Here is a 56595-nt window from a genome sequence, read left to right as displayed (position 1 = left end):
ACCGCACCCAGGCCGCGCTGTGGGCCGTACGCCATGGTCTGACGCGTTGAGAAGCGCGAGGGGCGCTGCGGCGGCAATACGGAGCGTCCCGTTCCGGACTGAGATTCATACCGTCGTGGGAATGTCCCCCGAATGGCGCATCCTTCGTGGATCTCCGGCGTTCTCCAGTGCGTGCTGCGGCGACTGCCGCGGTACTCGCTAGGAGGGGTTTCGAAGTGAAGAACCTGAAGAAGGCAGCGGCCGTGACGATGGTGGCCGGCGGCCTGGTGGCCGCGGGGGCCGGCCTGGCCTCCGCCGCCGACGGCGCCACGGCCCTCGGCGAGGCCAAGGGCTCGCCGGGCGTCGTCTCGGGCAACGTCATCCAGGCCCCGGTGCACGTCCCGGTGAACGTCGTCGGCAACAGCGTGAACGTCATCGGCGTGCTGAACCCGGCCTTCGGCAACCTGGGCCTCAACCACTGAGGCGACTGCGGCCACCGGGGTCCCACCCGGACCCGCGCTGACCTCCGGCCTCCCCCGGCCCCCACCGGGGGAGGCCGGTCTTCTTGTCGCCCCAATGATCCGAACGGGCACTTCGGCGGACGGCCGCGTACCGTTCCCGCCCACTCCCGCGTTGATCAGCGCACGGCCCGCGGCCGGGTCGGACACGCCAACGCAGGAGGATCGCTTCTCATGAACATCGCCAAGAAGGCCGCCGTGGCCCTCACCGTCGCCGGCATCGCCGCGGGCGCATCGGCCGGCGCCGCTTTCGCCGACTCCGGCGCCGAAGGCGCGGCCGTGAAGTCGCCGGGCGTCGGCTCGGGCAACGCCGTCCAGGTCCCGGTGCACGTCCCCGTCAACGTGGTCGGCAACACCGCGAACCTCATCGGCCTGCTGAACCCCGCCTTCGGCAACACCGGCGTGAACGACTGAGCCCCCGACCCGCAGCAGGGCCCCCGCGCCAAGGACGACGCGGGGGCCTTTTGCATGCCGGCGCCGACACTTCCGGCTGGGTCCGGCAATTTCAGCCCGTCCGGCGTTTGAGGACGAGGCCCCTTCAGGGCCGAACGGGGGCCTGGGGGCAGAGCCCCCAGAGAACGCCGACACCAACGCCGGTCACCAAGGAGAAGACGCTCACCGCACCCCCCGCTCCCGCTCCTCCACAACGGAGTTGTACGCAGCGACCTGCGCCCGCCGAGCCGTCCGCTCGACAGGCCGCAACGCCTCAGCACGAGCCGCCATCTCAGCGGAGCTCACCGCACCCCCGTGCCCGCTCTCATACGCCACCGACACCAGCAACCCGACCCGCTGCGCCAGCTCCAGCACCCGCACCGCCCGCGGCGGGTACCCGGGAGCAAGCACCTCCCGCCCCCGCTCCGCGCGAGAGCGATATGCGTCGATCGCCGCCTCCGCCACCGGCCCCGCCCCGGCGACGTCCAGCCGCGAGAGCACCGCCGTGGCGTCCCGCAACGCCTCCGCCAGCTCCCGCTCGGCCTCGCCCAGCGACGGCACATCCGCCGGCGGGGCCTCCCGCACCGCCAGGCAGTGCCACACGACCTCGACATGCACATCACCGGCGGGCCCGGCCTCGTGCACCTCCGGCACCAGCCCGTATCCGGCGCCGTGGCCGATCACCGCCTCCTCCGCCTCCAGCGCCCGGGCGTTGAACTCCGGCGGTCCGCTCAGCCCCAGCGGATGCCCGGGCGCGGGCAGCGCCACCCGCAGCCCGCTCACCCCGAGCGTCCGCAGGCGCCCCAGCGCGAGCGTGAGCCCGACGGGCGCCGACTCGCCGGGCAGCCCCTCCACCCGGTGCACGGCGTCCTCGCCGACGATGGCCAGGACGGCGTCGTCCGGCGAGACAAATCCGGCCAACAAGGCATTTCCCCAAGCGGCGAGGCGACCAGAGCGCGGTTCCGAAAGCATGCCTCCACCCTAAGGACCGGACCGATGGAACGGGCCGCCCAACGGGTGGCGTAGATTTTCCTGGAGGTTTCCGAGACCGGCCACACTGCAAGGGGAGACAACGCGCTCATGAGCGATGTTCTGGAGCTTCAGGACGTATCGGTGGTCCGTGAGGGCCGGGCTCTGGTGGACCAGGTCTCCTGGTCGGTCAAGGAAGGCGAGCGCTGGGTCATCCTCGGTCCCAACGGGGCCGGCAAGACCACGCTCCTGAACCTCGCGTCGAGCTACCTCTACCCCAGCAAGGGCACCGCCACCATCCTCGGCGAGACCCTCGGCAGCCCCGGCACCGACGTCTTCGAACTGCGCCCCCGCATCGGCATGGCCGGCATCGCCATGGCCGACAAGCTCCCCAAGCGCCAGACCGTCCTGGAGACCGTGCTCACGGCGGCCTACGGCATGACGGCCGGCTGGCAGGAGGAGTACGAGGACGTCGACGAGCAGCGCGCCCGCGCCTTCCTCGACCGCCTCGGCATGAGCGACTACCTGGAGCGCAGGTTCGGCACCCTCTCCGAGGGCGAGCGCAAGCGCACCCTCATCGCCCGCGCCCTGATGACCGACCCCGAGCTGCTGCTCCTCGACGAGCCCGCCGCCGGCCTCGACCTGGGCGGCCGCGAGGACCTCGTACGCCGGCTCGGCCGCCTCGCCCGCGACCCGATCGCCCCCTCGATGATCATGGTCACGCACCATGTCGAGGAGATCGCCCCCGGCTTCACCCACGTCCTCATGATCCGCCAGGGCAAGGTCCTCGCCGCGGGCCCGGTCGAGCTCGAGCTCACCTCCCGCAACCTCTCCCGCTGCTTCGGCCTCCCGCTCGTCGTGGAACAGGTCGGCGACCGCTGGACCGCACAGGGCCTGCCGCTGTCCTGACCGCCCCTTTCGCGCCCTGTCCCCAGCAGGACCCACGGCCCTACCATGGCCGTGTGGACGACATCGACGCATGGGTGTGGTGGCTCGTCGGCGCAGCGGCGCTCGGAATCCCGCTCGTGGTGACCGCGATGCCGGAGTTCGGCATGTTCGCGGTCGGCGCGGTGGCCGCCGCCGTCACGGCGGGCCTGGGCCTCGGAGCGGTGCCACAGGTCCTCGTCTTCGTCATCGTCTCGGTCGCCCTCGTCGCCGTCGTACGCCCCATCGCGAACCGGCACAGCAGGCAACGCCCCCGACTCGCCACGGGCATCGACGCGTTGAAAGGCCGACAGGCCGTCGTCCTGGAGCGCGTCGACCGCGCCGGGGGCCGGATCAAGCTCGCCGGAGAGGTCTGGTCGGCGCGCGCACTCGACACCGACCACGCCTACGAAGTGGGTCAGGAAGTCGACGTCGTGGACATCGAGGGGGCCACGGCGATCGTCATGTGACCCCGCGCGACGTTGTGCGATCACGCGACGATCTCGCCCAAAGCGCGCACAACTCCCGCACGGCGCAAGTGAACCGAACACCTCACGATCCACACGACGTTCTGTCACACTCGACCAGCAAGATCTTCAACAGGCATAAGATCTTCCGAAAGCGCCGAGGCGGAGAAGGGTACGGGGAGCACGATGGATGCGGTCATCATCGTCCTGATCATCCTGGTGGTGTTGGTCTTCATCGCCCTGATCAAGACGATCCAGGTCATCCCACAGGCGAGCGCCGCGATCGTGGAGCGCTTCGGCCGCTACACACGCACGCTCAACGCGGGTCTCAACATCGTCGTCCCGTTCATAGACACCATCCGCAACCGCATCGACCTGCGCGAACAGGTCGTCCCGTTCCCGCCGCAACCGGTGATCACCCAGGACAACCTGGTCGTCAACATCGACACGGTCATCTACTACCAGGTGACCGACGCCCGGGCCGCGACCTACGAGGTCGCCAGCTACATCCAGGCGATCGAGCAGCTCACCGTCACCACGCTGCGGAACATCATCGGCGGCATGGACCTGGAGCGCACCCTGACCTCCCGCGAGGAGATCAACGCGGCCCTGCGCGGCGTCCTCGACGAGGCCACCGGCAAGTGGGGCATCCGCGTCAACCGCGTCGAGCTCAAGGCCATCGAGCCGCCCACCTCCATCCAGGACTCGATGGAGAAGCAGATGCGCGCCGACCGTGACAAGCGCGCCGCGATCCTCACCGCGGAGGGCACGCGCCAGGCCGCCATCCTCACCGCGGAGGGCGAGAAGCAGTCCCAGATCCTGCGCGCCGAGGGCGAGTCCAAGGCGGCCGCCCTGCGCGCCGAGGGCGAGGCCCAGGCCGTCCGCACGGTCTTCGAGGCCATCCACGCCGGCGACCCGGACCAGAAGCTCCTCTCCTACCAGTACCTCCAGATGCTCCCGAAGATCGCCGAAGGCGACGCCAACAAGCTCTGGATCGTCCCCAGCGAGATCGGCGACGCCCTCAAGGGCCTCTCCGGCGCGATGGGCAACTTCGGCAACCCGGGCGGCAATTCGGGCAGCGGCAACTCCGGCGGCAACTCCGGCGGCTCAAGTGGCAACAACGAGCGCCGCGAAAAGCCCTCCATCGACTGACCCGACTGCGGCTCTACGACAGTGGGGCCCACCTCCCGACGGAGGTGGGCCCCACTGCTGTAACCGCCGTACAGGCCAGAGGGGTCAAGACGGTCAGGCGGTCTGGCGGGCTAGGCCGCGGGCTGGGCCAGCCAGTCCGGGAGCGCGTCGAAGTCCTCGTGTCCCAGGGACAGCAGCATCGCGTCCGCCGGCGAAGGCTCGAACGGCTGCCGCAGCAGCGGCATACCCGCCTGGTCCGGAGTCCGGTCCGCCTTGCGGTGGTTGTCCTCCGCGCAGGACGCGACCGTGTTCAGCCACGAGTCCCGGCCGCCCTGCGCCCTCGGCACCACGTGGTCCACGGTCGTCGCCCGGCGGCCGCAGTACGCGCACCGGTGCCGGTCCCGCACCAGCACACCCCGCCTCGACCACGGGGCTTGTCTTCGGAAGGGCACCCGTACATACCTGCACAGCCTGATCACCCGGGGCGCCGGTATGTCGACCGCGGCCCCGCGCATACGCAGTTCGGGGTGGGCCTGCTCGACGACGGCCTTGTCCTGGAGCACCAGAACGACGGCTCGATTCAACGTCACCGTCGACAGCGGCTCGAAACTGGCGTTCAGCACCAGCGTGTCTCGCATTCCAGCCCACCTCCCATGCGCACAGGCCCACTCCCTGGCGGGCTTGGATCAACTCTGGCCGGGCACGCCGAGATGGACAACGCAATAAAAAATGCCCGCCCCTGATCACTTCCAAGACCAGAGGCGGGCAAACGTTCAATGAACGATGAGCTGACTCATCCCTCCGCGGGATGCTCGTACGCACCGATCAGCTGAGCACGGGCGATCGTGTGGAACCGCAGATTGAAGCCGACGACGGCGGGTGAGGCGTCGGCATCCGGACCGAGCTTCTCCTGGTCCACCGCGTACACCGTGAAGACGTACCGGTGCGACCCGTCCCCGGGCGGCGGCGCGGCCCCACCGAAGTCCTTCGATCCATAGTCGTTACGCGCGTGCACGGCCCCTTCGGGCAGCCCGTCGAACTTCCCGCTGCCCACGCCCGCCGGCAGCTCGGTCACGGAGGCCGGAATGTCGAACAGCACCCAGTGCCAGAACCCGCTGCCGGTGGGGGCGTCGGGGTCGTAGCAGGTCACCGCGAAGCTCTTGGTCCCGGGCGGGAAGCCCTCCCACCGCAGCTGCGGCGAGGTGTTCCCCTCCGCGTAGACCTGGTCGTCCTTGAGCGTCGCGCCTTCCGCGAAGTCCGCGCTCGTCACCGTGAACGACGGCACGGACGGATGGAAGTCATGGGGGAGCGGCCGCCGCTTGAGCTCGGTCACCTCGGTACCTCCTGAACGGTTCTGTGGGGGCAAGTGGTTCCGAGCCTAGAACCAGTTGCGCTTGCTGCCGACCTCGGACAGCCACTGGTTGAGGTACGCCGCCCAGTCGGTCGCCTGGTAGTCGTGCAGACCCACCTGGAACGAGCGGAAGGTGTCGCTGCCCTCGCTGAACAGCCCCGGCTTCTTGTCCATCTCGAGGATGACGTCCATCGCGTTCTCGTCGGCGACGAAGCTCAGCTCGACCTGGTTCAGACCCCGGTACTGCGACGGCGGGAAGAACTCGATCTCCTGGTAGAACGGCAGCTTCTGCCGGGTGCCCCGGATGTGACCGCGCTCCATGTCCGCGTTCTTGAAGCGGAAGCCCAGCTGGATGAACGCGTCCAGGATCGCCTTCTGCGCCGGCAGCGGGTGGACGTTGACCGGGTCGAGGTCGCCGGAGTCCACGGCCCGCGCGATCGCCAGTTCCGTCGTCACTCCGATGTGCATTCCGCGCAGCGGCTGACCGTCGATCGTGGTGACCGGCGTCTCCCACGGGATCTCGAGCCCGAACGGCACCGTGTGCACGGCGCCCGCCTGCAACTCGAAGGCCCCGCCGAGCTGCACCTTCGTGAACTCGATGTCCTGCTTGTACTCCTGGTCGCCGCTCTCGACCTCGACCTTGGCCTGCAGTCCGACGGACAGCCCCTCGATCTGCTGGTTGACGGACCCGCCCTGGATCCGCACCTCGCCCTGGACGACACCGCCCGGAACGACGTTGACCTCGGTCAGCACCGTCTCGACCGAAGCCCCGCCGGCCCCCAGACTCGCGAGCAGCTTCTTGAACGCCATGACTCTCCCTCTAAGACCTTCTACGACCTCTACTACGGGCACTGCGGGTACTACGCGTATCCAAGGGATCCCTCGACCCCTTGATCCCTACAAACGCGATCCGGCCGCGGCCGGTTCCGCGTCCCACACCCTGGCAAGCAGAGCGCCCGCTGACCACCCCGACGCACCCATCGGTCTGCACTACGCTCCGAGGGCATGATCGCGACCCCCGACCGTACGCCCCTGCCCAGGGCCTTCTTCGACCGCCCTGTGCTGGAAGTGGCCCCGGACCTCCTGGGCCGCTTCCTCGTCCGTACGACCCCCGACGGTCCGATCACCCTCCGCCTGACAGAGGTCGAGGCCTACGACGGCGCGAACGACCCCGGCTCCCACGCCTACCGCGGTCACACGGCCCGCAACGAGGTGATGTTCGGTCCGCCCGGTCATGTGTACGTCTACTTCACCTATGGCATGTGGCACTGCATGAACCTCGTCTGCGGTCCGGAGGGCCGGGCGAGCGCGGTTCTGCTGCGCGCCGGCGAGGTGGTCGAGGGCACGGAGCTGGCGCGTAAACGTCGACTCTCGGCCCGATATGACAAGGAACTGGCCAAAGGACCTGCCCGCCTGGCCACCGCCCTGGACGTGGACCGAACCCTCGACGGCACGGACGCGTGCACCAAGGGGGACACCCCCTTGAGGATCCTGACCGGCACCCCGGTCCCCTCCGACCAGGTACGCAGCGGTCCGCGCACCGGAGTCTCCGGCGACGGAGCCGTCCACCCCTGGCGGTACTGGGTCGCTGACGACCCGACAGTGAGCCCCTACCGGGCCCATGCCCCCCGACGCCGCTCAAGTTGACTCGCTCATGAACGGCGCGTAACGTGGCCCGAGCCGCTTGAACCGGGTACGGCAATCGCCTGCAGCCGGAAGTGGCCAACCCACTACCTACGACGCCCCTCAGCGGGAGCGGATTTCGGCGTGCCCGCATGCCCGAATTCGAACTCGCAGGAACTCGATTATGAGTTGCCGAGGGAATCGGCTAACGTAGTGAATGTCGAAAGGCCGACGGGCGAAAGCCCAAAGCCCAAGGCATAACCCGCCGACAGGGAATCGGATCGGAAAAGGATCTGATAGAGTCGGAAACGCAAGACCGAAGGGAAGCGCCCGGAGGAAAGCCTGAGAGAGTCTCTCGGGTGAGTACAAAGGAAGCGTCCGTTCCTTGAGAACTCAACAGCGTGCCAAAAATCAACGCCAGATATGTTGATACCCCGTCCCCGGCAGTGATAGCCGAGGATGAGGTTCCTTTGAAAAAAACACAGCGAGGACGCTGTGAACGGCCGGGCTTATTCCGCCTGACCGTTCCGCTCTCGTGTGTGTAGTCCCGATTACGGGAAAACATTCACGGAGAGTTTGATCCTGGCTCAGGACGAACGCTGGCGGCGTGCTTAACACATGCAAGTCGAACGATGAAGCCCTTCGGGGTGGATTAGTGGCGAACGGGTGAGTAACACGTGGGCAATCTGCCCTTCACTCTGGGACAAGCCCTGGAAACGGGGTCTAATACCGGATAACACTTCCATTCTCATGGGTGGGGGTTAAAAGCTCCGGCGGTGAAGGATGAGCCCGCGGCCTATCAGCTTGTTGGTGAGGTAACGGCTCACCAAGGCGACGACGGGTAGCCGGCCTGAGAGGGCGACCGGCCACACTGGGACTGAGACACGGCCCAGACTCCTACGGGAGGCAGCAGTGGGGAATATTGCACAATGGGCGAAAGCCTGATGCAGCGACGCCGCGTGAGGGATGACGGCCTTCGGGTTGTAAACCTCTTTCAGCAGGGAAGAAGCGAGAGTGACGGTACCTGCAGAAGAAGCGCCGGCTAACTACGTGCCAGCAGCCGCGGTAATACGTAGGGCGCAAGCGTTGTCCGGAATTATTGGGCGTAAAGAGCTCGTAGGCGGTCTGTCACGTCGGATGTGAAAGCCCGGGGCTTAACCCCGGGTCTGCATTCGATACGGGCAGACTAGAGTGTGGTAGGGGAGATCGGAATTCCTGGTGTAGCGGTGAAATGCGCAGATATCAGGAGGAACACCGGTGGCGAAGGCGGATCTCTGGGCCATTACTGACGCTGAGGAGCGAAAGCGTGGGGAGCGAACAGGATTAGATACCCTGGTAGTCCACGCCGTAAACGGTGGGAACTAGGTGTTGGCGACATTCCACGTCGTCGGTGCCGCAGCTAACGCATTAAGTTCCCCGCCTGGGGAGTACGGCCGCAAGGCTAAAACTCAAAGGAATTGACGGGGGCCCGCACAAGCAGCGGAGCATGTGGCTTAATTCGACGCAACGCGAAGAACCTTACCAAGGCTTGACATACACCGGAAACGTCTGGAGACAGGCGCCCCCTTGTGGTCGGTGTACAGGTGGTGCATGGCTGTCGTCAGCTCGTGTCGTGAGATGTTGGGTTAAGTCCCGCAACGAGCGCAACCCTTGTTCTGTGTTGCCAGCATGCCCTTCGGGGTGATGGGGACTCACAGGAGACTGCCGGGGTCAACTCGGAGGAAGGTGGGGACGACGTCAAGTCATCATGCCCCTTATGTCTTGGGCTGCACACGTGCTACAATGGCCGGTACAAAGAGCTGCGAAACCGTGAGGTGGAGCGAATCTCAAAAAGCCGGTCTCAGTTCGGATTGGGGTCTGCAACTCGACCCCATGAAGTCGGAGTTGCTAGTAATCGCAGATCAGCATTGCTGCGGTGAATACGTTCCCGGGCCTTGTACACACCGCCCGTCACGTCACGAAAGTCGGTAACACCCGAAGCCGGTGGCCCAACCCCTTGTGGGAGGGAGCTGTCGAAGGTGGGACTGGCGATTGGGACGAAGTCGTAACAAGGTAGCCGTACCGGAAGGTGCGGCTGGATCACCTCCTTTCTAAGGAGCACTTCTAAGCCGGTCCTTCGGGGCTGGTTCAGAGGCCAGTTCATCGGCGAACGTCCGGTGCTGGTTGCTCAAGGGTGGAACGTTGATTATTCGGTGCACTCGGTCGTCTTGTCCTTCCTAGTACTGCTCTTCGGAGCGTGGAACGGATGAGGGAAGCGGCGGGGAGCATCGGGCACGCTGTTGGGTGTCTGAGGGCACGGCCGTGAGGTCGGGAAGCCTTCTGATGCCGGCCCCAGTGAACTCGAACCGGTTGGTTCGGGGTGATGGGTGGCTGGTCGTTGTTTGAGAACTGCACAGTGGACGCGAGCATCTGTGGCCAAGTTTTTAAGGGCGCACGGTGGATGCCTTGGCACCAGGAACCGATGAAGGACGTGGGAGGCCACGATAGTCCCCGGGGAGTCGTCAACCAGGCTTTGATCCGGGGGTTTCCGAATGGGGAAACCCGGCAGTCGTCATGGGCTGTCACCCATACCTGAACACATAGGGTATGTGGAGGGAACGCGGGGAAGTGAAACATCTCAGTACCCGCAGGAAGAGAAAACAACCGTGATTCCGGGAGTAGTGGCGAGCGAAACCGGATGAGGCCAAACCGTATGCGTGTGAGACCCGGCAGGGGTTGCGCATACGGGGTTGTGGGATCTCTCTTTTACGGTCTGCCGGCCGTGAGACGAGTCAGAAACCGTTGATGTAGGCGAAGGACATGCGAAAGGTCCGGCGTAGAGGGTAAGACCCCCGTAGCCGAAACATCAGCGGCTCGTTTGAGAGACACCCAAGTAGCACGGGGCCCGAGAAATCCCGTGTGAATCTGGCGGGACCACCCGCTAAGCCTAAATATTCCCTGGTGACCGATAGCGGATAGTACCGTGAGGGAATGGTGAAAAGTACCGCGGGAGCGGAGTGAAATAGTACCTGAAACCGTGTGCCTACAAGCCGTGGGAGCGTCGGAGTGCATGCTTGCATGCACTCTCGTGACTGCGTGCCTTTTGAAGAATGAGCCTGCGAGTTTGCGGTGTGTTGCGAGGTTAACCCGGGTGGGGTAGCCGTAGCGAAAGCGAGTCCGAATAGGGCGTTTCAGTAGCACGCTCAAGACCCGAAGCGGAGTGATCTAGCCATGGGCAGGTTGAAGCGGAGGTAAGACTTCGTGGAGGACCGAACCCACCAGGGTTGAAAACCTGGGGGATGACCTGTGGTTAGGGGTGAAAGGCCAATCAAACTCCGTGATAGCTGGTTCTCCCCGAAATGCATTTAGGTGCAGCGTCGTGTGTTTCTTGCCGGAGGTAGAGCACTGGATAGGCGATGGGCCCTACCGGGTTACTGACCTTAGCCAAACTCCGAATGCCGGTAAGTGAGAGCGCGGCAGTGAGACTGTGGGGGATAAGCTCCATGGTCGAGAGGGAAACAGCCCAGAGCATCGACTAAGGCCCCTAAGCGTACGCTAAGTGGGAAAGGATGTGGAGTCGCACAGACAACCAGGAGGTTGGCTTAGAAGCAGCCACCCTTGAAAGAGTGCGTAATAGCTCACTGGTCTAGTGATTCCGCGCCGACAATGTAGCGGGGCTCAAGCGTACCGCCGAAGTCGTGTCATTCCAGCATATAGCCCCAACGGGTGCTGGGATGGGTAGGGGAGCGTCGTGTGCCGGGTGAAGCCGCGCCGGAAGGCAGTGGTGGACGGTTCACGAGTGAGAATGCAGGCATGAGTAGCGATACAAACGTGAGAAACGTTTGCGCCGATTGACTAAGGGTTCCTGGGTCAAGCTGATCTGCCCAGGGTAAGTCGGGACCTAAGGCGAGGCCGACAGGCGTAGTCGATGGATAACCGGTTGATATTCCGGTACCCGCTGTGAAGCGTCAAACATCGAACCAGGCGATGCTAAGTCCGTGAAGCCGTTCCGGACCCTTCGGGGAATGGAAAGTGGTGGAGCCGACGGACCAGACTTGTAGTAGGTGAGTGATGGGGTGACGCAGGAAGGTAGTCCATCCCGGGCGGTGGTTGTCCCGGGGTAAGGGTGTAGGCCGTGCGATAGGCAAATCCGTCGCACATGTAGGCTGAGACCTGATGCCGAGCCGATTGTGGTGAAGTGGATGATCCTATGCTGTCGAGAAAAGCCTCTAGCGAGTTTCATGGCGGCCCGTACCCTAAACCGACTCAGGTGGTCAGGTAGAGAATACCGAGGCGTTCGGGTGAACTATGGTTAAGGAACTCGGCAAAATGCCCCCGTAACTTCGGGAGAAGGGGGGCCACGTCTGGTGAGGGGACTTGCTTCCCGAGCTGGGTGTGGCCGCAGAGACCAGCGAGAAGCGACTGTTTACTAAAAACACAGGTCCGTGCGAAGCCGTAAGGCGATGTATACGGACTGACGCCTGCCCGGTGCTGGAACGTTAAGGGGACCGGTTAGTCACTCTTCGGGGTGGCGAAGCTGAGAACTTAAGCGCCAGTAAACGGCGGTGGTAACTATAACCATCCTAAGGTAGCGAAATTCCTTGTCGGGTAAGTTCCGACCTGCACGAATGGCGTAACGACTTCTCGACTGTCTCAACCATAGGCCCGGTGAAATTGCACTACGAGTAAAGATGCTCGTTTCGCGCAGCAGGACGGAAAGACCCCGGGACCTTTACTACAGTTTGATATTGGTGTTCGGTTCGGCTTGTGTAGGATAGGTGGGAGACTTTGAAACGTGGACGCCAGTTCACGGTGAGTCGTCGTTGAAATACCACTCTGGTCGTGCTGGATGTCTAACCTGGGTCCGTGATCCGGATCAGGGACAGTGTCTGATGGGTAGTTTAACTGGGGCGGTTGCCTCCTAAAGAGTAACGGAGGCGCCCAAAGGTTCCCTCAGCCTGGTTGGCAATCAGGTGTTGAGTGTAAGTGCACAAGGGAGCTTGACTGTGAGACCGACGGGTCGAGCAGGGACGAAAGTCGGGACTAGTGATCCGGCGGTGGCTTGTGGAAGCGCCGTCGCTCAACGGATAAAAGGTACCCCGGGGATAACAGGCTGATCTTCCCCAAGAGTCCATATCGACGGGATGGTTTGGCACCTCGATGTCGGCTCGTCGCATCCTGGGGCTGGAGTCGGTCCCAAGGGTTGGGCTGTTCGCCCATTAAAGCGGTACGCGAGCTGGGTTTAGAACGTCGTGAGACAGTTCGGTCCCTATCCGCTGCGCGCGCAGGAACATTGAGAAGGGCTGTCCCTAGTACGAGAGGACCGGGACGGACGAACCTCTGGTGTGCCAGTTGTTCTGCCAAGGGCATGGCTGGTTGGCTACGTTCGGGAGGGATAACCGCTGAAAGCATCTAAGCGGGAAGCCTGCTTCGAGATGAGTGTTCCCACCCACTAGATGGGGTAAGGCTCCCAGTAGACGACTGGGTTGATAGGCCGGATGTGGAAGCCCAGTAATGGGTGGAGCTGACCGGTACTAATAGGCCGAGGGCTTGTCCTCAGTTGCTCGCGTCCACTGTGTTAGTTCTGAGGCAACGACCGTTGCCGGTTAGAGCTGAACAACAAGTGAAGAGTGTGCTTGTTCGCTCGAAACCATTAGGGTTTCGGTGGCCATAGCGTGAGGGAAACGCCCGGTTACATTTCGAACCCGGAAGCTAAGCCTCACAGCGCCGATGGTACTGCAGGGGGGACCCTGTGGGAGAGTAGGACGCCGCCGAACAATCTTTGGAAGGACCCCTGGTCCCAGCGTTCAGCTGGGACCAGGGGTCCTTTCGTTTTTCTGAAACAAGCTTTGAAACAAGCACAGCTTTGAAACAAGCACAGCCCGGAGCGCGCCGACTACTCGGCTGCGCGAGAATGTTTGCGGTACCGAAGACAGGAGTCACCGATGTCCACCAACTCTCCCGACGATCGACCGGAGCGCGACGAGCGGCGACGGGACAGTGGGGACCGCGGCGACCGCGGCGGTAACCGCGGCGACCGTCCCGCCTTCCGCCGGGACAACGACCGTGGCGGCTTCGGCCGGCGTGATGACAACCGTGGCGGCAGTGGTGGCGGCAACGCCGACCGTGGCGGCTTCCGTCGGGATGATCGGCGTGACGACCGTCGTGACGATCGTGGCCGTGGTGAGCGTCCTCCCTTCCGTCGCGACGACCGCGGCGACCGTGGTGACCGCCCCGCCTTCCGTCGCGACGACCGGCGCGACGACAATCGTGGCGACAACCGTGGCGGTGGCTCCGGCGATCGTGGTGGTTTCCGTCGTGACGATCGTCGTGAGGGCGATCGGGGTTCGCGTCCGGCCTTCCAGCGCGACGACCGCGATCGCGGACCGCGTCGGGACGACCGTGGTGAGCGTCCCCCCTTCCGCCGCGACGACCGCGGCGAGCGTCCTCCTTTCCGTCGCGACGACCGCGGCGACCGTCCCGCCTTCCGCCGCGACGACGACCGTGGCGGCTTCGGCCGGCGTGATGACAACCGTGGCGGCAGCGGTGGCGGCAACGCCGACCGTGGCGGCTTCCGTCGGGATGATCGGCGTGACGACCGTCGTGACGATCGTGGCCGTGGTGAGCGTCCTCCCTTCCGTCGCGACGACCGCGGCGACCGTGGTGACCGCCCCGCCTTCCGTCGCGACGACCGGCGCGACGACAATCGTGGCGACAACCGTGGCGGTGGCTCCGGCGATCGTGGTGGTTTCCGTCGTGACGATCGTCGTGAGGGCGATCGGGGTTCGCGTCCGGCCTTCCAGCGCGACGACCGCGATCGCGGACCGCGTCGGGACGACCGTGGTGAGCGTCCCCCCTTCCGCCGCGACGACCGCGGCGAGCGTCCTCCTTTCCGTCGCGACGACCGCGGCGACCGTCCCGCCTTCCGCCGCGATGACGACCGTGGCGGCTTCCGTCGGGACGATCGTCGAGACGACCGCAGGGACGACCGCCGCGGCGACGACCGTGGTGGCTTCCGTCGGGACGACAACCGTGGCGAGCGTGGTGGGTTCCAGGGCCGTGACGACCGTGGAAGCCGTGGGCCGCGTCGGGACGACCGTGGCGGTCGCCCCAGTGGCCCCGGTGGCTTTCGTGGGCGTGACGGGCGCGACGACCGCCGTGACGACCGGCGCGGCGACGACCGCCGTGGTGGCGGTGGCGGCGGACGTTTCCGTGATGAGCGGGACCGGGACCGGGAGCCGATCAAGCGGCTGCCGATCCCCGAGGAGGTCACCGGCGAGGAGATCGACAAGGACGTACGGCAGGAGCTGCAGAGCCTGCCGAAGACGCTCGCCGACGATGTCGCCAAGAACCTGGTGATGGTCGCGCGGCTGATCGACGAGGACCCCGAAGGGGCCTACGGATACTCCAAGGTGGCGCTGCGGCTGGCGTCGCGGGTCGCCGCGGTGCGTGAGGCGGCCGGGTTCGCCGCGTACGCCAACCAGAAGTACTCCGAAGCCCTCGCGGAGTTCCGGGCCGCTCGGCGGATGACCGGCTCCGTGGAGCTGTGGCCCGTCATGGCGGACTGCGAGCGCGGGCTCGGGCGGCCGGAGAAGGCGCTGGACATGGCCGGCGCCCCCGAGGTCAACAAGCTCGACAAGGCCGGGCAGGTGGAGATGCGCCTCGTCGCCGCCGGCGCCCGGCGTGACCTGGAGCAGCTGGACGCGGCCATCGTGACGCTGCAGAGCCCCGAGCTCGCCTCCCACTCCGTGCAGCCGTGGACCGCGCGGCTGCGGTACGCGTATGCCGACGCGCTGCTCGCCGTCGGGCGTGAGGGTGAGGCGCGGGAGTGGTTCGCGAAGGCTGTCGAGGCCGACCGGGACGGCAGCACGGACGCCTCCGACCGGCTCGCCGAACTGGACGGGGTGGACTTCGTCGACGCCCTCGACGAGGGCGAGGCCGCCGAGGCCGCTGAGACTGTCGAGGCTGCCGCGAAGACCGAGGCTGAGGACGAGGTCAAGGTCAAGGACGACGACGAGGTCGACGTCGAGGACGAGGATGCGGTAAACGGCGACGAGGACTGACGTTCGTCCTCGTCGGTGAGACGTGAGGGGGGCGGGACCCGGTGGTGAACACCGGGTCCCGCCCCCTTTTTTCTTCTTTCAGAGGTCCAGTGCGCGCAGGACCAGGCCGGAGGCCGGCTTCGGGCCGAACGACGTCGACTTGCGGGGCATCGTGACGCCCTGGCGGGCCAGGTCGCGGACGACCTCTTCGCGGACCGGGTGCAGCAGGACGGCCGTACCGCCGTCGCGTTCCGCCTTGTCGACCGTGGCGGCCGTGTCGTGGATGTAGGCGATGTGGGCGGGGGAGTCCTCGGGGATGTGCCAGACGTGGTCGAGGAGCGTGGCGTGCAGGACCGTCGCGTCCAGGGTGCGCCAGGCCGCGGGGTGGTCGGCGGGGACGGTGCGGGCGAGAAGCGCCGGGTCCGGGCGGTCGAGGAGGTGGAAGGCGCCGTCGCCCGCCAGCAGGAACGCGTTGCCCGCGCAGGCCGCGTCCGCCAGGGTCTGCAGCGCCTCCGGCAGAGGGGTCTCCAGGCGCTGCACCCGGAACAGCCCCTCGACCGCCGCCAGGGCCTCGGCGACCGGCAGGCCGTGCAGGAGGCGGTGGATGGCGCGGACGCGCAGGGGGTAGCGGGCCGTGTCGACCAGGAGGACCAGGCCGTGGTCCCAGGGGCTGGGGGAGGGATGCTCCGCGCGGAGTCGGCGGTACGTCGCCCAGCGGTGGTGGCCGTCGGCGATCAGGGCCTGGTGGTGGGCCAGGTCCGCCTGGACGTCGGCGGTCTCGGCGGGGTCGGTGATCGCCCAGAGGCGGTGGCTGTAGCCGTCCTCCGTGGTGGTGGACAGGAGCGGCGGCTGTGCGGCCGTACGGTCCACGATGTCGGCCGTCGTGCCGTCGCCCCGGTAGGTGAGGAGGAGGGGCTCGAGGTTGGCGTGGGTGGCGCGCATCAGGGCCGCTCGGTCCGCGACGACGTGCGGTATGACGTCCTCGTGGGGGAGGACCGTGCCGTCCGCGGGCTCCGAGACGCGCAGGAGGCCGATGAGGCCGCGCTGGAGCATGCCGTCGGCGTGCCGCTGTTCGTAGACGTACAGGGCGGGCTCGGGATCGACCGTCAGGACGCCCTCGGCGAGCCAGCGGCGCAGCGTGTCGGCGGCCTGGTCGGTGCGGGCGCTGGGCGTGGTGGCCTGCGGCAGGATCAGCCGGACGATGTTGTACGGATCCGCGTCCTGGAGTTGGTGCAGACCGTCGGGGCGGACGACGACGTCGTACGGCGGGGAGGTGACGGCGGCAAGGCTCCCGACCCGGTCGGGGTCGTAGCGCAGGCCTCGGAACGGGGTGAGTTCCAGGCCTCGGGGCGCCGTTGCTTCCGAGTGACCTGCTGTGTTCATCCCGGCATCGTACGTGTCCTACGTCTGTCAGTGGCATGCGCGATGATCGGGGGAAAGCGGATCGATCGAGGAGCGATGCGGAATGAGCCGGAGCGTCAGGACGAAGCCCGAGGGCAGTGGGCAGGCCCTGAGCGAGGCGTACGACACTGCGCTGCTCGACCTGGACGGGGTGGTGTACGCGGGGGGCAACGCGATCGCGTACGCCGTGGAGTCGTTGGCCGTCGCCCGCGCGGGAGGGATGCGGCTCGCGTATGTCACCAACAACGCGCTGCGGACCCCGGACACCGTGGCCGGGCATCTGACGGAGCTGGGGATACCGACGGGGCCGGATGACGTCATCACGTCGGCGCAGGCGGTCGCGCGGCTGATCAGCGAGCAGGTGCCGGCGGGGGCGCGGGTGCTGGTGATCGGCGGTGAGGGGCTGCGGGTCGCGCTGCGGGAGCGGGGGCTCGAGCCCGTGGAGTCGGCGGACGACGATCCGGCGGCGGTGGTGCAGGGGTTCGGCGGGCCCGATCTGGCGTGGGGGCGGTTCGCCGAGGCGTCGTACGCCGTCGCGCGCGGGGTGCCGTGGTTCGCGTCCAACACCGACCTGACGATTCCCAGCGGGCGGGGCATCGCGCCGGGCAACGGGGCGGCGGTGGAGGTCGTGCGGATAGCGACCGGCGCCGAGCCGCAGGTCGCGGGGAAGCCGTTGCCGCCCATGCACCGGGAGACGATCCTGCGGACGGGCGCCGAGCGGCCGTTGGTCGTCGGGGACCGGCTGGACACGGACATCGAGGGCGCGTTCAACGGGGAGGTCGACTCCTTGCTCGTCCTCACCGGCGTGACCGACGGCGCGCAGCTTCTCGCCGCGCCCCCGCAGCACCGGCCGACGTACGTGGACGCCGATCTGCGTGGGCTGCTCACCGGGCAGCCGGAGGTCACCGTGGCAGGCGACGGCTTCCGGTGCGGCGGTTGGACGGCGACGGCGGGCGCGGAGCAGCTGGAGCTGGTCGGGGAAGGCGAGGCCCTGGACGGGTTGCGGGCGCTGTGCGCGGCGGCATGGACGGCGGCGGGCGAGGGAAACTGCGGGCTGGACGGGGGGAAGGCGCTGGCGCGGCTGGGTCTGTGAACGCCTTGCCCAGGTCATGACCAGCTGTGACCAGGCTTCGAGGTCGATGGGGAGGGTAGGCTAACCTAACTGGGTGTTGGTCGACAGCGTTCCCGAACAGCGCGCGGAGACTGCCCCCGCGCCCCCAACCCGCCGCGCGATTCGTTCCGTTGGACTGCTCGTGTCCGTGGCGGTGCTGCTGGCGGTCGCGGTGGCGAGCGTCGCCATCGGGGCCAAGGAGCTGTCCGTCGCGCAGGTCTGGCACGGACTCTTCGAGGACTCGGGGACCTATGGCGACGTCGTCGTCGGTGAGCGGCTGTCAAGGACCGTGCTCGGGCTGCTCGTCGGCGCCGCGCTGGGCCTGTCCGGGGCCGTGCTGCAGGCGTTGACGCGCAATCCGCTGGCCGATCCCGGGCTGCTCGGCATCAACGCGGGCGCCTCGGCGGCGGTCGTCACCGGCATCACGTACTTCGGCGTGACGAGTCTGACCGGCTATGTCTGGTTCGCCTTCTTCGGTGCGGCGGCGGTCGGCGCGCTGGTCTGGTTCCTCGGCGGCAGCCGGGGGGCCACGCCGGTGCGGCTCGCGCTCGCCGGCACCGCTATCAGCGCCGCGCTCTACGGCTATCTCCAGGCCGTGATGATCATGGATGACGCGGCGCTCGCCCGGATGCGGTTCTGGACGGTCGGCTCGCTGTCCTCGGCGACCGACGAGACCATCTGGCAGGTGCTGCCCTTCCTGGCCGTCGGCACGCTCCTGGCGTTCGTCCTCGCCCGGCCGCTGAACGCCATGGCCATGGGCGACGACACCGCCAAGGCCCTCGGCGCCGATCTCAACCGCACCCGGGCGCTGTCCATGCTGGCCGCCACCGTGCTGTGCGGCGCCGCGACCGCCGCCTGCGGGCCGATCGTGTTCGTCGGGCTGATGGTCCCGCACGCGGTCCGCTCCTTCACCGGCCCCGACCTGCGCTGGATCATGCCGTACGCGGCGCTCCTGTCGCCGGTGCTGCTGCTCGGCTCGGACGTGCTCGGCCGGGTCGTCGCCCGGCCGTCGGAGGTCCAGGTCGGCATCATCACCGCGATCATCGGCGGCCCGGTGTTCATCTTTCTCGTACGACGGCGGAGGACGGCCCAGCTGTGAGGACCGCAGGGACAGAGACGGCAGGGACGGCCGAGACGGCAGGGACGGCAAGGCGGAAGGGGGGCGTCCGTGCGCTGCGCACCCCGGGCGGGCTCTCCGTGCGGCTGGACTTGCGCGCGCTGGTCGTCGTCGTACTGCTGGTGGCGGCCGCGCTCGGCGCGAGCGTCGTGCTGATCGGCACCGGCGACTTCCCGATCCCGGCCGGGGACGTGCTCAGGACGCTGTTCGGCGAGGGCACCGCGGCCCAGGAGTTCATCGTCAACGACCTGCGGCTGCCGCGCGTCCTGGTCGGACTGCTGGTGGGGGCCTCCCTGGGACTCGGCGGCGCGCTGTTCCAGGCCGTCTCCCGCAACCCGCTCGGCAGTCCGGACGTGCTCGGGCTCGGGCAGGGGGCGACGGCCGGCGCGCTCGTGATGATCGTGCTGTTCTCCGGCAGCGCCGCACAGGTCACCGTGGGCGCGCTGGTGGGCGGGCTGGTGACCGGGTCCCTCATCTACCTGCTGGCGTGGAAGCAGGGGGTGCACGGCTACCGGCTGGTCCTGGTCGGCATCGGCGTCTCGGCGATCGCGACGGCGGTCAACGGCTACCTGATCACCAAGGCCGACTTCGTCGACGCGGCCCGTGCGGTCGTGTGGATGACCGGAACCCTCGACGGCCGTGACTGGAAGCAGGTCTGGCCGCTGCTCGCCCTGGCGGGCGTGCTCGTGCCGCTCGTCCTCGCCAACGCGCGCGGGCTGCGGATGACGGAGATGGGCGACGACGTCTCCCATGCCCTCGGGGTGCGGGTGGAGCGCGTACGGCTGCTGCTGATGGTCTCCGCCGTCCTGCTGACCGCTGCCGCCACCGCCGCCGCGGGCCCCGTCGGCTTCGTGGCGCTCACCGCGCCGCAGCTCGCCCGGCGGCTGACCCGTTCGCCCGGGCCGAACCTGGTGCCGTCGCTGTGCATGGGCGCCGCCCTGCTGGTCACCGCCGACTGGGCCTCGCAACGGCTGTTCGGCGACGGACAACTGCCCGTGGGCGTGGTCACCGGCGTGCTCGGCGGCGTCTATCTGCTGTGGCTGCTGGTCACCGAGCGCAAGGCGGGCCGGATATGAGCGGCTCGGCGAACAAGAACATCCCAAGGAGCCCGAGGAGCACCGTGAACCGCCTGTCCGCCGAGAACGTCACCCTCGCCTACGACCAGCGGGTCATCGCCGAACAGCTGTCGGTCGAGATACCCGACAACTCCTTCACCGTGATCGTCGGCCCGAACGCGTGCGGCAAGTCGACCCTGCTGCGGGCGCTGTCGCGGATGCTGAAGCCTGCCCAGGGCCGGGTGCTGCTCGACGGGCAGGTCATCCAGTCGATGCCCGCGAAGAAGGTGGCGCGCACCCTGGGTCTGCTGCCGCAGTCGTCCATCGCGCCCGACGGGATCACCGTCGCCGACCTGGTGGGCCGCGGCCGCTACCCGCACCAGGGGATCCTGCGCCAGTGGTCGGTCGAGGACGAGCGGGTCGTACAGGAGTCCATGGCGCAGACCGGGGTCGCCGAGCTCGCCGACCGGTACGTCGACGAGCTGTCCGGCGGTCAGCGCCAGCGCGTGTGGATCGCGATGGCCCTCGCCCAGCAGACCCCGCTGCTGCTGCTCGACGAGCCGACGACCTACCTCGACATCCAGCACCAGATCGACGTGCTGGACCTGTGCGCGGAGCTCCACGAGGAGCAGGGCCGCACGCTCGTCGCCGTGCTGCACGACCTCAACCACGCGGCCCGGTACGCCACCCATCTGATCGCGCTGAAGGGCGGCGAGGTCATCGCGCAGGGCGCGCCGAACGACGTGGTCACCGCCGAGCTGGTCGAGAACGTGTTCGGGCTGCGCTGTCAGGTCATCGACGATCCGGAGACGGGGACGCCGCTGGTGGTGCCGGCGGCCCGCAAGGCACGCGCGCGCGTGACGGTCACCGGAGCTTCGTGACGGTCACAGCAGCTTTCTGAGCTGGAACAGGTCCTTCAGGCCCGCCTCCAGCTTCACCCGTCCCGTCCCCCACGCCTTCGCGAAGTTCAGCTCGCCGACGACGAGCGCGACCAGGTCGTCGCCGGTCATGGTCAGTCTGATCTGGGCCTTCTCCCCAGGAGGGCCCTGCAGGGTGTCCTGGACCACGATCCGGCCGTCCGTCATACGGCCGACGAAGGTGACGTCCAGGTCGGTGATCCGGCAGCTCACCGAGCGGTCCAGGGAGGCGGCCGTACGGGCGTCCCCTTCGGCGCGCTGCATGTTGTCCGAGAGCTTCTCGAGTGCCGCACGGCACTCCTCGATCGTGGCCATCGTGATCGACGGTACCGCAGCGGTTCGAGGTAGCGTCTGGGCATGAGCGACACAGTGCCGGCGCCGGAGACCGCGCCGGAGGAGCCGGAGCCGGCCTCGGAGCCGGAGTACGACCCCGCCGCGCCCGCTCCGCTGGCCGTCCCCCGCGTCCCCACCGGCTACGCCGAGGTCGACGCCCAGGTGGCGCGGCTGGCCGACGCCGACCACCTCGCCACGGACGGACACATCGAGGTGTACGAGGATGTACACCGGGGGCTGCGCGACGCGCTCACCGCGCTCGACGCCCGCCCGGGACCTCCGGCGCCCCCATCGTCGTATCAACACAGGAGCTGAACCGAACGTGGCAGGAGTCGCACGTCGCCGTCTGGACGCGGAGCTGGTGCGCCGCAAGCTCGCGCGCTCGCGTGAGCATGCCGGGCAGCTGATCGCCGCGGGGCGGGTCAGCGTCGGCAAGACCGTCGCGACCAAGCCCGCCACGCAGGTGGAGACCGCGGCCGCGATCGTCGTCGCCGTGGACGACGGCGACCCCGACTACGTCTCCCGGGGCGGGCACAAGCTCGCCGGCGCGCTGGAGGTCTTCGGGCCGCAGGGGCTCGTGGTGCGCGGGCGGCGGGCGCTGGACGCCGGTGCGTCCACCGGAGGGTTCACCGATGTACTGCTGCGGGCGGGCGCCGCGCAGGTCGTCGCCGTGGACGTCGGTTACGGACAACTCGCCTGGTCTCTTCAGAGCGATGAACGCGTCACCGTCAAGGACCGTACGAACGTACGCGAGTTGACGCTTGAAGCGATCGATGGGGAGCCTGTGGATCTTGTCGTGGGGGACTTGTCCTTCATCCCGCTCGGGTTGGTGCTGCCTGCCCTGGCGCGGTGCACCAAGCCGGACGCGGACCTGGTGATGATGGTCAAGCCGCAGTTCGAGGTGGGGAAGGAACGGCTCGGCAGCGGGGGCGTCGTACGCAGTCCCGAGCTGCGGGCCGAGGCGGTGCGCGGGGTCGCCGTGAGGGCGGGGGAGCTGGGGCTCGGGGTGCAGGGTGTCACCGCCAGTCCGCTGCCCGGGCCCTCGGGCAATGTCGAGTACTTTCTGTGGCTCCGGGCCGGGGCGCCTGCCCTGGACCCGGCCGACGTTGACCGTGCAGTTGCGGAGGGGCCGCGTTGACACCGAACCGAGCTCGTACTGTTTTCCTGCTCGCCCACACCGGGCGGCCCGCGGCCATTCGCAGCGCAGAGTTGGTGGTGAAGGGGCTGCTGCGCGAGGGCATCGGGGTGCGCGTACTGGAGTACGAGGCCGCCGACCTGCCCCTGCCGGACGAGGTGGAGCTGGTCTCCGAGGCCACCCCGCAGTGCCTCGAGGGGTGTGAGCTGCTCATCGTCCTCGGCGGGGACGGGACGCTGCTGCGGGGCGCGGAGTTCGCGCGGGCGTCCGGGGTGCCGATGCTCGGCGTCAACCTCGGCAGCGTCGGCTTCCTGGCCGAGGCCGAGCGCGACGACCTCGACAAGGTCGTCGACCGGGTGGTGAGCAAGGCGTACGAGGTCGAGGAGCGGATGACCGTCGACGTCGTCGTGCACCGCAACGGGGACATCGTGCACACGGACTGGGCGCTGAACGAGGCGGCCGTGCAGAAGGCCGGCGCGGAGAAGCTGCTGGAAGTCGTGCTGGAGATCGACGGGCGGCCCGTCACCGGGTTCGGGTGCGACGGGATTGTTCTGTCGACCCCCACCGGGTCCACCGCCTACGCGTTCTCGGCGGGCGGGCCCGTGGTGTGGCCCGAGGTCGAGGCGTTGTTGATGGTGCCGATCAGTGCGCATGCGCTGTTCGCGAAGCCGTTGGTGACCTCGCCCGACTCCGTGCTTGCCGTCGAGGTGCTGCCTCACATTCCGCCGGGCGTTCTGTGGTGCGACGGGCGGCGGACCGTCGAGCTGCCTGCGGGGGCTCGGGTGGAGGTGCGGCGGGGGGCTGTGCCGGTGCGGCTGGCCCGGCTGCATCACGCTTCGTTCACGGATCGGCTGGTGGCGAAGTTCGCGCTGCCTGTTTCCGGGTGGCGGGGGGCTCGGCAGTAGAAAATGCCCGGTGCCTCGGGGCTGCCGGGGCACCGGGCCACCCCCGCGTCGACGGGGAGCACCGCATCCGTAACTCGTCCAGGACGGAGACGACCTGACCACCCCCGCGTAGGCGGGGAACCGCTGAGGTAACGAGGAATGCCCCGTGCAGGTAACGCTCGGTCCTCGTTGTGGGGGGCGGCGTCGCACGGGGGCGGGAAAACCTCGTATGGTCGGGGGCGTGTTGGAGGAGATGCGGATACGGTCGCTCGGAGTCATCGACGACGCGGTCGTGGAGCTGTCGCCCGGGTTCACCGCTGTGACGGGTGAGACGGGTGCGGGCAAGACCATGGTGGTCACCAGCCTCGGGCTGCTGCTGGGCGGGCGCGCCGACCCCGCGCTCGTGCGGATCGGCGCCGAGAAGGCGGTCGTGGAGGGGCGCATCAGCGTGCCCGCGGGCGCCTCGGTGGCCGTACGGGCCGAGGAGGCCGGCGCCGAGCTCGACGACGGGGCGCTGCTCATCAGCCGTACCGTTTCCGCCGAGGGGCGGTCGCGGGCGCATGTCGGCGGGCGGAGCGTGCCGGTGGGCGTGCTGGCCGAGCTGGCGGACGAGCTGGTGGCCGTGCACGGGCAGACCGACCAGCAGGGGCTGCTGAAGCAGAGCCGGCAGCGGCAGGCGCTCGACCGGTACGCCGGAGGCGCGGTCGTCGGGCCGCTGGCCAAGTACACGGAGGCGTACCGGCGGCTGCGGGCCGTGGTGGGCGAGCTGGACGAGATCACCACGCGCGCGCGGGAGCGGGCGCAGGAGGCCGACCGGCTGCGCTACGGGCTCGACGAGATCGCCGGCGTCGAACCGCGCGCCGGGGAGGACGTCGAGCTGGCCGAGGAGGCCGAGCGGCTCGGGCACGCGGAGGCGCTGTCGTCGGCCGCCACGGCCGCGCACGCCGCTCTCGCGGGCAATCCCGAGGACCCTGAGGGCATCGACGCCGCGACGCTCGTAGCGGGCGCACAGCGGGCCCTGGAGGCCGTCAGGTCGCACGATCCGGCGCTGGCCGCGCTCACCGACCGGATCGGGGAGATCGGGATCCTGCTGGGCGATGTGGCGGGGGAGCTGGCGGGGTACGCCGACGACCTCGACGCCGATCCGCTGCGGCTGTCGGCGGTGGAGGAGCGGCGGGCCGCGCTGACCGCGCTGACGCGCAAGTACGGGCAGGACGTGAACGCGGTCCTCGCCTGGGCCGAGGAGAGCGTCGGGCGCCTGACCGAACTGGACGGCGACGACGAGCGGATCGACGAGCTGACCGCCGAACGGGACGCGCTGCGCGGCGAGCTGGGTGCTCTCGCGCAGGCGCTGACGGACGCGCGGACGGAGGCCGCCGAACGGTTCGCGGCCGCCGTGACCGCCGAGCTGGCCTCGCTGGCGATGCCTCACGCGCGTGTGTCGTTCGACATCCGGCAGACCGAGGACCCGCAGGGCGTGGAGGTCGGCGGGCGCACGGTCGCCTACGGCCCGGCGGGCGCCGACGAGGTGGAGCTGCTGCTCGCCCCGCATCCGGGCGCCCCGGCGCGGCCCATCGCCAAGGGCGCGTCCGGCGGTGAGCTCTCGCGCGTGATGCTCGCCGTCGAGGTCGTGTTCGCGGGCACGGACCCGGTGCCGACGTATCTCTTCGACGAGGTCGACGCGGGCGTGGGCGGCAAGGCCGCGGTGGAGATCGGGCGGCGGCTCGCGCGGCTCGCGAAGACCGCGCAGGTCGTCGTCGTCACCCACCTTCCGCAGGTCGCGGCCTTCGCCGACCGGCAGCTGCTGGTCGAGAAGACCAACGACGGGTCGGTGACCCGGTCCGGGGTGAAGGTGCTGGAGGGCGAGGAACGGATCCGGGAGCTGTCCCGGATGCTCGCCGGGCAGGAGGACTCGGAGACGGCCCGGGCGCACGCGGAGGAGCTGTTGGCGACCGCGCGGGCGGACGCCTGAGCGAGGGCGACGCCTGAGGGACGGGCGTCTGGAGTCTCCGGCAGGCGGATTGAGTCTCCCGCGGGCGCCTGGAGTTCCGGCAGGCGTCTTGAGGTTCGAGGGGCGTCTTGAGTTTCGAGGGGGCGGACACGGCTGGTGTCCGCCCCCTCGCCGCCCCTGGGCTCACTGCCCCTCGATTCGAACAGATCCCCCGCTTTTCTCACCCGTGTGGGTGACCCGTGCTGCCGTGTCGCGGGGTGCCCGCGCGCTCGGCGGCACGGAACACCCGTACGTGCTGGCATCCTTGGGCGTAGTACGTGGAGGACGTCAGCGGTCCACCCCTCCGCTCCGTCCTTCTGTACGTTTCTTCGTGACCGTCCGTCGCCGAACCAGGAGCCCGGGCCACGTGAGCAGCCACTCACCGCACGGCCAGTCGTCGCTGCGCACCGTGCAGGTGCTGGGCGGCGGCAACGCCGGCAGCAGCACGCATGTGCGCTCCCTGGCCGCCGGGCTCGTCGCACGGGGCGTGCGGGTGACGGTGTGCGCCCCTGTCGACGCCGATCACGCCTACGACTTCACGGGCGCCGGCGCCGAACACGTGCACGTGCCGCGCAGCAGCGACCCCGGGTCCGTGGCGGCGCTGCGGGCGGCCTGCACGGACGCCGACCTGGTCCATGCGCACGGGCTGCACGCCTCGTTCCGGGCGGTCCTCGCGCTCGGCGGGCGCCGTACCCCGCTGGTCGTCACCTGGCACAACCGGGCGCACGCCGAGGGAGCCCGCGCCCATCTGCTGCGGCTGTTGGAACGGCGGGTCGCGAAGGCGGCCACCGTGGTGCTCGGCACCACCTCCGACCTGGTGGACCGGGCCCGCCGCACGGGCGCGCGGGACGCGCGGCTCGCCGCCGTGGCGCTGCCCGGGCCCCGCCGGGCCGTGGGACAGGCCGAGGGGCAGGAGGACGCCGATCAGCCGTGCCCCAAGATGCGGGCCGAACTCGGCGCGATGGGCAGGCCGTTGCTGATGGCGGTCGGCTCCCTCGACCGCCATCGCGGCTACGACCTGCTGCTGGACGCCTCGCGCGCATGGGGCCGGCGGGAGTCCGTGCCGCTGGTGGTGATCGTGGGGGAGGGGCCGCAGCGGGCGGAGCTCCAGCGCCGGATCGAGGACGAGGAGCTGCCGGTGCGGCTCATCGGGCGCCGGGACGACGTCGGGGAGCTGCTCGCCGCCGCCGACCTCGCGCTGCTGCCGGGCCGCGGGGAGTCGCGGTCGGTCCTGGCCCAGGAGGCGTTCCACGCGCGCGTGCCGCTCGTCGCGGCCCTGACCGGCGGCATCCGCGAACTCGTCGGCGACGCGGCCGAACTCGTGCCCCCCGACGACGCGCAGGCTCTCTCCGAGGCCGTCGTACGGCTGCTGGACGATCCCGAACGGTGCGCGCTCCTGCGGGACCTGGGCAGCCGTCAGGCCGCCACCTGGCCCACCGAGGACGAGACCGTCGCCCAGGTCCTCAGCGTCTACGACGAGCTGACCCGGCCCCAGCCGATGATCTGACCGGGCCCCGGCCGACGAGCTGAGCCGGGCCGCGAGCCGTCACGGGCCGACACGCCTACGGCACGTGCCGCCGGGCCCGCAGGGCCAGGCTCAGCGCCAGGACCGTCTGGGGGTCGTCGAGGTCGGTGCCCAGCAACTCGCCGATGCGGGCGAGGCGGTTGTAGAGGGTCTGCCGGTTCAGGTGCAGCTCACGGGCGGTCTCCGCCTTGCGGCCCGCATGGGCCAGATAGGTCTCCAGGGTGGGCAGCAGCGGGGGCTTCGCCCGCTGGTCGTGGTCGCGGACCGGGCCGATCGCGCGGTCCACGAAGGCCGCGAGGTCGGGGTGCTCGCGCAGCCGCCACAGCAGCAGGTCGATGTCGAGGCGGCGGGCGTCGTACCAGGGGCGGTCCGACAGGCCCTGGGCGGCGGCCGCGGTCTCCGCCGCGTGCCGCAGGCCCGCGGAGGCGGCCGCCCAGCCGCCCGCGACCCCGACGACCACGACCGGCGGCTGCGCTCCCGGGCGCTGCATCCCGGCCCGTTCCACCCCGGCCCGCAGCGCCGCCGCCACCCGGTCCGCGACCGCCGACCGCTCCGACTCCGAGCGCAGGCCCAGCAGCAGGGGCACCCGCCCCTCGACCGGCCGTACGCCCAGCAGCACCGGCACGCCCACCGACGCCAGCTCCTCCGCCACCGCGCGGGCCAGCACCGCCCAGCCGCCGCCCGGGGAGCCGGTGTCGCCCAGCCGCATGACGACCGGGAGCAGCGGGCTCTGGCCGGGCTTGAAGCCGAGGACGCGGGCCTGCGCCGGAGCGTCCTCCGCCGCGATGCGGCCCTCGGCGAGGTCGGTCAGGAAGTCGCCCCGGCCGCGCGCCGCCAGCTCCTCCTCCTGGCGGGCCTGCATCAGCACCACGGCCAGGATCCCGGCCGCCCGCTCGGCGGCGATCCGGTGCACCGGTGCGAGCGGGGAGCGCACGGGCAGCAGGACGAGCCGGGCGCGCACCGAACCCGCCCCCGGCCCGCCCCCGGGCACGTCCACCAGCACCGAACCGGCGGGCGGCGGCGCGTCCTTGTGCGGGCCGCGCAGCCCCTCCCACACCTGGAGGGGATCGGCTCCCTCGGGGCCGGACCCGGCGGCGTACAGGAGCTGGCCGTCCGTCGTCTCCAGGAAGACCGGGTTGCCGCTGAAGTCCGCGAGGATGCCCAGCACCTGGGGGATCCCGCCGCCGCCCAGCAGCGCCTCCGTGCAGCGGCGGTGCACCTCCTCCGCGCGCTGGAGCAGGGCGTAGTGCCCGTTGACGATCTCGGTGTGGATCTCCTCCGTCACCGCCACGAAGGGCACCTCGCGGTGCAGCTGGACCAGCGGCAGGCCGGTCGTGCGGGCCGTCTCGACGAGGGCCGCGGGCAGCCGGGTGAAGCGCGGGCCCAGTTCGATCACCAGGGCGGCGATGCCCCGCTCGGCCAGGGTGCGCACGAACGCCCGCTGTTCGGCCGGACGGGTGCCCAGGCCGTAGCCGGTGGTCAGCAGCAGCTCGCCGCCCTTGAGCAGGGAGGCGATGTTGGGGACCTCGCCCGCGTGCACCCAGCGCACCGTGCGGCCCAGCCGGTCGGCGCCCGCAAGGATCTCGGGGAGCCCGCTGCGCAGCCCGGGCAGCTCCAGGGCGCGCTGCACGGTGATGCCGGCGGCCTGGTTGTCGAATCGGTGGTCCGTGCGGGTGTCGCGGCTGTCCATGCTGCGGACGCTACCTGCGGATACGTTCCGGGAACATCTCCTCAGGCCGGCCTGATGTTGTGGTTGAAGCGGAACACGTTGTCGGGGTCGTACGACCGTTTCACGTCCGCGAGCCGCCGCGCGTTCTCGGCGCCCAGGCCCGCCACGATCCGGTCGGCGCCCTCGTCGCCGATGAAGTTGAGGTAGACCGCGCCCGTGCTCCACGGCCGTACGTCGGCGCGCACGTCCCGGACCCACCGTATGCACCGCTCGTCGTCCCCCGGGTCCTCCCAGAGCCCGAACGGGTGCACGCCCCAGGGCGCGTCGCGGTAGGGCACCGGGTACTCGTGCGGGCCCGCGCCGATCGCGCCGCCCTGCGGGAACAGCGCGTGCATCGTGCCGGTCGGCGTCGGCAGGGACTCCCCGAGGGCGCAGTAGACGTCCACGAAGTCGTCGGGCGCGCCCGTCAGGTACTCCGCCGACCAGTAGTTCCGCATTCCCGGCGGATCGTCGAGCATGCACTGGACCTCGGCGTACGGCATCGCCCCGACGACCTCCACCTCGTGCGGCAGTGCCAGCAGCGGTTCGGCCAGCTTGCGCAGGTCCGCCTCGGCGCCGGCGTACGTCAGCAGCGCGCCGCACAGCAGGGCCCCGACCAGGTGGGGCGGGACGAACTCCGCGGGCGGGCCGGTGAGGTAGAGGGCGGCGCCGCTCGCCTCGTCCGGGCCGACGGCGATCACGTCGCGGTAGGTGCGGGTGACCTCGGGGCCGAACTCCGGGAGGTACAGCAGCAGCGCGATGGAGAACTCGGGCATCTCGTGCAGCTTCAGGGTGAGCGCGGTGGCGACGCCGAAGTTTCCGCCGCCGCCGTGCAGGGCCCAGAACAGGTCGGGGTGGTCGTCCGCGCTCGCGTGGACGCGCTCGCCGTCGGCGGTGACCAGGTCGACGCCGAGGAGGTTGTCGACGGCCAGTCCGAAGGGGCGGTCCAGCCAGCCGGTGCCGCCGCCGAGGACGAAGCCGCCGACGCCGGTGGTGGAGGCCCGGCCGCCGGTCGTGGCGAGGCCGTGGGGCGCGCAGGCGCGGTCCAGGTCGCTCATCGTGGCCCCGCCCGCGACCTGTACCGCCTCGGCCGCGGGATCGACCGTGACCGCGCGCAGATGGCGCAGGTCGACCACCACGGCCCCGTCGCCCAGCGCCATGCCCGCCACGCTGTGCCCGCCGCCGCGCACCGCGAGGGGCAGGTCCAGGTCACGGGCGAAGCGCACCGTCGTGACGACGTCGGCCTCGTCCACGCACTGGGCGATCACCGCCGGACGCCGGTCGATCATCGCGTTGAAGACCGCGCGGGCCTCGTCGTAGCCCACGTCCCCCGGGGCGAACACGTCGCCAACCAGATTTTCGCGGAGCGCGGCGAGTGCCGCGCCCGCCTTCGACGGGGAGGCCATGAGGCGCCCCCTTCCGTGCAGGGGCTCTGACCTATCCAGCCTAGGCGTGCGCGGCCCGGCGGTCCTGTTCAGCCGTGGTGCGGGATGGCTCAGCCGCCGTACGCCCCCGATGCCGTCAGGCGCAGGGCCGTGTCGATCAGGGGGACGTGGCTGAAGGCCTGGGGGAAGTTGCCGACCTGGCGTTGCAGGCGGGGGTCCCATTCCTCGGCGAGCAGGCCGAGGTCGTTGCGCAGGGACAGCAGCTTCTCGAAGAGCTTGCGAGCCTCGTCCACCCGGCCGATCATCGCGAGGTCGTCCGCCATCCAGAACGAGCAGGCCAGGAACGCGCCCTCGTCGCCGGGCAGGCCGTCGACGCCCTCGTCGCCGCCCGAGGTCGGGTAGCGCAGGATGAAGCCGTCCGTGGTGGACAGCTCGCGCTGGATCGCCTCGATGGTGCCGATGACGCGCTTGTCGTCCGGGGGCAGGAAGCCCATCTGCGGGATCAGCAGGAGCGAGGCGTCCAGCTCCTTCGAGCCGTACGACTGGGTGAAGGTGTTGCGCTCCTTGTCGTAGCCCTTCTCGCACACGTCCCGGTGGATGTCGTCGCGCAGTTCGCGCCACTTCTCCAGCGGGCCGTCCGCGTCGCCGGACTCGATCAGCTTGATCGTGCGGTCGACCGCGACCCAGGCCATGACCTTGGAGTGCACGAAGTGCCGGCGCGGGCCGCGCACCTCCCAGATGCCCTCGTCCGGCTCGTCCCAGTGGTCCTCGAGGTAGCGGATCAGCTTGAGCTGGAGCAGGGAGGCGTAGTCGTTGCGGGCCAGGCCGGTCATATGGCCGAGGTGGAGGGCTTCGGTGACCTCGCCGTACACGTCCAGCTGGAGCTGGTGCGCCGCGCCGTTGCCGACCCGGACGGGGCCGGAGTTCTCGTAGCCGGGCAGCCAGTCCAGCTCGGCCTCGCCCAGCTCGCGCTCGCCCGCGATGCCGTACATGATCTGCAGGTTCTCGGGGTCGCCGGCGACGGCCCGCAGCAGCCATTCGCGCCAGGCGCGGGCCTCCTCGCGGTAGCCGGTGCGCAGCAGCGAGGAGAGGGTGATGGCCGCGTCCCGCAGCCAGGTGTAGCGGTAGTCCCAGTTGCGGACGCCGCCGATGTCCTCGGGCAGGGAGGTGGTGGGCGCGGCGACGATGCCGCCGGTGGGGGCGTACGTCAGGGCCTTGAGGGTGATCAGCGAGCGGATCACCGCCTCACGGTAGGGGCCGTGGTACGTACAGTGCTCGACCCACTCGCGCCAGAACTCCTCGGTCGCCTCCAGCGACTGCTCGGGCTCCGGCAGCGGCGGCGGCTGCTTGTGCGAGGGCTCCCACGAGATCGTGAACGCGATCCGGTCACCGGGGGCGACCGTGAAGTCCGCGTACGTCGTCAGCGACTTCCCGTACGTCTCGGCGGTGGTGTCGAACCACACCGAGTCGGGGCCCGCGACGGCCACCGTGCGGCCCTCGTGCTTGTGCACCCAGGGGACGACCCGGCCGTAGGAGAAGCGCATCCGCAGGGTCGAGCGCATGGGGACGCGGCCCGAGACGCCCTCGACGATCCGGATCAGCTGGGGCGCGCCGTCACGCGGGGGCATGAAATCGGTCACTCGGACCGTGCCGCGCGGCGTGTCCCACTCGGACTCCAGGATGAGCGAGTCGCCGCGGTAGGTGCGCCGGGCGGCCCGCGGCGGCTGCGCGTCGGAGGCGTGCGCGGGGCCCAGCCGCCAGAAGCCGTGTTCCTCGGTGCCCAGCAGACCGGCGAAGATCGCGTGTGAGTCGAAGCGGGGCAGGCACAGCCAGTCGACTGTGCCGTCCCGGCAGACCAGGGCTGCGGTCTGCATGTCTCCGATGAGTGCGTAGTCTTCGATGCGCCCGGCCACGTGCAACTCCAGTCGAACGGCCACGTCACCCCCATGGAACATATGGAACATGGGGGCTGTCGCTAGTGCGGTCAAGGGGTCGTTGTAATGCGTCGTTGAGCGATGAAGCAAAGCAGTCGCTCGGCCGTAGAGGCAAAACGTCAATTGTTGCTCAACGAACTGACGAGCTCTCATTGTTCCGGTGGGATACGGGCGGGGGTGTGCCGTCTTTCCGACCGGGCTCGGCAGCGAGTGTCCGAGCAGGATACGACGCACGTAGATGATCTGCGTGCCGCTCCGGGCAACCCGGGTGGGCCGATCGGGTGAGCGAGCCGTGAGAAACACGTGCGGGGGCGCGGGTCCGTGTCGACACATGTGCGGAGCGTGGTCGGAAGCCATCCCGTTCAGGCGCTGATACCCTGGTAGCCCGTGGACCGGTGGGCACGAAACCCCCGAACCGCAGCGACGGCGCCCCCGGAGTTTCCGGGCCCGCAGCCGCACCGCACCCCAGACCGCGACCACGGGAGCCCCCTCTTGGCCATGCCGCCCGCTGCTTACCGAAACAGCACCGCCACGACGACCAAGCACATCTTCGTCACCGGGGGTGTCGCCTCCTCGCTCGGCAAGGGCCTCACCGCCTCCAGCCTCGGCATGCTGCTCAAGGCCCGCGGCCTGCGCGTCGTGATGCAGAAGCTCGACCCCTACCTCAACGTCGACCCCGGCACGATGAACCCCTTCCAGCACGGTGAGGTGTTCGTCACCAACGACGGCGCCGAGACCGACCTGGACATCGGCCACTACGAGCGTTTCCTCGACCGTGACCTCGACGGCTCCGCCAACGTCACCACCGGCCAGATCTACTCCACGGTGATCGCCAAGGAGCGGCGCGGCGAGTACCTGGGCGACACCGTGCAGGTCATCCCGCACATCACCAACGAGATCAAGCACCGCATCCGCCGTATGGCGACGGACGAGGTGGACGTCGTGATCACGGAGGTCGGCGGCACGGTCGGCGACATCGAGTCGCTGCCGTTCCTGGAGACCGTGCGCCAGGTCCGCCACGAGGTCGGCCGCGACAACGTCTTCGTCGTCCACATCTCCCTCCTGCCCTACATCGGCCCGTCCGGCGAGCTGAAGACCAAGCCCACCCAGCACTCGGTGGCCGCGCTGCGCAACATCGGCATCCAGCCCGACGCGATCGTCCTGCGCTGCGACCGAGAGGTCCCCACCGCGATCAAGCGGAAGATCTCCCTGATGTGCGACGTCGACGAGGCCGCCGTCGTGGCCTGCCCGGACGCCCGCTCCATCTACGACATCCCCAAGACCGTGCACGGCGAGGGCCTGGACGCCTACGTCGTCCGCAAGCTCGACCTGCCCTTCCGCGACGTGGACTGGACGACCTGGGACGACCTCCTGGACCGCGTCCACAACCCCGACCACGAGATCACCCTCGCCCTCGTCGGCAAGTACATCGACCTCCCCGACGCCTACCTCTCCGTCACCGAGGCCCTGCGCGCCGGCGGCTTCGCCAACAAGGCCCGCGTCAAGATCAAGTGGGTCACCTCCGACGACTGCCGGACCCCCGCCGGCGCCGCGGCCCAGCTCGCCGACGTCGACGGCGTCTGCATCCCCGGCGGCTTCGGCGACCGCGGCGTCCTGGGCAAGGTCGGCGCGATCCGCTACGCCCGCGAGAACAGGATCCCGCTGCTCGGGCTGTGCCTGGGCCTGCAGTGCATCGTCATCGAGGCCGCCCGCAACCTCGCCGACATCGCGGACGCCAACTCCACCGAGTTCGACTCGGCCACCGCCCACCCCGTCATCTCCACCATGGCCGAACAGCTCGACATCGTCGCCGGCGACGGCGACATGGGCGGCACCATGCGCCTGGGCATGTACCCCGCCAAGCTCGCCGAGGGCTCGATCGTGCGCGAGGTGTACGACGGCAAGGAGTACGTCGAGGAGCGGCACCGGCACCGCTACGAGGTCAACAACGCCTACCGCGCGGAACTGGAGAAGAAGGCGGGCATCCTGTTCTCCGGCACCTCGCCGGACGGCAAGCTCGTCGAGTACGTCGAGTACCCGCGCGACGTCCACCCCTACCTCGTCGCCACCCAGGCCCACCCCGAGCTGCGCTCGCGGCCCACGCGCCCGCATCCGCTCTTCGCCGGACTGGTGAAGGCGGCGGTCGAGCGGAAGGTCGCGGCACAGAAGATTTCCGAGTAACACACCGGTTGTACGGTGGCCGGGGCGCATTCCTTCAAAGGCGAGCGTCCCGGCTGCTTTTTTTACGTGTGGCTCTTGCGTCTGGTTCTGCGCGGGAGGCCTCTGTACGGGTGGAAGGACAGGGCATGACGATCAAGGACACCCCCGAGGCGTGGGAGATCCGGGCCACGGAGACCCCCTTCGTGGGCAACAAGACCTCCGTCCGCACGGACGAGGTGGTCATGCCCGACGGTTCGGTGGCCCGCCGCGACTACCAGGTCCACCCCGGTTCCGTGGCCGTCCTCGCCCTCGACGAGGAGGACCGCGTCCTGCTCATCAAGCAGTACCGCCACCCCGTACGGCAGAAGCTGTGGGAGATCCCGGCCGGTCTGCTCGACGTGCCCGGCGAGAACCCGCTGCACGCCGCTCAGCGCGAGCTGTACGAGGAGGCGCACGTCAAGGCCGAGGACTGGCGGGTGCTGACCGACGTGTACCCCACCCCCGGCGGCTGCGACGAGGCCGTGCGCATCTTCCTGGCCCGAGGTCTGTCCGAGGCCGAGGGGCTGCGCTTCGAGGTCGAGGACGAGGAGGCCGATATGGAGCACGCGCGCGTGCCGGTCGGCGAGCTGGTCCGGGCCGCCCTCGCGGGCGATGTGCACAACACCTGTCTCGTGGTCGGCGCCCTCTCCCTGGTCGCCGCGCGCGGCGGGGACGGTCTCGACGCGCTGCGCCCGGCGGAGGCGCCGTGGCCGGCGCGTCCGTTCGATGCGTGAACCCTTCAGACGCACTTCCTTCAGACGCGTCCCTCAGACGCATTCCCTTCGTGCGTGATCTCTTGGCGCGCGTTCTCTTCGCGTGATCTCTTCGCGTGATCTCTTCTCGGACGGGTGCGGTGTGACGATCGCCTGATCCGATCGGGGGACGTCCCGGCCGTCCTCCGTCGCGCTCCGCCCGGAACGTCGCAGAGCGTGAACTAGGCTCTGGAATCGCCCGATCCGGAGTCCCGGGGGGCTTTGTGCGTGCGTGGGACGGGAGTGTGGCCCGTGACGGATCAGGCAGTGGACACAGGCGGCGTGCAGCTGTCCGGACACGCTGCGACGCAGGGCCATTTCCTGGGCCGCACCCGGGAGTTGAAGGAACTGCGCGCCGATATCGAGCGCGCGGGACTGGACACCATCGCCGGCAAGAAGGCTCCCCGCGCGCGGGTGCTCCTCATTGCCGGCCGACCCGGCTCCGGGCGTACGGCGCTCGCCGAGGAGCTCGTCCGGCAGGTCGCCGACCGTTACCGCGACGGCGTCCTGCGCGCCCGCCTCGGCGAGCCGGACGGCACCCCCGTCCCCGTGGAGCGGGCCGCCCGCGAACTGCTCGCCGCGCTCGGTCTGCCGACCCCGGCCGGCGCCGACGAGGACGACCTCGCGGCGGCCCTGCGCGAGGCCCTCGCCGACCGGCGCATGCTGATCCTGCTGGACGACGCGGCCGGCGCCGAACAGGTCGACGCGCTGCTTCCGGACACTCCGGAGTGCCTCCTCGTCGCCGTCTCCGCCGGTCCGCTCACCGGCATCTCGGACGTCCGCCCCTGCACCCTGGGCGGCCTGGACACCAAGTCCGCCCTCGATCTGCTGACCCGCTTCACCGGCTCGGTCCGCATCACCGTCGACCCGCGCTCCGCCGAGGGCCTCGTCGAGGCCTGCCAGGGCCAGCCCGCCGCGCTGACCCTGGCCGGCGGCTGGCTCGCCGCCCGCCCCCAGGCCGCCGTCGCCGACCTCGCCAAGCAGCTGCACGCGGAGGGCGACGAGGGCACACCGCTCAGCCGGGTCTTCCGCCTCGTCCACGACGCGCTGCCCGCCCCCGCCGCCCGGATACTGCGACTGCTCAGCCTCGCCCCGGCCGGCCTCGTCGACCCGCACACCGCCTCCGCGCTCGCCGGCTGCTCGGTGGGCGCCGCCCGCACCACCCTGGACGACCTCACCGTCCGGGGCCTGCTGCGGGCCGTGCGGTCGCCGCTGCCCGAGTACGAGGTCCCCGGCTGTCTGCAACCCCTGCTGCGCGCCGCCGCCGAGACCCATGAGCGCCCCGCCGAGCTCCAGCTGGCCCGCGCCCGCATGCTGGAGCGGACGGTACGGCTGCTGCAGGCCTGCCGGGCCATCACCGAGACGGACAGTCCGCAGGCCCGCGAGAAGCTCCAGGGCATGCCCCGCGCCCTGCACTTCCCGACCCCGCGCGCGGCCGCCGACTGGCTGCGCATCCGCCGGCCGGCCCTGCTCGCCGCGGCCCGGACGGCGGTCGCCGACGGGGAGCTGGACACCCTGGCCCGTCGGCTGATGTCCCAGCTGGTCAGGGCGATGGTCGCGCACTTCGGCACCCAGGCGGCGGCGCCCGACCTGTACGGCGTCCACCAGCTCGTCCTCGATGTCGCCGAGCGCCGGGAGCTGCCCCGGGAGCGGGCCGCGGCCCTGCTGAACCTGGCCGACGTCGACGCCCGGACCGGGCGCACGGCGGAGGCCCTGGTGCGCTACCGGGCGGCCTTGGACGCCGGACGCGAGGCGAACGACCCGTACGCGATCGGCCGCGCGATGGAATCCGTAGGCGGCGCGCATCTGGAACTCGGGGACTACGAGCGGGCCGCCGACTGGTTCGGCCGGGCCCTCGCCCAGCGCCTGGCCCGCGACGAGCGCGAGGACGCGGCCCGGCTCTACGGGCGCATCGCCACCGCGCACACCTATGCGGGCCGCTACGGCGAGGCGCAGCGCGGCTGGCGGGCCGCGGCCGCCGGGCACCGCAAGAACGGCGATGTCGCCGCGTACGCACGGGCGTTGAGCGAACTGGCGCGGGTCCAGGAGTACGCGGGGCGGCCCGAGGAGTCGCTGCGCACCTGCCAGGAGGCGGTGGAGTGGGCGCGGCGCGCGCAGGACACGCGGCTGCAGGCCGCGGTGCAGCTGCGGCTGGCCGACACCCTGGAGCGGCTCGGCGACCCGGCGGCCGCCCGCCTGCACCGCGGCGCGGCCGAGCGCATCCTGGGGGAGGAGCTCAAGGACGGTCTTCAGGACGGTCTCCAGGACGGTGATGCCATGGCGGATGCCACGTCAGGCCGCGAGGCAGGCCCCGAGGCAGGCCCCGAGGCAGGCCCCGAGGCAGGCCCCGAGGCGGGTTCCAAGGCAGGTTCCCAGGCGGGCCCCGATTCCGGTTCCCAGGCGGGTTCCGAGGCTGATTCCAAGGCGGAACAGCCGGAACACGGCGCTAACGCCTACGAAATCCGTAGTACATCCGCTGAAGATTGATGCATTGAAAGGCTAGACAGCGGGAACACCTTCATTAGACTGGCTCTGCCGCACCTTCTCCTGCGGTGTATCCCGGTGTGCCCATTGCATCCGGTTATGTCTTGCCATGCCCCCACACCCTCTGAGCCAAGGACCGTGATCGACGTGAAGGTCGGCATCCCCCGCGAGGTCAAGAACAACGAGTTCCGGGTGGCCATCACCCCCGCCGGTGTGCACGAGCTGGTGCGCCACGGCCACCAGGTCGTCGTCGAGCGCGGCGCCGGCGTCGGCTCGTCGATCACGGACGAGGAGTACCTGTCCGCCGGGGCGCGGATCCTGGAGACCGCCGACGAGGTCTGGGCCACCGCCGACCTGCTGCTCAAGGTCAAGGAGCCCATCGCCGAGGAGTACCACCGGCTGCGCAAGGACCAGACGCTCTTCACGTACCTGCACCTGGCCGCGTCCAGGGAGTGCACCGACGCCCTCCTGGAGTCCGGCGCCACCGCGATCGCCTACGAGACGGTCGAGCTGCCCAGCCGCGCGCTGCCGCTGCTCGCCCCGATGTCCGAGGTCGCCGGCCGCCTCGCCCCGCAGGTCGGCGCGTACCACCTGATGCGCGCCAACGGCGGCCGCGGCGTCCTGCCCGGCGGCGTCCCCGGCGTCGCGGCCGGCCGGGCCGTGGTCATCGGCGGCGGGGTCTCCGGCTGGAACGCGGCGCAGATCGCCATCGGCATGGGCTTCCACGTGACCCTGCTCGACCGCGACATCAACAAGCTCAAGGAAGCCGACAAGATCTTCGGCACCAAGATCCAGACGGTCGTCTCCAACTCCTTCGAGCTGGAGAAGGCCTGCCTGGAGGCCGACCTCGTGATCGGCGCCGTCCTGATCCCGGGCGCCAAGGCCCCGAAGCTGGTCACCAACGAGCTCGTCTCCCGCATGAAGCCGGGGAGTGTCCTTGTCGACATCGCGATCGACCAGGGCGGCTGCTTCGAGGACTCCCGTCCCACCACCCACGCCGAGCCGACCTTCCCGGTCCACGGCTCGGTCTTCTACTGCGTCGCCAACATGCCCGGCGCGGTCCCCAACACCTCGACCTACGCGCTCACCAACGCCACGCTGCCCTACATCGTCGAACTCGCCGACCGGGGCTGGGTGGAGGCGTTGCGCCGCGATCCCGCGCTGGCCAAGGGTCTCAACACCCATGACGGCAAGGTCGTTTACCGCGAGGTCGCCGAGGCCCACGGCCTGGAGCACGTGGAGCTGGAGTCCCTGCTCAGCTGAGTCTGTCGACTAAGTTCCTTTGCGGTAAAAGGCGATGCTCCCCCGATCCCCCCTTCGCTCGATCGGGAGGACCCCACCGCAGGTCGTCAACACCGCACACCCGGCCGGACCTTGCCCGACAAGGTCCGGCCGGGTGTGTGTATGGTCACTTTGCGGCACTCGGCCAACTCGCCTCGAACGTAACTCTTCGACCGATTCGTGCACCGGTGAAACCTGCCGTGCGACGGCCGTACGCCCTTGACAGCGGGATGTTTCATTGCCGACACATCGGGCCGGGTCCGGCGGATTGTGTTGCTGCGAACGCCCGACACGCCATAGAGTCGCCGACTGTCGGCATGGTGCCACGCTGACCTTGTCTAGAAGTTTCCTGGTCACCAAGGAGGTAAGACGACTTGTGAATGAGTCGACATTTGCTCCCGGGGGTGGTCAACCAGGAATGCCTACGCGGGACCAGGGTTCCGCGAGGCTCGAGGCTGTCGGCTCCGTCGCTGTCCGCACCTTCGCAGCCCACCAGAGCCAGAGAAGCCCCCGTATGGCTCAGACAGCACCCCAGAGCATGGATGGCCATCACGTGAACGCCATGGCCGGCGACGGAAGTGGCGCGCCCCACAACCATTTCGCCGACTACGACGAACTGCCCGAAGGGCACTTCTACGACCCCGACGCCGAATACGAGCCGGACCCGGAGTACGCGGCCACGCTCGCGCCCGACGCGGCCCGACAGCGCCGTGAGCGCGTCGGTCCGACCGGACGCCCGCTGCCGTACTTCCCGATCCCGGGCCCGCTGACCCACCACGGCCCCGCGACGATCATCGCGATGTGCAACCAGAAGGGCGGCGTGGGCAAGACGACGTCGACCATCAATCTGGGCGCCGCTCTCGCGGAGTACGGACGTCGGGTGCTGCTCGTGGACTTCGACCCGCAGGGCGCGCTGTCGGTCGGTCTCGGCGTCAATCCGATGGAGCTCGACCTCACGGTCTACAACCTGCTCATGGAGCGGGGCATGTCGGCCGACGAGGTCCTGCTCAAGACCGCGGTTCCCAACATGGACCTGCTGCCGAGCAACATCGACCTGTCGGCGGCGGAGGTCCAACTGGTCTCCGAGGTCGCGCGCGAGTCGACGCTGCAACGGGCCCTGAAGCCGCTGATGGACGACTACGACTACATCGTCATCGACTGTCAGCCCTCACTCGGCCTGCTCACCGTCAACGCGCTGACGGCCGCGCACAAGGTGATCGTGCCGCTGGAGTGCGAGTTCTTCGCGCTGCGCGGTGTGGCCCTGCTGACCGAGACCATCGAGAAGGTCCAGGAACGGCTCAACCCGGAGCTGGAGCTCGACGGGATCCTGGCCACGATGTACGACTCGCGCACCGTGCACAGCCGTGAGGTGCTCGCACGGGTCGTCGAGGCCTTCGACGACCACGTCTACCACACGGTCATCGGGCGCACGGTCCGCTTCCCGGAGACCACGGTCGCCGGTGAGCCGATCACCACGTACGCCTCCAACTCCGTCGGCGCCGCCGCCTATCGCCAGCTCGCCAGGGAGGTGCTCGCCCGGTGTCCCGCCGAGTGAGTCTGCCGGGGGCCGACGAACTCTTCCGTACGACAGGGGGAATGGCGCTTCAGCCGTCCGCACCCCGGCGCCCCGCAGGCGGCGAGGGCCGGGTGCCCGCTCCGGCGGGCGAGAGCGACGGAGCGGCCGCCGCGGACGCTCCGCCGTCCGTGCCCGTACAGGGCGGGGACGGCGAGGGCGCGGAGCATGTGGCGGCCGACGCCGATCACGCCGACTCCGGCGAGTCCCACAGCCGGGGCGTCGCCGGGGAGCGCGGTCCGCGCCGTCAGGGGGCGCAGGAAGGTTCTGTCTCCCCCGCCGCCGCGGCCGAGGCCCAGTCGCGCAAGCGCGGCCGGGCGGCGTCGCGGCGGCCCAGCGGCCGCGAGCGGCACGACGAGAAGATCACCGTGTACGTGTCCGCCGAGGAGCTCATGGATCTGGAGCACGCCCGTCTGGTGCTCCGCGGCGAGCACGGACTGGCCGTGGACCGGGGCCGGATCGTCCGCGAGGCGGTCGCCGTGGTCCTCGCCGACCTGGAGAGCCGCGGGGACGCGAGCATCCTCGTACGACGACTGCGCGGGCGGTAGCGGTAGCCTGCGGGGGCCATGACCTCGAACGACGTTCCCGGCCCCGGTCCCGCCTCCGGCGCAGGCGGCGGCCGTCGCCGTGCGCTGGGGAGGGGGCCGGGGGCATCGCCGGTTCCCGTCCCGGACGGGGTGCCGGAAGTGCCGGACACGGCGCCGGCGGTGCCGGAACCTGTCGTTCCGGAATCCTCTGCTCCGGAATCCTCTGCTCCGAAATCCGCCGCTCCGAAATCCGCCGCTCCGGAGTCCACCGATCCGGAGCCCGTGGCCACGGCCCCCATCGCCGTCGCCGAGCCCTGTGGGCCACGTGAGCCCCGCGAGCCGAATGACGGGGTCTTCAAGGTCCGGCTCGCCAACTTCGAGGGGCCCTTCGATCTGCTCCTCCAGCTGATCTCCAAGCACAAGCTGGACGTCACCGAGGTCGCACTGTCGAAGGTCACCGACGAGTTCATGGCGCACATCAGGGCGATGGGCCCGGACTGGGACCTGGACCAGACGACCGAGTTCCTCGTCGTGGCCGCCACGCTGCTCGATCTCAAGGCGGCCCGGCTGCTGCCCGCCGCCGAGGTCGAGGACGAGGCCGACCTGGCGCTGCTCGAGGCCCGAGACCTGCTGTTCGCCCGGCTGCTCCAGTACCGCGCGTACAAACAGGTCGCCGACGTCTTCACCGCGAAGCTCGACGCGGAGGCCCGCCGCTACCCGCGTACCGTCGGCCTCGAACCGCACCACGCCGAGCTGCTGCCCGAGGTCGTCATCAGCATCGGCGCGGAGGGCTTCGCGAAGCTCGCCGTGAAGGCGATGCAGCCCAGGGCCAAGCCGCAGGTGTACGTCGACCACATCCACGCGCCGCTGGTGAGCGTGCAGGAGCAGGCCGGGATCGTCGTCGCACGGCTGCGGCGGCTCGGGCAGGCCAGCTTCCGCACGCTGGTGGCGGACACCGACGACACCCTCACCGTCGTAGCGCGCTTTCTGGCGCTGTTGGAGCTGTACCGGGAGAAGGCCGTCGCGCTGGACCAGGAGATCGCGCTGGGGGAGCTGCTGGTGCGGTGGACCGGTGGGGACGGGGACGCGCAGCCCAGGGTCACCGACGAGTTCGACCGCCCGCCCGAGGAGCCCGAGAGGCCGGAGGAGGAGAAGAAGCGTGAATGAGCAGACCGTCGCCGATCTCGATCTCAAGCCGGCCCTGGAGGCCGTGCTCATGGTCGTGGACGAGCCCGCGACCGAGGACCACCTCGCGAAGATCCTCCAGCGGCCCCGGCGGCAGATCGCGGACGCCCTGCGGGAGCTGGCCGACGAGTACACCGTGCAGCGGCGCGGTTTCGAGCTCAGGCCCGTCGCGGGCGGCTGGCGGTTCTACACCCGGCCCGAGTACGCGGCGGCCGTCGAGGGCTTCGTGCTGGACGGCCAGCAGGCCCGGCTCACCCAGGCGGCGCTGGAGACGCTGGCGGTCGTCGCCTACCGTCAGCCGGTGAGCCGTAGCAGGGTCTCCGCGGTGCGCGGAGTGAACTGCGACGGCGTGATGCGGACCCTGCTCCAGCGCGGTCTCGTCGAGGAGGCGGGCGCGGAACGCGAAACAGGTGCGATCCTGTATAGGACGACGAACTACTTTCTGGAGCGGATGGGCCTGCGAGGCCTGGACGAGCTCCCGGAGCTCGCGCCCTTTCTCCCCGAGGCGGAGGCGATCGAGGCCGAGACGCTGGAAGGGGTCCCGTCGTTCGATCCGGACGCACCGGACGCAGATGCAGACGACACGACGACGACGGAACTTTGATGCGAAGCAGTGGCAGCGGCAATGGCAGGAACAGCGGGCGCGGCAAGCCCCGGGGAACCGGTGGAGGCGGCTCCCAGCCGAAGGGCGGCGGAGGGCGCGACGACAGGCCGAAGCGCCCGGGCAAGCCCCGTCCCGAGGAGCGCCGCTACGACGTAGGGCCGAGCGGGACCCACGAGGGCCCGAAGTCCGGGCGCGGCGCGTCCGCGCGCGGCGGCGCCAAGGGCGGCCCCAAGCAGGGGCAGGGCACCGGGCGCGGCCGTTCGGTCCCGGCGACCTCCCGCGAGTACGAGGCGCGGGCCGAGGAGCGCAACCGCGAGCGGTACGCGGGCAAGAAGGACGTCAAGCCGCCCAAGACCTTCCCGGGCGCCGAGCAGGAGGGCGAGCGGCTGCAGAAGATCCTCGCGCGTGCCGGCTACGGCTCCCGGCGCGCCTGCGAGGAGCTGATCGAGCAGGCGCGGGTCGAGGTCAACGGCGAGATCGTGCTCGAGCAGGGCAAGCGGGTCGACCCGCAGAAGGACGAGGTCAGGGTCGACGGTCTGACCGTCGCCACCCAGTCGTACCAGTTCTTCTCGCTGAACAAGCCGGCCGGCGTCGTCTCGACGATGGAGGACACCGAGGGACGTCAGTGCCTCGGCGACTACGTGACCAACCGGGAGACGCGGCTCTTCCACGTGGGGCGGCTCGACACCGAGACCGAGGGCGTCATCCTGCTCACCAACCACGGCGAGCTGGCGCACCGGTTGTCCCACCCCCGGTACGGCGTGAAGAAGACCTACCTCGCGCACATCGTGGGCCCGGTCCCGCGCGACCTGGGCAAGCGGCTGAAGGACGGCATCGAGCTGGAGGACGGCTACGCGCGCGCCGACCACTTCCGCGTCGTCGAGCAGACCGGCAAGAACTACCTGGTCGAGGTGACCCTGCACGAGGGGCGCAAGCACATCGTGCGCCGGATGCTGGCGGAGGCCGGCTTCCCGGTCGACAAGCTGGTGCGCACCGGCTTCGGCCCGATCACCCTGGGCGACCAGAAGTCGGGCTGGCTGCGCCGGCTGTCCAACACCGAGGTCGGCATGCTGATGAACGAGGTCGATCTCTAAAGAGCGATCTCTAAGGGGCGATCCCTAAGGGCCGATCTCTAGGAGTCGATCTCTAGGGCGGATCTCCAGGAGTCGTTTTCCAGGGGCAGTTGGTGGTATTGACCGCCGCCGAAGGCTTGTGCTGGACCGCACCCCCTTTTTATAGTCGTGATGACTATAAAAAGGGGGTGCGGTCGTGAAGGGCTACGACAAGCACGCCCACGAGCCCTTCGCCGTCACCGTCGACCTCGCCGTCCTGACCCTGCGCGAAGGCGCCCTCCACGTCCTGCTCGTCGAGCGCGGTCAGCAGCCGTACGCCGGCTGCTGGGCGCTGCCCGGGGGCTTTGTGCGGCCCGACGAGTCCGCGGAGACGGCCGCCCGCCGCGAGCTGGCCGAGGAGACCGGCCTCACGGACGTCTCCGGCCTCCACCTGGAGCAGCTGCGCACCTACAGCGAGCCCGGCCGCGACCCCCGCATGCGGGTCGTCTCGGTCGCCTTCGCCGCGCTGCTGCCCGACGCGCCCGAGCCGCACGGCGGCGGCGACGCGGCCCAGGCCCGCTGGCTGCCGTACGACGACGCGGCGCCGCTCGCCTTCGACCACGACCGGATCCTGGCCGACGCCCACGACCGGGTCGGCGCCAAGTTCGAGTACACCTGCCTCGCCACCGCCTTCTGCCTGCCCGAGTTCACCCTCGGCGAGCTCCAGCAGGTCTACGAGACGGTGTGGGGCACCGGGCTCGACCGTCCCAACTTCCGCCGCAAGGTCCTCGCCACCCCGGGCTTCGTCGAGCCCGTTCCCGGCGCCGCCCGCCTCACCGGCGGACGCGGCAAACCGGCCGCTCTCTACCGCGCCGGCGCCGCCGCCGCGCTCCATCCGCCTCTGCTGCGACCGCCCCGGGAAGGACGATCCGCATGACCGCCACGACCACCGTCAAGAAGCGCGCCGCGACGGGGGCCCTGCTGGGCCTCGCGCTGGGGGACGCGCTCGGCTTTCCGACCGAGTTCAACGACATCCCCTCGATCCTCGCCAAGTGCGGGCCGTGGCGGCAGATGGAACTGCCCAACCGGGCCTTCGTCTCCGACGACACACAGATGACGCTGGCGCTGGGACGGGCCATGCGTACGGCCATGGACCGGGGGCTGCTGGTCCCGGAGGGGCTGGCGCGGCCGCTGCGCAAGGAGTTCGTGGACTGGTACCGGTCGCCGGACAACAACCGGGCGCCCGGACGGACCTGCCTGACCGCCTGCGAGCTGCTGGAGGACGACAGGCGCCTCTGGCAGGACGCCAGCCAGATCGGCTCCAAGGGCTGCGGCGCCAATATGCGCGTCGCGCCCCTCGGCCTCGCTCCCGGCCTCAGCGACGAGCAGCGCGCCGGCGCCGCCCAGCTCCAGTCCGGCCTCACCCACGGGCACCCCACCGCGCTCGCCGCCTCCGACCTCACCGCGCACGCCGTACGGCTGCTCGCGCAGGGCGCCGAGCCCGCCGGGCTGGTCGGGCTGCTGCGGTCGTACGCCCGTGACAGCCGCACCCGGTACTACCACCGCTGGCTCGGCGACCTGTGGACGCGCAGCCACGACGCGACCCCGGAGGAGTTCATCGCGCGCGGCTGGGACGAGTGCCTGGGCGTCCTGGACCGCCTCGAGGACGCGCTGCGGGACCCCTCGCCCGAGACCGACCCGTGTCTGGCCACGGGGGCGGGGTGGATCGCCGAGGAGGCCCTGGCGACCGGGCTGCTGTGCTTCCTGCTCTTCCCCGACGAGCCGGTGACCGTCCTGCGCCGGGCCGCCTGCTCCTCCGGCGACTCCGACTCCCTCGCCTGTCTGGCGGGCGCGTTCGCGGGCGCGTACGCCGGGGCGGACGCCTGGCCCACGGCGTGGGCGGACCGGATCGAGTACCAGGGGGAGCTGGTGACGCTGGGGGCGCTGTGGGACTAGCGGGCAGGGTGGGGGCGGCGGTCACGCCAGTTTGATGGTGCCGCCCTGCACCGTGATCTGCTCGGCCGGCAGCGGGCTGGGGGCCGGGCCGCCCGCGACGGAGCCGTCGGCGATGCGGAACTTGCTCTTGTGGCAGGGACAGTTGATCGTGCCGTCGGCGACGCTGCCGACCGTGCAGCCCTGGTGGGTGCAGACCGCGGAGAAGGCCTTGAAGTCGTCCTTCGCCGGCTGCGTGACGACCACCTTCTGGTCCTTGAAGATCTTGCCGCCGCCGACCGGGATGTCGGCCGTCTTCGCCAGTTCCTCTCCGGCGGAGGCCTTCGGGGAGTCCTCGGACGAGGACGACGAGGAGCTGTCGCCGCCGTAGTTGCTGCACCCCGCGGCGAGCGCCGCTGCCGCGCCGCCCGTCGCCAGGAGAACCGTGCGCCGTTTCGCGGGGAGGGTCATGTCGTCACTCCGAACGTGCGGAAGAACCAGAGGGCGGAAGTGAGCCAGATGATCGTGAGCACGGCGAAGACGAGTCCGCCGACGATCGGCAGCAGCCATCCCGGGAGCCGCTCCCAGCGCAGCAGCAGCATCTTGGCGCTGAAGGCGCCGAAGAAGAAGCAGCCCAGGACGGAGTGCCACACAACGCGCGTTTCATATGTCTGATAGCCAAGCGCGTACAGACAGTGCACCGCAACCGGGACCGTGATCAGAAAGGCCGCACGGCCGGACCAGCGGTGCAGCGTCCCGGACCAGCTCGGGCCCGGCAGCTTCCCGTAGAGCATCAGGGCCGAGACGACCTGGACCAGCGCGAAGAAGACCGCGGCCGTCGCCAGCCAGGACTTCACCGCGCCCGTGCTGCTGAAGCCGGCCAGATTGAAGGCGGTGCCGGCCGGGTCGTGGACCTTGCCGTACACCCCGAGGGCCACCGCCACCGCGGCCGCGACCAGGGCCGGGACGAGGTATCGGGCGGGGTGGGGCGCCGGCGCGGGGCGCGAGGGCGGGAAGCTCTGGGTGGCGGCGTTCGGGTCGACGGTCATGGTGGCTCCCTGGGAAAAGGAGGTCAGGGGGTCGAGGGGGACAGGGGGTCAGGGGGTCGCGGGGCGGGCCGTGAGCTGCTGTCCGTCGACCGTCACCGCGCCGGTCTCGGGGTCGATGCGGGGCGCGGGCGAGGGTTCGCCGTCGCGGGTGACGATGCCCACCTGGGTGCCGTCCTTGAGGATGATCCAGCCGCCGTCGATCTTCGCGGAGCGCACGGTGGCCGTCGCCCGCCACAGCCCGGACGGCTTCTTCGCCCTGTCCGCGGTGAACGCCTGGTGCGTGCCGCCGACGTCGACCGTGCCGCTGATCCGCCTGCCCTCCTCGAGCGTGCCGTCCAGCCGCGCGCCGTCCTTCCCGGTGAGCCGCAGGGCGCCGTCGTCCTCGACGTCGCCCTTCAGCCAGGACTCCTTGGTGTGCCCGTCGCAGAAGTACGCGATCGCCTTGCCGTCGCGCAGGGACACGGCGATCGCGGCCGAGTCGTCCTTGGTGCGGCCGGCGTAGTCGGCGTCGGGAACCGAGGTGCGGGAGGGCGAGGGCGTGGGGGACGGCGGGGCGCTGGTCTTCGGCGACGGGGCCGGGGACTGCGACACGGTGGACGAGGCCGCGTTCTTCGTCCCCGTCGTCGCGTTGAGCGTCAGCAGGAACAGGCCGAGCACCAGTCCCGCGAGAAGGGTGAGCAGGGGTCCTGGACGCTTCATGCCGGGCCTTCCCCGAGAGGCGGGTGTCCTGCCGTCAGATTGACATGAGAGCGCAGGCCGCACCCGGCGTAAAGGGGGCGTACGGGGGTGTTTCCGTCTCGGCGTCGCCTCAGCGTCCCCCCTCGGCGCCCCCTCGGCGTCTCCGCGGTGTCGCCTCGGCGTCCCCGTCTCAGCGGGCGGGCGGCGCGCACCGGTCCGACGCGGGCTGACTACGCTGGATGCACCAAGAGCCGTATATCAGCAAGGAGCAGCGCCGTGGCGGTACGAGCGGTCCGGGGAGCCGTCCAGCTGGAGAGGGACGAGGCCGGCCACATGGACGAGCAGGTCGGCGCGCTGCTCACCGCCGTCCTGGAGCGGAACTCCCTCAGCGCCGACGACCTGATCAGCATCTGGTTCACGGCCACGCCCGACCTGCACAGCGACTTCCCGGCGGCCGCGGCCCGCAAGCTGGGCATCGTCGACGTGCCGCTGATCTGCGCGCAGGAACTCGACATCGAGGGCGCCCTGCCGCGCGTCGTACGGATCCTCGCGCACATCGAGTCCGACCGGCCGCGGGCCGACATCAGCCATGTCTACCTCGGCGCCGCCGCCGCACTGCGCAAGGACATCGCCCAGTGAGGACCGCCCTCGTCATCGGAACCGGGCTCATCGGCACATCGGCCGCCCTGGCCCTCGTCCAGCGGGGCGTCGTCGTCCATCTGGAGGACCACGACCCCGGACAGGCCCGTACGGCGGCCGCGCTCGGCGCCGGCGCCGACGAGGCCCCCGACGGCCCCGTGGACCTCGCGATCGTCGCCGCCCCGCCCGCCCATGTGGCCGCGGTGCTCGCCGACGCCATGCGCAGGGGCGTGGCCCGCGGCTACCTCGACGTGGCCAGCGTCAAGGGCGGCCCGCGCCGTGAGCTGGAGGCGCTCGGCCTCGACCTGTCGGCGTACCTCGGCACGCACCCCATGTCCGGTCGGGAGAAGTCCGGGCCGCTGGCCGCCACCGGCGATCTGTTCGAGGGCCGACCCTGGGTCCTCACCCCCACCCGGGACACCGACACCGAGGTGCTGAACCTCGGCCTGGAGCTGGTCTCGCACTGCCGGGCCGTGCCGGTCGTGATGGACGCCGACGCCCACGACCGTGCGGTCGCCCTGGTCTCCCACATGCCCCATCTGGTCTCCAGCATGGTCGCCGCGCGCCTGGAGCACGCCGAGGAGGCCGCCGTACGGCTGTGCGGGCAGGGCATCCGGGACGTGACCCGGATCGCCGCGTCCGACCCCCGGATGTGGATCGACATCCTGTCCGCGAACCCCGGGCCGGTCGCCGACCTGCTCACCGACGTCGCCGGCGACCTGGAGGAGACCGTCCAGGCGCTGCGCGCCCTGCAGTCCTCCGACGAGGCCAAGCGCCGCGCGGGGGCCGACGGGGTCGAGGACGTCCTGCGCCGGGGCAACGCCGGACAGGTCCGGGTCCCCGGCAAGCACGGGACGGCTCCGCGGGTGTACGAGGTCGTCGCGGTGCTGATCGACGACCAGCCGGGGCAGCTGGCCCGGATCTTCGCGGACGCGGGGCGGGCCGGGGTCAACATCGAGGACGTGCGCATCGAGCATGCGACGGGGCAGCAGGCGGGGCTGGTGCAGTTGATGGTCGAGCCGAAGTCGGCGGCGGTGTTGTCGGCGGCGTTGGGTGAGCGAGGGTGGGCGATTCGGCAGTAGCCGCGTTTTCCCGGGTGCCCGGCGCCGGTGTGGGCGTCGCCGGGGGCTGCCGTTCCCAGGCCGAGTCATCCGAACCGGCGTCGAGAGGCGCCGTGCCGTCGACGCGCGGCCAGACGAGTGAGCTGTGCCCGGTAACCTTGTGCGGGGCGCGATCGCGCCCCGCACATCCACCGCCTCGCACCAGGAAGGTGTCCCCCCGTGGAAAACGGCGCCGCCCAGCCCGTGATTGTCGCCATCGACGGCCCCTCCGGCACGGGCAAGTCGAGCACGTCCAAGGCCGTGGCCGGCCAGCTCGGGCTGAGCTACCTGGACACCGGCGCCCAGTACCGGGCGATCACGTGGTGGATGGTGAGCAACGGGATCGACATCGACGACCCCACGGCGATCGCCGCCGTCGCCGGGAAGCCGGAGATCGTCTCCGGCACCGACCCGGCGAACCCGACGATCGAGGTCGACGGCGTCGACGTGGCCGGTCCGATCCGCACCCAGGACGTGACCTCCAAGGTCAGCGCGGTGAGCGCGGTGGCGGAGGTGCGGGCCCGGATCACCGAGCTGCAGCGCTCGCTGGCGGCCTCCGCGGAGCTGGGCATCGTCGTCGAGGGCCGGGACATCGGCACGACCGTCCTTCCCGACGCCGACCTGAAGATCTTCCTCACCGCCTCCCCGGAGGCCCGCGCGGCCCGCCGCAGCGGCGAGCTGAACGGCGCGGACGTGCAGGCCACCCGGGAGGCGCTGATCAAGCGGGACACGGCCGACTCCTCCCGCAAGACCTCCCCCCTGGCCAAGGCGGACGACGCCGTCGAGGTGGACACCACCGAGCTGACGCTGGCGCAGGTCATCGAGTGCGTCGTCACCCTCGTCGAGGAGAAGCGGGCCGGAAAGTGAGCGAACTGCCCTCGGAGAGGGGCGCGGAGGTGGGACGGCGCATCGGCGTCGGCCTGATGTACGGGCTGTGGAAGCCGCGTGTGCTGGGCGCCTGGCGGGTGCCCGTGAACGGGCCGGTGATCCTCGCGGTCAACCACTCGCACAACGTCGACGGCCCGATGGTCATCGGTGTGGCGCCCCGTGCGTCGCACTTCCTGGTCAAGAAGGAGGCGTTCGTCGGACCGCTCGGCCCGTTCATGAACCGCGTCGGCCAGATCAAGGTCGACCGCGACAGCACCGACCGCACGGCGATCACCCGCGCGCTGGGCGTGCTGCAGAACGGCGGGGTCCTCGGGATCTTCCCGGAGGGCTCCCGGGGCGAGGGCGATTTCGCCGCCCTGCGCGCGGGGCTCGCCTACTTCGCCGTACGCAGCGGGGCGCCGATCGTCCCCGTGGCCGTGCTGGGAAGCTCCGAGCGGCGCGGACGGTTGATAAAGGCGCTGCCCCCGCTGCGCTCCCGGGTCGACGTCGTCTTCGGCGACCCGTTCGACGCGGGCGACGGCAGCGGACGGCGGACCCGCAAGGCGCTGGACGAGGCCACCGAACGCATTCAGAAGCAGCTCTCCGCACACCTGGAGAACGCCAGGCGGCTCACCGGCCGCCGGTAAAACGCCGGGCGTCCTCACGGGCGCTGGGCGACACTTAGTAGTGGATCACCTGGAACCTGTCAGGTTGTCCACCGATCACCACGATGAACTACGAGGTACGGACTTCATGAACGACCACATCCAGCCCGACGGCTCGGCCGAGCACGAGCACGATCACGGGGCGCTCGGCGACGCCGAGTACGCGGAGTTCATGGAGCTCGCCGCCGTAGAGGGCTTCGACGTCGAGGACGTCGAGGGCGCGATCGAGGCCGCCGGGCACGGGCCGCTGCCCGTGCTCGCCGTCGTCGGCCGTCCGAACGTCGGCAAGTCGACCCTGGTGAACCGGATCATCGGCCGCCGCGAGGCCGTCGTCGAGGACAAGCCCGGCGTCACCCGTGACCGCGTCACCTACGAGGCCGAGTGGGCGGGCCGCCGCTTCAAGGTCGTCGACACCGGCGGCTGGGAGCAGGACGTGCTCGGCATCGACGCCTCCGTGGCCGCGCAGGCCGAGTACGCGATCGAGGCCGCCGACGCCGTCGTGTTCGTCGTCGACGCCAAGGTCGGCGCGACCGACACCGACGAGGCCGTCGTCCGGCTGCTGCGCAAGGCCGGCAAGCCGGTCGTGCTGGCCGCCAACAAGGTCGACGGCCCGAGCGCCGAGGCCGACGCGGCCTACCTGTGGTCCCTGGGCCTCGGCGAGCCGCACCCGGTCTCCGCCCTGCACGGCCGCGGCACCGGCGACATGCTGGACGCCGTCCTGGAGGCGCTGCCGGAGGCCCCCGAGCAGACCTTCGGCACGGTGACCGGCGGCCCGCGCCGCATCGCCCTGATCGGCCGTCCGAACGTCGGAAAGTCCTCGCTGCTGAACAAGGTGGCGAACGAGGAGCGGGTCGTCGTCAACGAGATCGCGGGCACCACCCGCGACCCGGTCGACGAGCTGATCGAACTCGGCGGCGTGATCTGGAAGTTCGTCGACACGGCAGGCATCCGCAAGCGCGTCCACCTCCAGCAGGGCGCCGACTACTACGCCTCGCTGCGCACCGCGGCCGCCGTCGAGAAGGCCGAGGTGGCGGTCATCCTGGTCGACGCCTCGGAGTCCATCTCGGTCCAGGACCAGCGCATCGTCACCATGGCGGTGGACGCGGGCCGCGCCCTCGTCATCGCCTACAACAAGTGGGACACCCTCGACGAGGAGCGCCGCTACTACCTGGAGCGGGAGATCGAGACCGAGTTCGCCCAGGTCGCCTGGGCGCCCCGGGTGAACGTCTCGGCGCGCACCGGCCGCCATATGGAGAAGCTGGTCCCGGCGATCGAGACCGCCCTGGCCGGCTGGGAGACCCGCGTCCCGACGGGCCGCCTCAACGCCTTCCTCGGCGAGCTGGTCGCCGCCCACCCGCACCCCGTCCGGGGCGGCAAGCAGCCGCGCATCCTCTTCGGCACCCAGGCCGGCACCAAGCCGCCGCGGTTCGTGCTCTTCGCCTCCGGCTTCATCGAGGCGGGCTACCGGCGCTTCATCGAGCGCCGGCTGCGCGAGGAGTTCGGCTTCGAGGGCACGCCGATCCATATCTCGGTGCGGGTGCGCGAGAAGCGCGGCAACAAGAAGAAGTAGCCGAGCAGGAAGCGACACGACAGACGACAGACGGCTGGAGGGCGGCGCCCGCGGGGGGCGCCGCCCTCCAGCCGTGTCGGCCCGGCCGGGTCAGGAACCGGCCGGGCTCAGAAGCCCCTTCGGCCCGGCGGGAGCGCCGCCGGGACCGGGACCATCGTGGTGGGCGTGTGCTGCTGGCCGATCTGCCCGACCCGCTGCCACTGCGACTGCTGTCCGGTCCCGTGCCGTGCGCTCTGCGCGCCCGCGCTGTAGGCGCTGTACGAGCTGCTGAACGACCCCGGCCGGTGGCCGTTGTACGAGCCCGTGGGGTGCGGGATGTTCCCGAAAGCGGTGAACCCCAGGTCGTCCTCGCCGCTGCGGTCGCCCGGCAGCGAGCGGAACGTCTTGACGTACTCGGCGTAGAGCGCGTCGTAGATCGGCGTGGCCGATGGGCCGCCCTGGGGATCCTGAGCCGGTCGCGCGGACGGGATCGGCTGGTAGGCCTGGCGGCGGGGAACGTCGTAGGTGTGCACGTATGTCCAAACGACCCTGCACGGGATGGGATGCGGCTGGACGGCCCGCCCGTCCTGGGACAGGTCCTGAGACCTGTCCTGGGATCTGTCCTGGGATCTGTTCCGAGGTGCGCTCAGGTTCCGGCGAGGGGCATCGCGGCCCCGACCAACTGCCCGTTGGCGGCGGCCTTGTCCAGTGCGTCGCGCAGCAGGTCCTCCCGGGGCTGACGCCCGATGGAGCCCACCGGCGCGGCGAACATCAGCACCTGCTGGTGCTTGTTGGCGGCGGCCCGCCACCCCTCCGTCACCTGGAGCGGCTGGTGCGCCTGCCACCAGGCGACCGGCTGCCCGCCGTTCGCCGACGGCTGGAGCACCGCGTGCAGCTGCCCCATCGCCAGCAGCACGGACCAGCCGTGCTGCACCGGCGGCACCTCGGACAGCTCGGACAGCGGCATGAAGCCCTGCTCGATGAGCAGTGGCAGGAAGTCGTCGCCGGCGCCGGTCGCGCCGGGCCGCACGATGGGCGCGGTCGGCTCGACGACCAGGGCCGGGTGCAACTCCCCGGCGATCAGGATGAGTCCGCTGGTCACGCCGAGCACGGCCTGCTCGGGCACGACCTTGTCGGGGTCCAGGTCGACCGTGTCGCCGCTGATCGAGCGGACCGCGCCCTGCAGCTGCTCCTCGGTGACCTGGACGATCTGCGAGGGCAGACAGGTGGCGTGGGCGAAGGCGAGGACGGCGGTCTCGTCCCCGATGAACAGGACGGTGCTGGTGCGCTCGTGCTCGGAGTCGCCCGGGGTGCGGCAGGACGTGCAGTCGTAACTGCCCGGGGCGTTCTCTCCGGCGAGCAGCCGGTCGGCTTCTTCGTCGCCGATCTCGGCACGTACCTCGTCGCTGACGTCGAGCATGCGCGGCACGGGTGACTCCCTCGGAAGGCGGTGCGTGGGCGGGGCCGGGAGGGTCCCCGGCTCATGCAGGAGACAACGGGCGAGCTGTGGCGGGAGTCACGCTGCACGGCTGACGGAATCGAACCGTCGAGCGCAGGCGGTCACTTTGGGTGCGGAATCAGACACTCCATGTCAAGTAACGGGGAGGTTACGGAGGTTGATTCCGTGAGCTGACTCACAGGGTGCTTCGAGTGATGGTCGACAAATCAGGAAATGGGTGCATGAAATAGGTGGCCAGAATTCGCCGCTACCTACGGTAACCCTCAACTGGTCTGCGGAAACAGGGAGTTGGTTGATAACGACTCGTCAGGCTCCCTAGATTGCTCCGCCGTGTGCAGCGAGCACCGCTCGGGTACGTCCGCCGGCCGCACGGAGTCAGACGCAGAGTCAGACGACGCGCAGCACCACCGCCGGCGGACGGGGTGGAGCGCGACACCCGCGTCGACGCGTGGGAAGCGCCCCGCCTTGGGGGAGGCCCGGGTCCGTAGAGAGGGATCTTCATGTCCGAATGTGCCGATAACCGCACCCGTAAGTCGCGTACGACGGCGGTCCTCGCCGGGGCGGCGCTGCTCGCGCCCCTCGGGCTGCTGGCCGCGTCCGGCAACGCAGCGGCGGCTGACAGCGGGGTGTGGGACCGCATCGCCCAGTGCGAGAGCGGCGGCAACTGGCACATCAACACCGGCAACGGCTACTACGGCGGACTGCAGTTCTCCGCCGGCACCTGGCGCGCGTTCGGGGGCGGCGCCTACGCGTCCACCGCCGACCAGGCCACCAGGGCGCAGCAGATATCCGTCGCCACCAAGGTCCAGCAGTCCCAGGGGTGGGGTGCGTGGCCGACCTGCTCGGCCCGCGCCGGAGCCTCCGGCAGCGCGCCCTCGGCCGGCTCGGGCTCCGCCGAGAACCCGGTCTCCACCAAGTCGAGCCCGTCGAAGTCGACCCCGTCCAGGTCGACCTCCTCGAAGTCGACCTCCTCGAAGTCGAGCCCGTCCAAGTCGAGCCCCGCGAAGTCGAATCCGTCGACGTCGGGTTCCTCGCACGGCAGCTCCCGGGGCGACTACACCGTCCGCGCGGGCGACACCCTCAGCACCATCGCGGCCCGGCACGGGACCACCTGGCAGCGGATCTACGCCGCCAACCAGGCCGTCATCGGCGGTGACCCCGACCTGATCATGCCCGGACAACGCCTCGCACTCTGAGCGGACCGGGCGGCCCGGGCCGCGCCTGGCGGCCTGTGACGGTGGGGCCCCGCTGTCACCGGCCGCCCCGCGGTGACGGGCGCCCCGCCCGGGCCGCCCACTCGCCCGCCTCGCCGCTGAACACGACCGCGCCGCGCCGCAGTTCGTGCACGAAGGCCCTACGGCCGCGCAGCGCGGGCGGCAGCCGCTGCTCGGCGACGACCACGCACGCGTCGAGCGAGGCCAGCAGGTCGTAGGTCCGGGCGGCGACCGCCGGGGACATGCCCTGCGCGGGCTCGTCGACGAGCACCACGCGCGCGTGTGCCCGCAGGGCGCGGGAGAGGGCGAGCATCCGCTGCTCACCGCCGGAGAGCGTGCCGGCGCGGCGGGCGAGCAGCGGCCGCAGCTGCGGGTAGGCCGCCAGGACGGAGTCGCAGTCGGGACCCGCCAGTTCGAGGTTCTCCCGCACGGTCAGCGAGCCGAACACCGCCCGCCGCTCGGGAACCAGGCACAGCCCGCGCCGCGCCCGCTCGAACGCGGGCATCCTCGTCACCTCCGTCCCGTCCCACACCACCGCGCCCCCGGACAGCGGCACCGCCCCGGCGAGCGCCCGCAGCACCGTCGTACGGCCGGAGCCGTTGCGGCCCAGCAGGACGGTGAGGCCGGGGGAGGGGGCGGCGAGGGTGACGCCGTGCAGGGCCTCCAGGGGGCCGTAGCGCACGCGTGCGTGCCGTAGGGCGATCGTCATGCGGGGGTCTCCCTGCCGTCCCTGCCGTCCCTGCCATCCAGGCCGTCGAGGCCGTCCACTGCTTCCAGGACGCGGTCGGGCGGGCCCGACGCGATGATCCGGCCCGCCGCCATGACGTGCACGACGTCGGCGAGGCCCGCGACCAGGTCGAGGTCGTGCTCGACGACGAGCAGGGCGGCGCCGTCGGCGGCCAGTGCGCCCAGGACCCGGGCCAGCGCGGTCACTTCGGCGGTGTCGAGACCGGCGGCGGGCTCGTCCAGCAGCAGCACGCGCGGGCCGCCCGCGTAGGCCCGGGCCAGCTCGACCCGGCGCAGTGTGCCGGTGGGCAGCCCGGCGGCGGGCAGCGCCCGGACCGGCCCGTCGAGGCCGAACAGCGCCAACGCCCGCTCCACGGCCTCAGGGTCGGCGATCCGGCCCTGCTCGGCGCCCACCCGGACGTTCTCGGCGACCGTCAGCGACGGGAACACGGCCAGTTGCTGGAAGGTCCGCGCGATGCCGAGCCGGGTGCGGGCGTGGGCGGGGAGCCGGGTGATGTCCCGGTCCCCGAGGAGCACATGCCCGCGCGCGGGACGCAGGGTTCCGGCGAGGCAGTCGAACAGGGTGCTCTTGCCGGCGCCGTTGGGCCCGACCACGGCGGCGACCCGACCGGGCCCGACGACGAGATCGACCCCGTCGAGAGCGGTGAAGCCGTCGTAGCGCGCGTGGAGGCGACGGGCGGTCAGGACGGGGGCGGTCGGCCTTGGGCGTGTGGTCGGTCGAGGCAACCGGGTCGGTGGGGTCGGTTGGACCGGCGGGGTCGGTGGGACCGGTGGTGCGGGCGCGGTCGGCGCGGTGGCCGCCGTAGCGTCCCCCTCCGCTCTGACTCCAGCCCCAGCCCCCGCTTCTGCTCCAGCCCCGGCCCACTCAGCCCCGACTCCAGCCCCGGCCAACCTCCCCCGCACCCTCGCCCCCAAGGGCGTGAGCACCCCCTTCTGCCGGGCCCGCGCTCCCTCGGCCGCCCGCCGTACCGCTTCGTACGGCCCTCCCGGGAACCGTCCCACCAGTACTGCCAGCACCCCCACCAGCGCCGCCGCCGCTCCGCCCCGGGCCCCCGCGTCCAGGCCCACCAGGAGGGCCGCGGCGGCCAGTGCGCCCATGGTGCTGTCGGCGCCCAGGACCGTCACCGCC

50 protein-coding genes, 3 rRNA genes and 3 pseudogenes (2 of these 56 only partly in view) are annotated in these 56595 nt (G+C 70.5%); 39 read left to right on the top strand and 17 right to left on the bottom strand.

Features of this window, described 5'->3' with window-relative positions:
• From OG562_RS08345 to OG562_RS08335, 3 genes are all read left to right on the top strand, one after another.
• On the top strand, positions 1–50 hold the end of the coding sequence (locus OG562_RS08345; protein WP_266395482.1) for a response regulator transcription factor. 592 nt of this gene lie to the left of the window's left edge; 50 of the gene's 642 nt are visible here — the last part of the coding sequence; its start codon lies off the left edge, out of view; it ends in the stop codon at positions 48–50.
• Positions 51–215: 165 nt separating this feature from the next.
• The gene (locus tag OG562_RS08340; RefSeq protein WP_266395480.1) at positions 216–461 is read left to right on the top strand and encodes a chaplin; all 246 of its coding nucleotides are present in this window, start codon (positions 216–218) and stop codon (positions 459–461) included.
• Positions 462–671: 210 nt separating this feature from the next.
• Positions 672–911: a chaplin gene (locus OG562_RS08335; RefSeq protein WP_266395478.1), complete on the top strand. Its 240-nt coding sequence runs from the start codon at positions 672–674 to the stop codon at positions 909–911.
• A 201-nt stretch (positions 912–1112) separates the two neighbouring features.
• Here the strand turns inward: OG562_RS08335 and OG562_RS08330 are convergent, their stop codons facing one another.
• Positions 1113–1901 carry a hypothetical protein gene (locus OG562_RS08330; protein WP_266395475.1) on the bottom strand — a complete coding sequence of 263 codons (789 nt, stop codon included), beginning with the start codon at positions 1899–1901 and terminating at the stop codon, positions 1113–1115.
• A 108-nt stretch (positions 1902–2009) separates the two neighbouring features.
• Here OG562_RS08330 and OG562_RS08325 point away from each other — a divergent pair, with 108 nt between their 5' ends.
• The 3 genes from OG562_RS08325 (at position 2010) to OG562_RS08315 (ending at position 4441) form a co-directional block, all read left to right on the top strand.
• Complete coding sequence (locus tag OG562_RS08325; protein WP_266395472.1) at positions 2010–2807, top strand: ABC transporter ATP-binding protein; 798 nt, start codon at positions 2010–2012, stop codon at positions 2805–2807.
• Between the two features lie 53 nt (positions 2808–2860).
• Positions 2861–3292: an NfeD family protein gene (locus OG562_RS08320; RefSeq protein WP_266395469.1), complete on the top strand. Its 432-nt coding sequence runs from the start codon at positions 2861–2863 to the stop codon at positions 3290–3292.
• A gap of 183 nt (positions 3293–3475) precedes the next feature.
• On the top strand, positions 3476–4441 hold the full coding sequence (locus OG562_RS08315; RefSeq protein WP_266395467.1) for an SPFH domain-containing protein: 966 nt from the start codon (positions 3476–3478) through the stop codon (positions 4439–4441).
• Between the two features lie 110 nt (positions 4442–4551).
• Here OG562_RS08315 and OG562_RS08310 read toward each other — a convergent pair whose 3' ends face one another.
• The 3 genes from OG562_RS08310 to OG562_RS08300 all read right to left on the bottom strand — a co-directional run bounded on the left by OG562_RS08310 (position 4552) and on the right by OG562_RS08300 (position 6581).
• Positions 4552–5058 carry an HNH endonuclease gene (locus OG562_RS08310; RefSeq protein WP_266395466.1) on the bottom strand — a complete coding sequence of 169 codons (507 nt, stop codon included), beginning with the start codon at positions 5056–5058 and terminating at the stop codon, positions 4552–4554.
• A gap of 155 nt (positions 5059–5213) precedes the next feature.
• Positions 5214–5753, bottom strand: a complete 540-nt coding sequence (locus OG562_RS08305) for a YbhB/YbcL family Raf kinase inhibitor-like protein (protein ID WP_266395463.1) — start codon at positions 5751–5753, stop codon at positions 5214–5216.
• A gap of 45 nt (positions 5754–5798) precedes the next feature.
• Entirely contained in the window at positions 5799–6581 is a 783-nt protein-coding gene (locus OG562_RS08300; protein WP_266395460.1) for a sporulation protein, read from the bottom strand.
• 195 nt (positions 6582–6776) lie between these two features.
• Between OG562_RS08300 and OG562_RS08295 the strand changes: the two genes are divergently transcribed.
• The 6 genes and pseudogenes from OG562_RS08295 to OG562_RS08270 all read left to right on the top strand — a co-directional run bounded on the left by OG562_RS08295 (position 6777) and on the right by OG562_RS08270 (position 15436).
• Complete coding sequence (locus OG562_RS08295; protein WP_266395458.1) at positions 6777–7418, top strand: DNA-3-methyladenine glycosylase; 642 nt, start codon at positions 6777–6779, stop codon at positions 7416–7418.
• Positions 7419–7958: 540 nt separating this feature from the next.
• A 16S ribosomal RNA gene (locus OG562_RS08290) occupies positions 7959–9484 on the top strand.
• Positions 9485–9807: 323 nt separating this feature from the next.
• Positions 9808–12931, top strand: a 23S ribosomal RNA gene (locus OG562_RS08285).
• 102 nt (positions 12932–13033) lie between these two features.
• Positions 13034–13150: ribosomal RNA gene (rrf, locus tag OG562_RS08280) — 5S ribosomal RNA — on the top strand.
• Together the 16S, 23S and 5S rRNA genes form the textbook arrangement of a ribosomal RNA operon.
• Positions 13151–13348: 198 nt before the next feature.
• Positions 13349–14143 (top strand): annotated as a pseudogene (locus tag OG562_RS08275) (tetratricopeptide repeat protein); the annotation flags it as partial.
• Between the two features lie 480 nt (positions 14144–14623).
• Positions 14624–15436: a hypothetical protein gene (locus OG562_RS08270; protein ID WP_266409106.1), complete on the top strand. Its 813-nt coding sequence runs from the start codon at positions 14624–14626 to the stop codon at positions 15434–15436.
• A 78-nt stretch (positions 15437–15514) separates the two neighbouring features.
• Here the strand turns inward: OG562_RS08270 and OG562_RS08265 are convergent, their stop codons facing one another.
• The gene (locus OG562_RS08265; protein ID WP_266395456.1) at positions 15515–16798 is read right to left on the bottom strand and encodes a DUF1015 domain-containing protein; all 1284 of its coding nucleotides are present in this window, start codon (positions 16796–16798) and stop codon (positions 15515–15517) included.
• Positions 16799–16880: 82 nt separating this feature from the next.
• On the opposite strand from OG562_RS08265, the gene OG562_RS08260 reads away from it, so the two are divergent.
• The 4 genes from OG562_RS08260 (at position 16881) to OG562_RS08245 (ending at position 20980) form a co-directional block, all read left to right on the top strand.
• Positions 16881–17909, top strand: a complete 1029-nt coding sequence (locus OG562_RS08260; protein ID WP_266395453.1) for an HAD hydrolase-like protein — start codon at positions 16881–16883, stop codon at positions 17907–17909.
• A gap of 73 nt (positions 17910–17982) precedes the next feature.
• On the top strand, positions 17983–19026 hold the full coding sequence (locus OG562_RS08255; protein ID WP_266395450.1) for an iron ABC transporter permease: 1044 nt from the start codon (positions 17983–17985) through the stop codon (positions 19024–19026).
• Positions 19027–19100: 74 nt separating this feature from the next.
• The gene (locus tag OG562_RS08250; RefSeq protein WP_266409105.1) at positions 19101–20120 is read left to right on the top strand and encodes an iron chelate uptake ABC transporter family permease subunit; all 1020 of its coding nucleotides are present in this window, start codon (positions 19101–19103) and stop codon (positions 20118–20120) included.
• The gene (locus tag OG562_RS08245; RefSeq protein ID WP_266395447.1) at positions 20117–20980 is read left to right on the top strand and encodes an ABC transporter ATP-binding protein; all 864 of its coding nucleotides are present in this window, start codon (positions 20117–20119) and stop codon (positions 20978–20980) included. The genes OG562_RS08250 and OG562_RS08245 overlap by 4 nt, the downstream gene beginning before the upstream one ends.
• Positions 20981–20983: 3 nt before the next feature.
• Here OG562_RS08245 and OG562_RS08240 read toward each other — a convergent pair whose 3' ends face one another.
• Entirely contained in the window at positions 20984–21331 is a 348-nt protein-coding gene (locus OG562_RS08240; RefSeq protein WP_266395443.1) for an SCP2 sterol-binding domain-containing protein, read from the bottom strand.
• A gap of 42 nt (positions 21332–21373) precedes the next feature.
• Here OG562_RS08240 and OG562_RS08235 point away from each other — a divergent pair, with 42 nt between their 5' ends.
• The 5 genes from OG562_RS08235 (at position 21374) to OG562_RS08215 (ending at position 26865) form a co-directional block, all read left to right on the top strand.
• Positions 21374–21664 carry a hypothetical protein gene (locus OG562_RS08235; protein ID WP_266395441.1) on the top strand — a complete coding sequence of 97 codons (291 nt, stop codon included), beginning with the start codon at positions 21374–21376 and terminating at the stop codon, positions 21662–21664.
• Between the two features lie 7 nt (positions 21665–21671).
• Positions 21672–22487, top strand: a complete 816-nt coding sequence (locus OG562_RS08230; RefSeq protein WP_266395437.1) for a TlyA family RNA methyltransferase — start codon at positions 21672–21674, stop codon at positions 22485–22487.
• Positions 22484–23389, top strand: a complete 906-nt coding sequence (locus tag OG562_RS08225) for an NAD kinase (protein WP_266395434.1) — start codon at positions 22484–22486, stop codon at positions 23387–23389. The genes OG562_RS08230 and OG562_RS08225 overlap by 4 nt, the downstream gene beginning before the upstream one ends.
• 208 nt (positions 23390–23597) lie before the next feature.
• The gene (recN, locus tag OG562_RS08220; RefSeq protein ID WP_266395432.1) at positions 23598–25340 is read left to right on the top strand and encodes a DNA repair protein RecN; all 1743 of its coding nucleotides are present in this window, start codon (positions 23598–23600) and stop codon (positions 25338–25340) included.
• Between the two features lie 385 nt (positions 25341–25725).
• Positions 25726–26865: a glycosyltransferase family 4 protein gene (locus OG562_RS08215; RefSeq protein ID WP_266395430.1), complete on the top strand. Its 1140-nt coding sequence runs from the start codon at positions 25726–25728 to the stop codon at positions 26863–26865.
• A gap of 55 nt (positions 26866–26920) precedes the next feature.
• Here the strand turns inward: OG562_RS08215 and OG562_RS08210 are convergent, their stop codons facing one another.
• The 3 genes from OG562_RS08210 to OG562_RS08200 all read right to left on the bottom strand — a co-directional run bounded on the left by OG562_RS08210 (position 26921) and on the right by OG562_RS08200 (position 31889).
• Entirely contained in the window at positions 26921–28573 is a 1653-nt protein-coding gene (locus tag OG562_RS08210; RefSeq protein ID WP_266395428.1) for a PucR family transcriptional regulator, read from the bottom strand.
• A gap of 41 nt (positions 28574–28614) precedes the next feature.
• Complete coding sequence (locus tag OG562_RS08205; RefSeq protein ID WP_266395425.1) at positions 28615–29997, bottom strand: FAD-binding oxidoreductase; 1383 nt, start codon at positions 29995–29997, stop codon at positions 28615–28617.
• 89 nt (positions 29998–30086) lie between these two features.
• The gene (locus OG562_RS08200) at positions 30087–31889 is read right to left on the bottom strand and encodes a glycoside hydrolase family 15 protein (RefSeq protein WP_266409102.1); all 1803 of its coding nucleotides are present in this window, start codon (positions 31887–31889) and stop codon (positions 30087–30089) included.
• A 519-nt stretch (positions 31890–32408) separates the two neighbouring features.
• On the opposite strand from OG562_RS08200, the gene OG562_RS08195 reads away from it, so the two are divergent.
• The 11 genes from OG562_RS08195 to OG562_RS08145 all read left to right on the top strand — a co-directional run bounded on the left by OG562_RS08195 (position 32409) and on the right by OG562_RS08145 (position 45523).
• Positions 32409–34091 carry a CTP synthase gene (locus OG562_RS08195; protein ID WP_266409100.1) on the top strand — a complete coding sequence of 561 codons (1683 nt, stop codon included), beginning with the start codon at positions 32409–32411 and terminating at the stop codon, positions 34089–34091.
• 125 nt (positions 34092–34216) lie between these two features.
• Complete coding sequence (locus OG562_RS08190) at positions 34217–34843, top strand: NUDIX hydrolase (protein WP_266395423.1); 627 nt, start codon at positions 34217–34219, stop codon at positions 34841–34843.
• Between the two features lie 270 nt (positions 34844–35113).
• Positions 35114–37348, top strand: a complete 2235-nt coding sequence (locus OG562_RS08185; protein WP_266395421.1) for a tetratricopeptide repeat protein — start codon at positions 35114–35116, stop codon at positions 37346–37348.
• A 135-nt stretch (positions 37349–37483) separates the two neighbouring features.
• Positions 37484–38608, top strand: a complete 1125-nt coding sequence (gene ald, locus OG562_RS08180) for an alanine dehydrogenase (protein ID WP_266395418.1) — start codon at positions 37484–37486, stop codon at positions 38606–38608.
• Positions 38609–39044: 436 nt separating this feature from the next.
• Positions 39045–40181 carry a ParA family protein gene (locus tag OG562_RS08175; RefSeq protein WP_266395415.1) on the top strand — a complete coding sequence of 379 codons (1137 nt, stop codon included), beginning with the start codon at positions 39045–39047 and terminating at the stop codon, positions 40179–40181.
• A complete protein-coding gene (locus OG562_RS08170; protein WP_266395412.1) occupies positions 40166–40747 on the top strand; it encodes a hypothetical protein in 582 nt (193 codons plus the stop codon). The genes OG562_RS08175 and OG562_RS08170 overlap by 16 nt, the downstream gene beginning before the upstream one ends.
• Before the next feature lie 18 nt (positions 40748–40765).
• On the top strand, positions 40766–41893 hold the full coding sequence (locus tag OG562_RS08165; protein WP_266395409.1) for a ScpA family protein: 1128 nt from the start codon (positions 40766–40768) through the stop codon (positions 41891–41893).
• Complete coding sequence (gene scpB, locus OG562_RS08160) at positions 41886–42515, top strand: SMC-Scp complex subunit ScpB (protein ID WP_266395407.1); 630 nt, start codon at positions 41886–41888, stop codon at positions 42513–42515. The genes OG562_RS08165 and scpB overlap by 8 nt, the downstream gene beginning before the upstream one ends.
• Positions 42515–43609 carry a pseudouridine synthase gene (locus tag OG562_RS08155; RefSeq protein WP_266395405.1) on the top strand — a complete coding sequence of 365 codons (1095 nt, stop codon included), beginning with the start codon at positions 42515–42517 and terminating at the stop codon, positions 43607–43609. Before scpB ends, OG562_RS08155 begins: the two co-directional genes overlap by 1 nt.
• Positions 43610–43784: 175 nt before the next feature.
• Positions 43785–44504, top strand: a complete 720-nt coding sequence (locus OG562_RS08150) for an NUDIX domain-containing protein (protein ID WP_266395403.1) — start codon at positions 43785–43787, stop codon at positions 44502–44504.
• Positions 44501–45523: an ADP-ribosylglycohydrolase family protein gene (locus OG562_RS08145; RefSeq protein ID WP_266395401.1), complete on the top strand. Its 1023-nt coding sequence runs from the start codon at positions 44501–44503 to the stop codon at positions 45521–45523. Before OG562_RS08150 ends, OG562_RS08145 begins: the two co-directional genes overlap by 4 nt.
• Before the next feature lie 21 nt (positions 45524–45544).
• Here the strand turns inward: OG562_RS08145 and OG562_RS08140 are convergent, their stop codons facing one another.
• From OG562_RS08140 to OG562_RS08130, 3 genes are read right to left on the bottom strand one after another with little or no spacing between them, the layout of a single operon-like run.
• On the bottom strand, positions 45545–45970 hold the full coding sequence (locus tag OG562_RS08140; RefSeq protein ID WP_266395399.1) for a Rieske (2Fe-2S) protein: 426 nt from the start codon (positions 45968–45970) through the stop codon (positions 45545–45547).
• Complete coding sequence (locus OG562_RS08135; RefSeq protein ID WP_266395397.1) at positions 45967–46548, bottom strand: DUF6529 family protein; 582 nt, start codon at positions 46546–46548, stop codon at positions 45967–45969. The genes OG562_RS08140 and OG562_RS08135 overlap by 4 nt, the downstream gene beginning before the upstream one ends.
• Positions 46549–46596: 48 nt before the next feature.
• Positions 46597–47247, bottom strand: a complete 651-nt coding sequence (locus OG562_RS08130; RefSeq protein ID WP_266395394.1) for a hypothetical protein — start codon at positions 47245–47247, stop codon at positions 46597–46599.
• Positions 47248–47502: 255 nt separating this feature from the next.
• Between OG562_RS08130 and aroH the strand changes: the two genes are divergently transcribed.
• The 5 genes from aroH to der all read left to right on the top strand — a co-directional run bounded on the left by aroH (position 47503) and on the right by der (position 52067).
• Entirely contained in the window at positions 47503–47865 is a 363-nt protein-coding gene (gene aroH / locus OG562_RS08125) for a chorismate mutase (protein WP_266395392.1), read from the top strand.
• On the top strand, positions 47862–48947 hold the full coding sequence (locus OG562_RS08120) for a prephenate dehydrogenase (RefSeq protein WP_266395389.1): 1086 nt from the start codon (positions 47862–47864) through the stop codon (positions 48945–48947). The genes aroH and OG562_RS08120 overlap by 4 nt, the downstream gene beginning before the upstream one ends.
• 198 nt (positions 48948–49145) lie before the next feature.
• Entirely contained in the window at positions 49146–49832 is a 687-nt protein-coding gene (cmk, locus tag OG562_RS08115) for a (d)CMP kinase (RefSeq protein ID WP_266395386.1), read from the top strand.
• Positions 49829–50479 carry a 1-acyl-sn-glycerol-3-phosphate acyltransferase gene (locus OG562_RS08110; RefSeq protein ID WP_266395383.1) on the top strand — a complete coding sequence of 217 codons (651 nt, stop codon included), beginning with the start codon at positions 49829–49831 and terminating at the stop codon, positions 50477–50479. Before cmk ends, OG562_RS08110 begins: the two co-directional genes overlap by 4 nt.
• A gap of 106 nt (positions 50480–50585) precedes the next feature.
• Entirely contained in the window at positions 50586–52067 is a 1482-nt protein-coding gene (gene der / locus OG562_RS08105; RefSeq protein WP_266395381.1) for a ribosome biogenesis GTPase Der, read from the top strand.
• Between the two features lie 107 nt (positions 52068–52174).
• On the opposite strand, the gene OG562_RS08100 is transcribed toward der, so the two are convergent.
• Positions 52175–52579 (bottom strand): hypothetical protein, encoded by a 405-nt coding sequence (locus OG562_RS08100; protein WP_266395378.1) that lies wholly within the window; start codon positions 52577–52579, stop codon positions 52175–52177.
• Between the two features lie 113 nt (positions 52580–52692).
• Complete coding sequence (locus OG562_RS08095) at positions 52693–53475, bottom strand: hypothetical protein (RefSeq protein WP_266395376.1); 783 nt, start codon at positions 53473–53475, stop codon at positions 52693–52695.
• A gap of 530 nt (positions 53476–54005) precedes the next feature.
• Here OG562_RS08095 and OG562_RS46220 point away from each other — a divergent pair.
• Positions 54006–54335 (top strand): annotated as a pseudogene (locus tag OG562_RS46220) (transglycosylase family protein); the annotation flags it as partial.
• Here OG562_RS46220 and OG562_RS46215 read toward each other — a convergent pair.
• Positions 54251–54496 carry a hypothetical protein gene (locus tag OG562_RS46215; RefSeq protein WP_353962849.1) on the bottom strand — a complete coding sequence of 82 codons (246 nt, stop codon included), beginning with the start codon at positions 54494–54496 and terminating at the stop codon, positions 54251–54253. The pseudogene OG562_RS46220 and the gene OG562_RS46215 sit on opposite strands and share 85 nt — an antisense overlap.
• A 76-nt stretch (positions 54497–54572) precedes the next feature.
• Here OG562_RS46215 and OG562_RS46210 point away from each other — a divergent pair.
• Positions 54573–54701, top strand: a pseudogene (locus OG562_RS46210) (LysM domain-containing protein); the annotation flags it as partial.
• A gap of 55 nt (positions 54702–54756) precedes the next feature.
• On the opposite strand, the gene OG562_RS08085 reads toward OG562_RS46210, so the two are convergent.
• Entirely contained in the window at positions 54757–55428 is a 672-nt protein-coding gene (locus OG562_RS08085; protein ID WP_266395370.1) for an ABC transporter ATP-binding protein, read from the bottom strand.
• Positions 55425–56595: the 3' portion of an ATP-binding cassette domain-containing protein gene (locus OG562_RS08080; protein ID WP_266395367.1), read on the bottom strand. It continues 1628 nt past the right edge of the window; 1171 of the gene's 2799 nt are visible here — the last part of the coding sequence; its start codon lies off the right edge, out of view — the gene reads right to left on this strand; its stop codon occupies positions 55425–55427. The genes OG562_RS08085 and OG562_RS08080 overlap by 4 nt, the downstream gene beginning before the upstream one ends.

This window comes from Streptomyces sp. NBC_01275 (assembly GCF_026340655.1).
In the GTDB taxonomy this organism is placed as follows: Bacteria; Actinomycetota; Actinomycetes; order Streptomycetales; family Streptomycetaceae; genus Streptomyces.
Note: the sequence above shows the minus strand (reverse complement) of the source record. Positions and strands in the feature narration are given on the sequence as shown.

Excerpts from the sequence above, each read along its gene's own strand:
- OG562_RS08335 (WP_266395478.1), top strand. The coding sequence starts at position 672 with ATGAACATCGCCAAGAAGGCCGCCGTGGCCCTCACCGTCGCCGGCATC.
- OG562_RS08330 (WP_266395475.1), bottom strand. The coding sequence starts at position 1,901 with ATGCTTTCGGAACCGCGCTCTGGTCGCCTCGCCGCTTGGGGAAATGCC.
- OG562_RS08325 (WP_266395472.1), top strand. The coding sequence starts at position 2,010 with ATGAGCGATGTTCTGGAGCTTCAGGACGTATCGGTGGTCCGTGAGGGC.
- OG562_RS08315 (WP_266395467.1), top strand. The coding sequence starts at position 3,476 with ATGGATGCGGTCATCATCGTCCTGATCATCCTGGTGGTGTTGGTCTTC.
- OG562_RS08310 (WP_266395466.1), bottom strand. The coding sequence starts at position 5,058 with ATGCGAGACACGCTGGTGCTGAACGCCAGTTTCGAGCCGCTGTCGACG.
- OG562_RS08300 (WP_266395460.1), bottom strand. The coding sequence starts at position 6,581 with ATGGCGTTCAAGAAGCTGCTCGCGAGTCTGGGGGCCGGCGGGGCTTCG.
- OG562_RS08295 (WP_266395458.1), top strand. The coding sequence starts at position 6,777 with ATGATCGCGACCCCCGACCGTACGCCCCTGCCCAGGGCCTTCTTCGAC.
- OG562_RS08265 (WP_266395456.1), bottom strand. The coding sequence starts at position 16,798 with ATGAACACAGCAGGTCACTCGGAAGCAACGGCGCCCCGAGGCCTGGAA.
- OG562_RS08260 (WP_266395453.1), top strand. The coding sequence starts at position 16,881 with ATGAGCCGGAGCGTCAGGACGAAGCCCGAGGGCAGTGGGCAGGCCCTG.
- OG562_RS08245 (WP_266395447.1), top strand. The coding sequence starts at position 20,117 with ATGAGCGGCTCGGCGAACAAGAACATCCCAAGGAGCCCGAGGAGCACC.
- OG562_RS08240 (WP_266395443.1), bottom strand. The coding sequence starts at position 21,331 with ATGGCCACGATCGAGGAGTGCCGTGCGGCACTCGAGAAGCTCTCGGAC.
- OG562_RS08235 (WP_266395441.1), top strand. The coding sequence starts at position 21,374 with ATGAGCGACACAGTGCCGGCGCCGGAGACCGCGCCGGAGGAGCCGGAG.
- recN (WP_266395432.1), top strand. The coding sequence starts at position 23,598 with ATGGTCGGGGGCGTGTTGGAGGAGATGCGGATACGGTCGCTCGGAGTC.
- OG562_RS08210 (WP_266395428.1), bottom strand. The coding sequence starts at position 28,573 with ATGGACAGCCGCGACACCCGCACGGACCACCGATTCGACAACCAGGCC.
- OG562_RS08205 (WP_266395425.1), bottom strand. The coding sequence starts at position 29,997 with ATGGCCTCCCCGTCGAAGGCGGGCGCGGCACTCGCCGCGCTCCGCGAA.
- OG562_RS08195 (WP_266409100.1), top strand. The coding sequence starts at position 32,409 with ATGCCGCCCGCTGCTTACCGAAACAGCACCGCCACGACGACCAAGCAC.
- OG562_RS08190 (WP_266395423.1), top strand. The coding sequence starts at position 34,217 with ATGACGATCAAGGACACCCCCGAGGCGTGGGAGATCCGGGCCACGGAG.
- OG562_RS08175 (WP_266395415.1), top strand. The coding sequence starts at position 39,045 with ATGCCTACGCGGGACCAGGGTTCCGCGAGGCTCGAGGCTGTCGGCTCC.
- OG562_RS08165 (WP_266395409.1), top strand. The coding sequence starts at position 40,766 with ATGACCTCGAACGACGTTCCCGGCCCCGGTCCCGCCTCCGGCGCAGGC.
- OG562_RS08155 (WP_266395405.1), top strand. The coding sequence starts at position 42,515 with ATGCGAAGCAGTGGCAGCGGCAATGGCAGGAACAGCGGGCGCGGCAAG.
- OG562_RS08145 (WP_266395401.1), top strand. The coding sequence starts at position 44,501 with ATGACCGCCACGACCACCGTCAAGAAGCGCGCCGCGACGGGGGCCCTG.
- OG562_RS08140 (WP_266395399.1), bottom strand. The coding sequence starts at position 45,970 with ATGACCCTCCCCGCGAAACGGCGCACGGTTCTCCTGGCGACGGGCGGC.
- OG562_RS08135 (WP_266395397.1), bottom strand. The coding sequence starts at position 46,548 with ATGACCGTCGACCCGAACGCCGCCACCCAGAGCTTCCCGCCCTCGCGC.
- OG562_RS08130 (WP_266395394.1), bottom strand. The coding sequence starts at position 47,247 with ATGAAGCGTCCAGGACCCCTGCTCACCCTTCTCGCGGGACTGGTGCTC.
- der (WP_266395381.1), top strand. The coding sequence starts at position 50,586 with ATGAACGACCACATCCAGCCCGACGGCTCGGCCGAGCACGAGCACGAT.
- OG562_RS08085 (WP_266395370.1), bottom strand. The coding sequence starts at position 55,428 with ATGACGATCGCCCTACGGCACGCACGCGTGCGCTACGGCCCCCTGGAG.